This is a genomic window from Chelativorans sp. ZYF759 (assembly GCF_012911015.1).
Classification (GTDB): Bacteria; Pseudomonadota; Alphaproteobacteria; order Rhizobiales; family Rhizobiaceae; genus ZYF759.
On the sequence record NZ_WVVV01000005.1, the window covers coordinates 223,821 to 279,716 of the forward strand.

The 55,896-nt window shown below is 63.4% G+C and carries 53 protein-coding genes, 1 pseudogene and 1 other annotated feature (1 of these 55 cut by a window edge); of the genes and pseudogenes, 20 read left to right on the forward strand and 34 right to left on the reverse strand.

The annotated features are described in order from the left end of the window. The 4 genes from GRZ55_RS10550 to GRZ55_RS10565 form a co-directional block, all read left to right on the forward strand. Window positions 1-554, forward strand: the 3' portion of a protein-coding gene (locus tag GRZ55_RS10550) for an ABC transporter substrate-binding protein (RefSeq protein ID WP_169286868.1). Its footprint begins 511 nt before the window's first position; the window shows 554 of its 1,065 coding nt (coding positions 512-1,065); its start codon lies beyond the left edge, outside the window; its stop codon occupies window positions 552-554. A gap of 87 nt (window positions 555-641) precedes the next feature. After that, window positions 642-1,421, forward strand: a complete 780-nt coding sequence (locus GRZ55_RS10555; protein WP_169286869.1) for an SDR family oxidoreductase — start codon at window positions 642-644, stop codon at window positions 1,419-1,421. A 30-nt stretch (window positions 1,422-1,451) separates the two neighbouring features. Further along, the gene (locus GRZ55_RS10560; protein ID WP_169286870.1) at window positions 1,452-2,219 is read left to right on the forward strand and encodes an SDR family NAD(P)-dependent oxidoreductase; all 768 of its coding nucleotides are present in this window, start codon (window positions 1,452-1,454) and stop codon (window positions 2,217-2,219) included. 46 nt (window positions 2,220-2,265) lie between these two features. Then, window positions 2,266-3,390, forward strand: a complete 1,125-nt coding sequence (locus GRZ55_RS10565) for an iron-containing alcohol dehydrogenase (protein ID WP_169286871.1) — start codon at window positions 2,266-2,268, stop codon at window positions 3,388-3,390. On the opposite strand, the gene GRZ55_RS10570 is transcribed toward GRZ55_RS10565, so the two are convergent. The 5 genes from GRZ55_RS10570 to GRZ55_RS10590 form a co-directional block, all read right to left on the reverse strand. After that, window positions 3,347-4,411, reverse strand: coding sequence for an ABC transporter ATP-binding protein (locus tag GRZ55_RS10570; RefSeq protein ID WP_169286872.1), 1,065 nt, complete (start codon window positions 4,409-4,411; stop codon window positions 3,347-3,349). The two genes, GRZ55_RS10565 and GRZ55_RS10570, sit on opposite strands and share 44 nt — an antisense overlap. Then, window positions 4,408-5,379, reverse strand: a complete 972-nt coding sequence (locus tag GRZ55_RS10575; protein WP_368856608.1) for an ABC transporter ATP-binding protein — start codon at window positions 5,377-5,379, stop codon at window positions 4,408-4,410. Before GRZ55_RS10575 ends, GRZ55_RS10570 begins: the two co-directional genes overlap by 4 nt. A 16-nt stretch (window positions 5,380-5,395) precedes the next feature. Further along, window positions 5,396-6,307 (reverse strand): ABC transporter permease, encoded by a 912-nt coding sequence (locus tag GRZ55_RS10580; protein WP_169286874.1) that lies wholly within the window; start codon window positions 6,305-6,307, stop codon window positions 5,396-5,398. Continuing rightward, window positions 6,304-7,281: an ABC transporter permease gene (locus GRZ55_RS10585; protein WP_169286875.1), complete on the reverse strand. Its 978-nt coding sequence runs from the start codon at window positions 7,279-7,281 to the stop codon at window positions 6,304-6,306. The genes GRZ55_RS10580 and GRZ55_RS10585 overlap by 4 nt, the downstream gene beginning before the upstream one ends. A gap of 70 nt (window positions 7,282-7,351) precedes the next feature. Further along, on the reverse strand, window positions 7,352-8,968 hold the full coding sequence (locus GRZ55_RS10590; protein ID WP_246734670.1) for an ABC transporter substrate-binding protein: 1,617 nt from the start codon (window positions 8,966-8,968) through the stop codon (window positions 7,352-7,354). A gap of 157 nt (window positions 8,969-9,125) precedes the next feature. On the opposite strand from GRZ55_RS10590, the gene GRZ55_RS10595 reads away from it, so the two are divergent. Both GRZ55_RS10595 and argE read left to right on the forward strand, forming a co-directional pair. Next, window positions 9,126-10,070 (forward strand): LysR substrate-binding domain-containing protein, encoded by a 945-nt coding sequence (locus tag GRZ55_RS10595; RefSeq protein ID WP_169286876.1) that lies wholly within the window; start codon window positions 9,126-9,128, stop codon window positions 10,068-10,070. Continuing rightward, a complete protein-coding gene (gene argE / locus GRZ55_RS10600; protein WP_169286877.1) occupies window positions 10,067-11,236 on the forward strand; it encodes an acetylornithine deacetylase in 1,170 nt (389 codons plus the stop codon). The genes GRZ55_RS10595 and argE overlap by 4 nt, the downstream gene beginning before the upstream one ends. Window positions 11,237-11,245: 9 nt before the next feature. Here the strand turns inward: argE and GRZ55_RS10605 are convergent, their stop codons facing one another. The 4 genes from GRZ55_RS10605 to GRZ55_RS10620 all read right to left on the reverse strand — a co-directional run bounded on the left by GRZ55_RS10605 (window position 11,246) and on the right by GRZ55_RS10620 (window position 15,541). Further along, window positions 11,246-13,549, reverse strand: a complete 2,304-nt coding sequence (locus tag GRZ55_RS10605) for a xanthine dehydrogenase family protein molybdopterin-binding subunit (RefSeq protein WP_210257322.1) — start codon at window positions 13,547-13,549, stop codon at window positions 11,246-11,248. A gap of 5 nt (window positions 13,550-13,554) precedes the next feature. Further along, a complete protein-coding gene (locus tag GRZ55_RS10610) occupies window positions 13,555-14,541 on the reverse strand; it encodes a xanthine dehydrogenase family protein subunit M (protein ID WP_169286879.1) in 987 nt (328 codons plus the stop codon). Then, complete coding sequence (locus GRZ55_RS10615; protein ID WP_169286880.1) at window positions 14,538-15,041, reverse strand: (2Fe-2S)-binding protein; 504 nt, start codon at window positions 15,039-15,041, stop codon at window positions 14,538-14,540. The genes GRZ55_RS10610 and GRZ55_RS10615 overlap by 4 nt, the downstream gene beginning before the upstream one ends. Window positions 15,042-15,112: 71 nt before the next feature. Next, window positions 15,113-15,541 carry a MarR family winged helix-turn-helix transcriptional regulator gene (locus GRZ55_RS10620; RefSeq protein WP_169286881.1) on the reverse strand — a complete coding sequence of 143 codons (429 nt, stop codon included), beginning with the start codon at window positions 15,539-15,541 and terminating at the stop codon, window positions 15,113-15,115. Between the two features lie 324 nt (window positions 15,542-15,865). After that, window positions 15,866-15,921, forward strand: a sequence feature (sul1 is cis-regulatory element that is thought to sense ions involved in sulfur or methionine metabolism; They are found in Alphaproteobacteria). A 65-nt stretch (window positions 15,922-15,986) separates the two neighbouring features. Between GRZ55_RS10620 and GRZ55_RS10625 the strand changes: the two genes are divergently transcribed. Further along, entirely contained in the window at window positions 15,987-17,471 is a 1,485-nt protein-coding gene (locus GRZ55_RS10625) for a SulP family inorganic anion transporter (RefSeq protein WP_169286978.1), read from the forward strand. Between the two features lie 67 nt (window positions 17,472-17,538). Further along, on the forward strand, window positions 17,539-18,393 hold the full coding sequence (locus tag GRZ55_RS10630; protein ID WP_169286882.1) for a universal stress protein: 855 nt from the start codon (window positions 17,539-17,541) through the stop codon (window positions 18,391-18,393). Window positions 18,394-18,529: 136 nt separating this feature from the next. On the opposite strand, the gene GRZ55_RS10635 is transcribed toward GRZ55_RS10630, so the two are convergent. The 3 genes from GRZ55_RS10635 to GRZ55_RS10645 form a co-directional block, all read right to left on the reverse strand. Then, complete coding sequence (locus tag GRZ55_RS10635) at window positions 18,530-18,805, reverse strand: DUF3175 domain-containing protein (RefSeq protein ID WP_169286883.1); 276 nt, start codon at window positions 18,803-18,805, stop codon at window positions 18,530-18,532. 14 nt (window positions 18,806-18,819) lie between these two features. Further along, a complete protein-coding gene (locus GRZ55_RS10640) occupies window positions 18,820-19,008 on the reverse strand; it encodes a hypothetical protein (RefSeq protein ID WP_169286884.1) in 189 nt (62 codons plus the stop codon). A 162-nt stretch (window positions 19,009-19,170) separates the two neighbouring features. After that, on the reverse strand, window positions 19,171-19,932 hold the full coding sequence (locus GRZ55_RS10645) for an endonuclease/exonuclease/phosphatase family protein (RefSeq protein WP_169286885.1): 762 nt from the start codon (window positions 19,930-19,932) through the stop codon (window positions 19,171-19,173). Window positions 19,933-19,994: 62 nt separating this feature from the next. On the opposite strand from GRZ55_RS10645, the gene GRZ55_RS10650 reads away from it, so the two are divergent. Then, window positions 19,995-20,927, forward strand: a complete 933-nt coding sequence (locus GRZ55_RS10650; protein ID WP_169286886.1) for a lysylphosphatidylglycerol synthase domain-containing protein — start codon at window positions 19,995-19,997, stop codon at window positions 20,925-20,927. On the opposite strand, the gene GRZ55_RS10655 is transcribed toward GRZ55_RS10650, so the two are convergent. Then, the gene (locus tag GRZ55_RS10655) at window positions 20,907-22,379 is read right to left on the reverse strand and encodes a phospholipase D-like domain-containing protein (protein ID WP_169286887.1); all 1,473 of its coding nucleotides are present in this window, start codon (window positions 22,377-22,379) and stop codon (window positions 20,907-20,909) included. The genes GRZ55_RS10650 and GRZ55_RS10655 overlap by 21 nt on opposite strands. 168 nt (window positions 22,380-22,547) lie before the next feature. Beyond that, window positions 22,548-23,156, reverse strand: a complete 609-nt coding sequence (locus GRZ55_RS10660) for a cysteine hydrolase family protein (protein ID WP_169286888.1) — start codon at window positions 23,154-23,156, stop codon at window positions 22,548-22,550. A 287-nt stretch (window positions 23,157-23,443) separates the two neighbouring features. On the opposite strand from GRZ55_RS10660, the gene GRZ55_RS10665 reads away from it, so the two are divergent. Then, on the forward strand, window positions 23,444-24,250 hold the full coding sequence (locus GRZ55_RS10665; RefSeq protein WP_368856606.1) for a DUF2243 domain-containing protein: 807 nt from the start codon (window positions 23,444-23,446) through the stop codon (window positions 24,248-24,250). A gap of 110 nt (window positions 24,251-24,360) precedes the next feature. On the opposite strand, the gene GRZ55_RS10670 is transcribed toward GRZ55_RS10665, so the two are convergent. From GRZ55_RS10670 to GRZ55_RS10700, 7 genes are all read right to left on the reverse strand, one after another. Next, the gene (locus tag GRZ55_RS10670; protein ID WP_169286890.1) at window positions 24,361-25,251 is read right to left on the reverse strand and encodes a carbohydrate kinase family protein; all 891 of its coding nucleotides are present in this window, start codon (window positions 25,249-25,251) and stop codon (window positions 24,361-24,363) included. A 126-nt stretch (window positions 25,252-25,377) separates the two neighbouring features. Beyond that, on the reverse strand, window positions 25,378-26,616 hold the full coding sequence (locus GRZ55_RS10675) for a Gfo/Idh/MocA family protein (RefSeq protein ID WP_169286891.1): 1,239 nt from the start codon (window positions 26,614-26,616) through the stop codon (window positions 25,378-25,380). A gap of 11 nt (window positions 26,617-26,627) precedes the next feature. Continuing rightward, entirely contained in the window at window positions 26,628-27,647 is a 1,020-nt protein-coding gene (locus GRZ55_RS10680) for a LacI family DNA-binding transcriptional regulator (protein WP_169286892.1), read from the reverse strand. Further along, window positions 27,644-28,600: an ABC transporter permease gene (locus GRZ55_RS10685; RefSeq protein ID WP_169286893.1), complete on the reverse strand. Its 957-nt coding sequence runs from the start codon at window positions 28,598-28,600 to the stop codon at window positions 27,644-27,646. The genes GRZ55_RS10680 and GRZ55_RS10685 overlap by 4 nt, the downstream gene beginning before the upstream one ends. After that, window positions 28,597-29,586 (reverse strand): ABC transporter permease, encoded by a 990-nt coding sequence (locus GRZ55_RS10690; RefSeq protein ID WP_169286894.1) that lies wholly within the window; start codon window positions 29,584-29,586, stop codon window positions 28,597-28,599. Before GRZ55_RS10690 ends, GRZ55_RS10685 begins: the two co-directional genes overlap by 4 nt. Continuing rightward, window positions 29,586-31,082 carry a sugar ABC transporter ATP-binding protein gene (locus GRZ55_RS10695; protein WP_169286895.1) on the reverse strand — a complete coding sequence of 499 codons (1,497 nt, stop codon included), beginning with the start codon at window positions 31,080-31,082 and terminating at the stop codon, window positions 29,586-29,588. Before GRZ55_RS10695 ends, GRZ55_RS10690 begins: the two co-directional genes overlap by 1 nt. Window positions 31,083-31,153: 71 nt before the next feature. Next, window positions 31,154-32,179: an ABC transporter substrate-binding protein gene (locus GRZ55_RS10700; protein ID WP_169286896.1), complete on the reverse strand. Its 1,026-nt coding sequence runs from the start codon at window positions 32,177-32,179 to the stop codon at window positions 31,154-31,156. Between the two features lie 1,112 nt (window positions 32,180-33,291). Between GRZ55_RS10700 and GRZ55_RS10705 the strand changes: the two are divergent. Together GRZ55_RS10705 and GRZ55_RS10710 are read left to right on the forward strand one after the other, a co-directional pair. Continuing rightward, window positions 33,292-34,321: pseudogene (locus GRZ55_RS10705) on the forward strand (IS110 family transposase). A gap of 543 nt (window positions 34,322-34,864) precedes the next feature. Continuing rightward, window positions 34,865-35,116, forward strand: a complete 252-nt coding sequence (locus tag GRZ55_RS10710) for a hypothetical protein (RefSeq protein WP_169286897.1) — start codon at window positions 34,865-34,867, stop codon at window positions 35,114-35,116. A gap of 39 nt (window positions 35,117-35,155) precedes the next feature. Here the strand turns inward: GRZ55_RS10710 and GRZ55_RS10715 are convergent, their stop codons facing one another. The 5 genes from GRZ55_RS10715 to GRZ55_RS10730 all read right to left on the reverse strand — a co-directional run bounded on the left by GRZ55_RS10715 (window position 35,156) and on the right by GRZ55_RS10730 (window position 38,261). Continuing rightward, a complete protein-coding gene (locus GRZ55_RS10715; protein ID WP_169286898.1) occupies window positions 35,156-35,641 on the reverse strand; it encodes a metallophosphoesterase family protein in 486 nt (161 codons plus the stop codon). 2 nt (window positions 35,642-35,643) lie between these two features. After that, window positions 35,644-36,303, reverse strand: a complete 660-nt coding sequence (locus GRZ55_RS10720; RefSeq protein WP_246734672.1) for an HNH endonuclease — start codon at window positions 36,301-36,303, stop codon at window positions 35,644-35,646. A gap of 3 nt (window positions 36,304-36,306) precedes the next feature. After that, entirely contained in the window at window positions 36,307-36,570 is a 264-nt protein-coding gene (locus tag GRZ55_RS23410; RefSeq protein WP_246734673.1) for a hypothetical protein, read from the reverse strand. A gap of 429 nt (window positions 36,571-36,999) precedes the next feature. Then, on the reverse strand, window positions 37,000-37,515 hold the full coding sequence (locus tag GRZ55_RS10725) for a MaoC/PaaZ C-terminal domain-containing protein (protein ID WP_169286899.1): 516 nt from the start codon (window positions 37,513-37,515) through the stop codon (window positions 37,000-37,002). A gap of 29 nt (window positions 37,516-37,544) precedes the next feature. Further along, window positions 37,545-38,261 carry a TetR/AcrR family transcriptional regulator gene (locus GRZ55_RS10730; RefSeq protein ID WP_169286900.1) on the reverse strand — a complete coding sequence of 239 codons (717 nt, stop codon included), beginning with the start codon at window positions 38,259-38,261 and terminating at the stop codon, window positions 37,545-37,547. A 29-nt stretch (window positions 38,262-38,290) separates the two neighbouring features. On the opposite strand from GRZ55_RS10730, the gene GRZ55_RS10735 reads away from it, so the two are divergent. The 8 genes from GRZ55_RS10735 (at window position 38,291) to GRZ55_RS10770 (ending at window position 46,278) form a co-directional block, all read left to right on the forward strand. Beyond that, entirely contained in the window at window positions 38,291-39,325 is a 1,035-nt protein-coding gene (locus GRZ55_RS10735) for an ABC transporter ATP-binding protein (protein WP_169286901.1), read from the forward strand. Further along, complete coding sequence (locus tag GRZ55_RS10740; protein WP_169286902.1) at window positions 39,303-40,409, forward strand: ABC transporter substrate-binding protein; 1,107 nt, start codon at window positions 39,303-39,305, stop codon at window positions 40,407-40,409. The genes GRZ55_RS10735 and GRZ55_RS10740 overlap by 23 nt, the downstream gene beginning before the upstream one ends. A 57-nt stretch (window positions 40,410-40,466) precedes the next feature. After that, window positions 40,467-41,300 (forward strand): ABC transporter permease, encoded by an 834-nt coding sequence (locus tag GRZ55_RS10745; RefSeq protein ID WP_169286903.1) that lies wholly within the window; start codon window positions 40,467-40,469, stop codon window positions 41,298-41,300. Further along, a complete protein-coding gene (locus GRZ55_RS10750; RefSeq protein WP_169286904.1) occupies window positions 41,297-42,091 on the forward strand; it encodes an ABC transporter permease in 795 nt (264 codons plus the stop codon). The genes GRZ55_RS10745 and GRZ55_RS10750 overlap by 4 nt, the downstream gene beginning before the upstream one ends. Continuing rightward, on the forward strand, window positions 42,091-42,867 hold the full coding sequence (locus tag GRZ55_RS10755; protein ID WP_169286905.1) for an enoyl-CoA hydratase/isomerase family protein: 777 nt from the start codon (window positions 42,091-42,093) through the stop codon (window positions 42,865-42,867). The genes GRZ55_RS10750 and GRZ55_RS10755 overlap by 1 nt, the downstream gene beginning before the upstream one ends. 29 nt (window positions 42,868-42,896) lie before the next feature. Beyond that, window positions 42,897-44,501: a class I adenylate-forming enzyme family protein gene (locus GRZ55_RS10760; protein ID WP_256379801.1), complete on the forward strand. Its 1,605-nt coding sequence runs from the start codon at window positions 42,897-42,899 to the stop codon at window positions 44,499-44,501. Window positions 44,502-44,895: 394 nt separating this feature from the next. Next, window positions 44,896-45,711 (forward strand): lytic transglycosylase domain-containing protein, encoded by an 816-nt coding sequence (locus GRZ55_RS10765; RefSeq protein WP_246734685.1) that lies wholly within the window; start codon window positions 44,896-44,898, stop codon window positions 45,709-45,711. 153 nt (window positions 45,712-45,864) lie between these two features. After that, entirely contained in the window at window positions 45,865-46,278 is a 414-nt protein-coding gene (locus GRZ55_RS10770; protein WP_169286908.1) for a hypothetical protein, read from the forward strand. A 166-nt stretch (window positions 46,279-46,444) separates the two neighbouring features. Here GRZ55_RS10770 and GRZ55_RS10775 read toward each other — a convergent pair whose 3' ends face one another. The 8 genes from GRZ55_RS10775 to GRZ55_RS10810 form a co-directional block, all read right to left on the reverse strand. Then, window positions 46,445-48,160 carry an SLC13 family permease gene (locus GRZ55_RS10775; RefSeq protein WP_169286909.1) on the reverse strand — a complete coding sequence of 572 codons (1,716 nt, stop codon included), beginning with the start codon at window positions 48,158-48,160 and terminating at the stop codon, window positions 46,445-46,447. Window positions 48,161-48,234: 74 nt separating this feature from the next. After that, window positions 48,235-49,311, reverse strand: coding sequence for a sulfate/molybdate ABC transporter ATP-binding protein (locus GRZ55_RS10780; protein WP_169286910.1), 1,077 nt, complete (start codon window positions 49,309-49,311; stop codon window positions 48,235-48,237). 10 nt (window positions 49,312-49,321) lie between these two features. Next, on the reverse strand, window positions 49,322-50,230 hold the full coding sequence (cysW, locus tag GRZ55_RS10785; RefSeq protein WP_169286911.1) for a sulfate ABC transporter permease subunit CysW: 909 nt from the start codon (window positions 50,228-50,230) through the stop codon (window positions 49,322-49,324). Beyond that, window positions 50,223-51,062, reverse strand: coding sequence for a sulfate ABC transporter permease subunit CysT (gene cysT, locus GRZ55_RS10790; RefSeq protein WP_169286912.1), 840 nt, complete (start codon window positions 51,060-51,062; stop codon window positions 50,223-50,225). The genes cysW and cysT overlap by 8 nt, the downstream gene beginning before the upstream one ends. Before the next feature lie 73 nt (window positions 51,063-51,135). Next, entirely contained in the window at window positions 51,136-52,155 is a 1,020-nt protein-coding gene (locus tag GRZ55_RS10795; protein ID WP_169286913.1) for a sulfate ABC transporter substrate-binding protein, read from the reverse strand. Between the two features lie 96 nt (window positions 52,156-52,251). Then, on the reverse strand, window positions 52,252-52,704 hold the full coding sequence (locus GRZ55_RS10800; protein ID WP_169286979.1) for an Rrf2 family transcriptional regulator: 453 nt from the start codon (window positions 52,702-52,704) through the stop codon (window positions 52,252-52,254). A 990-nt stretch (window positions 52,705-53,694) separates the two neighbouring features. Beyond that, complete coding sequence (gene chrA, locus GRZ55_RS10805; protein ID WP_169286914.1) at window positions 53,695-55,062, reverse strand: chromate efflux transporter; 1,368 nt, start codon at window positions 55,060-55,062, stop codon at window positions 53,695-53,697. Continuing rightward, window positions 55,062-55,883 carry a sulfurtransferase/chromate resistance protein gene (locus tag GRZ55_RS10810; RefSeq protein ID WP_169286915.1) on the reverse strand — a complete coding sequence of 274 codons (822 nt, stop codon included), beginning with the start codon at window positions 55,881-55,883 and terminating at the stop codon, window positions 55,062-55,064. Before GRZ55_RS10810 ends, chrA begins: the two co-directional genes overlap by 1 nt. Window positions 55,884-55,896: the final 13 nt, after the last annotated feature.

Here is a 55,896-nt window from a genome sequence, read left to right on the forward strand (position 1 = left end):
CGCCTCCGCCGGACATGACTGTCGCCCTGCTTTCGGGCGGCATCGACGCCTTCGTCGGATGGGACCCCTGGCCCATCGTCGCGCAGAAGGACGTGCCCGGCGCCTATGAGGTCGTTCGCGGTGGCAATCATATCTCCTATCTCGGCTTCAACGTCGCGATGCGGGATTGGGCCAACGAGAATGGCGAGATCCTGGAGAAATTCCTGGCCGCGCTGTCACAGGCGGACCAGTGGATGCGACAGAATCCGGAGGATGCCGCACAGATCGCCACCCGCTGGATTCCGGGTCTTGACCCGGCAGTGGCCCTCGAAGCCATGGAGTACAACATCCAGCAGGCGGATCGGCGCCTCTCGGCGAACAACTATGCTGCACTTCACGCAGCCGTCGAAACGCTTCATGGGCTCGGCTTCATCGACGGTACCTTCGATGTGAACGAGCACATCAATTCCGGGCCGATCGTCAACGTGATGGCCGATCATCCGGAACTGTTCTCCGATCTGCCGGAGATCCCGGCGGATGTCGCCATCGGCGAGGGCTATTCCTTCCAGCCGTAGTCGACCCCGAAAACCAGGTTCCGCCGCTTCCGGGCGGCGGGACCTCCAGCCTGTCGGACCTACCCAAACAGAAGAGCAAGAAGCACCATGGATCTTGGCATCAGAGGAAAAACGGCGATCGTATGCGGCGCGTCCCGGGGGTTGGGTCGCGGATCGGCCGAAAAGCTTGCCGAGGCAGGCGTGGACATTGTGCTCAACGCGCGTTCCCGACCGGAACTCGAGAAGGCCGCCGAAGAGATCGCGCAGGCCCATGGCGTGAAGGTCGTTGCGGTCGCCGCGGACGTGACGACACCCGAAGGCCGTGACGAGCTCCTGGCAGCCTGTCCGGCGCCCGACATCCTGGTCAACAATGCCGGCGGCCCGCCGCCCGGCATGTGGCATGACTGGGGCGAGGCGGAATGGCAGGGCGCCATCCGCGCCAACATGCTGTCTCCGATCCATCTCATCACGGCGGTGCTGCCGGGCATGATCGAGCGCAAATGGGGCCGCATCGTCAACATCACATCGGGCTCCGTGAAGTCGCCCATTCCCGAGCTGGGCCTATCGGGTGCGGCGCGCTGCGGATTGACCGGCTTCGTGGCGGGGACGTCGCGCCAGGTCGCCCGACATGGCGTCACCATCAACAATCTTTTGCCAGGCCAGCACGAGACGGCCCGCATCGAATCGCTGATGAACAATACCGCCCGCAACAAGGGGATCTCCGTTGAGGAGGCGCGCGCCGAGGCCTATGGCGCCAATCCGGCGGGGCGTTTCGGCACGACCGAGGAATTCGGCGCGACCTGCGCATTCCTGTGCAGCGCCTATGCCGGCTACATCGTAGGCCAGAACATCCTCCTCGACGGCGGCGCGATCAACGCGACGCTTTAGGCATCCCCCCAGCAAGGGCCGACCGACGACATGCACATCACCCCGACTCCGGCGCCCGATCCGCAATGGGCGATCCCCTTCTTCAAGGGCCGTTCCGCGCTCGTGGTCGGCGGATCGTCCGGCATCGGCGCCGCGATCGCGGCGGCCTTCCTGGAAGCCGGCGCCTCGGTCACCGTCACCGGGGCGACGGATGGCGAAATCGCGGCGAGCGACCTGCAAGGTCGCCCCGGCGCCACACTGCGCCAGCTCGATGTTCGCGACCGGACGGGCGTGGACGCGCTGGTATCGGCCCTGCCTGGCCTGGATGTCGTCGTGAACTGCGCCGGTATCATCCGGCGCGGCGACGAACTCGATCCCGATGTCTTCGCCTCGGTGGTCGACATCAATCTCAACGGTTCGATGCGGGTCTGCGCGGCGGCCCGGCCGCTGCTAGCGCAGTCCAGCCAGGGCGCCATCGTCAACTTGGCGTCGGTCCTGACCTTTCAGGGCGGCGGCCTGGTCCCCGGCTATTCGGCCAGCAAGGGGGGTATCGGCCAGATGACCAAGTCGCTGGCGATCGCCTATGCGGGTGACGGTGTCCGGGTCAATGCTGTCGCGCCGGGCTGGATCACGACCTCCCTGACGCAGGACTTGCAAGAAGATCCCGGGCGCAGCGAGGCCATTCTGGCGCGCACGGCGATGAAGCGATGGGGCCGGCCGGAAGACGTGGTGGGCGGGGTCCTGTTCCTGGCATCGCCGGCCGCCGCCTTCGTCACCGGCGTCATCCTGCCCATCGACGGCGGATACCTGATCACCTGACCCGGACGCGCCACCATTGCGGTCGCACGGAACCTGCGGAGCCTACATGCACATCATCAACTATCTGACGACGATCAATTTCGGAGCCGGGGCGTTGTCGTCGCTTGACGCGGCGATGTCGGAACTCGGGATATCGCGGCCCCTGATCGTCAGCGATCACGGCATCGCGGCGGCCGGCCTGCTTGAAAGGCTCGAGGCAATTGTCGGCAAGGACGCGCCCGTCTTTCTCGACGTGCCGACCAACCCCACCGAGGCGGCGCTGAAGGAGGCGCTCGCGCTCTACCGGTCGCAGGGCTGCGACGGCGTCATCGCCTTTGGCGGCGGCTCCCCCATCGATCTGGCCAAGGGCGTGGCCCTGCTGGCAACCCATCCGGGCGATCTGGAAAGCTATGCGGCGATACTGGGTGGCATCCCCCGCATCACCGCGGCGGTGGCACCCCTCATCGCCATCCCCACCACCGCGGGCACCGGCTCGGAAGTCGGGCGCGCGGCCCTCATTACCCTCGACGATGAACGCAAGCTCGGCTTCATCAGCCCGCATCTGATCCCCAAGCGGGCCATCTGCGATCCCGAACTGACGCTCGGCCTGCCGCCGCAACTGACCGCGGCGACCGGCCTCGACGCGCTCTCGCACTGCATCGAGACCTATCTGTCTCCGCGCGTGAACCCGCCCGCCGAGGCCATCGCGCTGGATGGCTTTGCCCGCATCTGGGCGGCCCTGCCCAGGGCCTATGCGGACGGGTCCGATCTCGATGCCCGCACCGAGCTGATGATGGGCGCGCTGGAGGGCGGGCTGACCTTCCAGAAGGGTCTTGGTGCGGTGCATGCGCTCAGCCACGCGCTCGGCGGCCTCAAGTCCCTGAAGCTCCATCACGGCACGCTGAACGCGATCCTGATGCCGCCCGTCCTGCGCTGGAACGCGGCTTCAGCGCCAGCCAAGATCGCGCGGCTCTCAGCTGCGATCGGGCTTAGCGACACAGGTGATCTGGCCGATGAACTGGACCGGCTGAACCGGACGCTTGGCATACCGGCAAGGCTGTCCGATCTGGGTGTCACCCGCGATGTAGTCGAGTGGACGTGCGAACGCGCGCTCGCCGACCACAGCCACCCGACCAATCCCCGCGACCTTACCCACGACGACTATAGATCGATTCTCGAGGGATTGTTGTAGTCGTCGGGCGTGAGCCGCTCGCCGTCTGGACATCGTTGAGATGACAGGCCGATAGCCGGCCGGGCGCGATTGGGCGTAGGGCAGGGCGTTCGACCCGGCAGCGGTCGAAGACCTTCGGGCAACGCGTGTGGAAATGGCAGCCCGGCGGCGGGTTCATCGGCGAGGGGATTTCGCCGCGGATCGGGTGGAACTGCCTCTTCTCGGGCGAGATGCGCGGAACCTCGTCGAGCAGCGCCTGGGTGTAGGGGTGGTTGGCCCCGCTGAACAGGGCTTCCGTCGGCGCCACTTCGACGACGCGTCCCAGATAGAGGATGACCACACGATCCGAGAGGTGCTCCACGACGCCCAGATCATGACTGATGAAAAGGTAGGTAAGGCCGAACTCCTTGCGCAGCCGCATGAAGAGATTGAGCACCTGGGCCTGGATCGACACGTCGAGCGCGGCGACGCTCTCGTCGCAGATCAGGAAATCGGGCTGCACGGCGAGCGCCCGCGCAATCCCGATGCGCTGGCGCTGGCCGCCGGAAAACTGGTGCGGATAGCGGTCGCGCACCGAAGGATCGAGACCCACCCGCTGCATCATCTCGTCGACATAGGGCCGCAGTTTTGATCTCGGGACGATCCCATGCACGGCGGGCGCCTCGCCGATAATGTCCTTCACCCGCATGCGCGGGTTGAGCGAAGACATCGGGTCCTGGAAGATCATCTGGATCTTCAGCGCTGCCTTGCGCGATGCCGCGCGCCTGAGCTCCGTGATATCGCGGTCGCGATACAGTATGCGCCCCTCGCTCGGCTGAAGGAGCCCGGCAATCATCCGCCCGATGGTCGATTTGCCTGAGCCGGATTCCCCTACGAGCCCGACGACCTCGCCCTGGGCGATATCGAGATCGACGCCATCGACCGCGTGGACCTGCCACGCATGGACGCTCGAGCCCAGGCGGGCGGCGATCTTCTCCGCGAAATCGAGCTTTTTCTCGAAGCGCTTCGTCAGGCCCTGAAGCGAAAGGATGGGTTGGCTCATCCGGTCACCTCGAGCGGCTCGAGATGGGGGTTGCAGCAGCGCGCCTCCTGTCGGGGCTTCAGCAGCCGCATGGGTTGCGGCTGGCGGCATTGGTCCAGGGCGCGTGGGCAACGCGGCCGGAAGGCGCAGCCCTCAGGCAGGTCGAGAAGCGACGGTGTCATGCCAGGGATCTGCGCGAGTTCGGCGCCGCGCCGGTTGCGGCTGGGGACGGAGCCGATCAGCCCGACGGTGTAGGGATGCAGCGGAGCCGAAAGCACCTGCGGCGCCGGCCCGTCCTCGACGATGCGGCCGGCATACATGACGGCGATACGATCGGCGAGCGAGGAAACGACCGCCAGGTCATGGGTGATCCAGATCAGCGCCATGCCGGTCTCGGTGGCCAGCTTCTGCACCTCGGCCAGGATCTGGGCCTGTATCGTGACATCGAGTGCGGTGGTCGGCTCATCGGCGATGATGAGATCGGGCGAATGCAGCAGCGCGATAGCGATCGCGACTCGCTGGCGCATGCCGCCGGAGAATTCATGCGGGTAGGCGTCGAGGCGTTCGTCCGGGGAGGGGATGCCGACCCGGCCGAGCGCGTCGCGCGCGCGCTGTCGTGCTTCGGCCTTCGACACCTTCTCATGCGCCCGCACGGCTTCGATCATCTGCGTCGAGACGCGCAGGACGGGATTGAGCGTCATCATGGGGTCCTGGAAGATCATCGCGATCTGGTGCCCGCGGACCGCGCGCAGTTCGTGTGACGTCAGTTCGGTCAGGTTGCGCCCGCGAAACATGATTTCCCCGCCGACGATCCGTCCCGGCGCATCCACCAGTCCGAGTATCGAGAGCCCCGTCACCGATTTGCCGGAACCGGATTCGCCGACGATGCCCAGCACCTCGCCGCGCCGGACGGAGAAGCTGACACCGTCGACGGCCGGCAGGACGCCGGCGCGGGTGAAGAAATGTGTCCTGAGGTCGCGGACCTCGATGACCGTATCGCTCACGCTATTTCCTTAGCCTCGGGTTGAGCACGTCGCGAAGCTGGTCGCCGACGAGGTTGATGGCCACGATCGTGATCAGCAGCGCGATGCCTGGGAAGAAGCTGATCCAGTAGCGGCCGGACAGCAGGTAGCTGTAACCGTTGGCGATGAGCAGCCCGAGCGAGGGCTCGGTTACCGGCACGCCGACGCCGAGGAAGGAGAGCGTTGCCTCCAGCGCGATCGCCTGGGCGATCTGCACGGTCGCGACGACGATCAGCGGCGGCATGCAGTTGGGTAGAAGGTGACGGAACATGACCCGCCCATGCCCGAGCGATAGGCATTGCGCGGCCGAGATGTAGTCCCTTTGGCGTTCGACCAGCGCGTTGCCGCGCACCGTGCGCGCGTAATAGGCCCATTGCACGATCACCAGCGCGATGATGACCTTGTCCACGCCCTTGCCGAGAATGGCCAGCAGGATCAGCGCGATCAGGATCGCCGGGAAGGACAGCTGCATGTCGACGATGCGCATGATCAGCGTGTCGACCCAGCCACCGAAATAGGCTGCCGCCGTGCCCGTGGCGATGCCGATGGCGAGCGCCAGCAAGGTCGCGGTGCCCGCCACGATCAGGCTCATGCGAAGCCCGTACATGATGGCCGATAGCATGTCGCGTCCCTGAACGTCGGTGCCGAGCCAGTAGGTGCCGATGGTGAAGCTCTCCGACCCCGGCGGCAAGGTGCCGTCCATGATGTCGAGTTGGGAAAGGTCATAGGGGTTCTGGGGCGAGATCCAGGGCGCGAACAGCGCCACGAAGGCGACCAGCGCGAAGATGACGAGGCCGACGGCTGCCGTTCGGCTTTCGAAGAACTCTGCGATAATGCGCCTCAGCGGGCTCTCGGCGCCCCGGGGCTTCTGCGCAGGAAGGGTCTGATCGCTCATTCGTTTCTCATGCCGGCACGCACGCGCGGATCGAGCCCCGAATAGACCAGGTCAACGGTGAGGTTGATGAAGACGAAGATGAAGACGGTGAGCATGACGTAGCCCACGATCACCGGCCGATCGAGGAGGTTGATGGAATCGATCAGCAGCTTGCCCATGCCGGGCCAGGAAAAAACCGTCTCGGTGACGACCGCGAAGGCAATCATGGAGCCGAGCTCGAGCCCGAGCACCGTGACGACGGGGATCATGATGTTCTTCAGGACATGCACCGTGATCACCCGGCGCTCGCTCAGGCCCTTGGCGCGGGCAAATTTGACGTAATCCAGGAGCAGTACCTCGCGGGTGCCCGCACGCGCCAGGCGGATGACCAGCGCCATCTTGAACAAGGCGAGATTGACCGCCGGCAGGATGAGGTGGCGAAGCCCTTCCCAGGTCAGGAAACTGACCCGGATGCCGAGCACTTCGGTGGTCGGGCCACGGCCGCCCGCCGGCAGCCAGCCCAGCAGCACGGCGAAGATCAGGATCAGCATCAGACCCTGCCAGAAATTGGGCAGGCTGAAGCCGAGGATCGATCCTCCCATGATGGACTTGCCTAGGACCGTATCGGGCTTGAGCCCCGCGATCACGCCGAGCGGGATGCCGAAGACGATGGCGATCACCAGCGCCACGAAGGCCAGTTCCAGCGTCGCGGGCAGCCGTTGCAGGATGATCTCCATGGCCGGCTGCCCGTAGACGAAGGACCGCCCGAAATCGCCCTGGAGCAGATTGCCGAAATAGATGAAGAACTGCTCCCAGAGCGGGCGGTCGAGACCCAGCCGCTGCATGGTGGCGTCGATCTCCCGCTGCGTGGCCTCGGGATTGATCAGGATGTCCACCGGGTTGCCGATGGCATAGACGCCGATGAAGACCAGGATCGCCATGACGATGATGGCGATCAGGCTCTGGCCCAGCCGGCGCAGGAAATAGACGAGCATGGCGCGCTGCCCAGCCTGAGGGTTTGATGGCCGGCTTGCGGACGCGAACGCCCGCAAGCCGGCCTTTGGCTCAGTTGGCCGGCACCACTTCGTAGGCCAGCGTGTACTGGTCGGCACGCGCCTCGTAGTCGAGGTCGTCGCGCATCGCCCAGGTCGTCAGCTCGTAATGGATGGGGATGATGCCGTAGCTGTCCATCACCACGCGGCTCGCCTCCTGAAGCAGCGCCTCGCGTGCCTCCTCGTCGACCGTCTGCAGCGCTTCGATCAGAAGATCGTCCATCTGCGAATTGGAGTGCCGGGCGAAGTTCGTGCCGCCCAGACCAGCATCCGGGTTGCGCGTGGCAACCAGCGCTCCCAGCGGCGACGACATCTCACCCGTGCCCGCGCCCCAGCCGGCCAGGAATGCCGAGAAGGCGAAGCCGTTGCGGTCGGAGATGAAGGCGGAGAAGGTCTTGGCGTCGACATCCGTCTGTACGCCAATGCGGCTCCACATCTGTGCGACGGCCTGAGCGATCTGGCCGTCATTGATGTAGCGGTCGTTTGGCGTGCCGAGCGTGATCTGGAAACCGTCCTCGTAGCCGGCTTCCGCCAGCAATTCACGCGCGGCCGCCTCGTCGAACGGGATCGCTTCGCGGTCGGCATTGGTACCGAACATGGGCGGCGGCAGGAGTTCGCCGGCAGGCTCGGAATAGCCCAGCATGATGCGGTCTCGGATCGCCTCGCGATTGATGGCCTTCGCCAGCGCCTCGCGAACCTTGGCGTCCTGCAGCGGGTTGGCGTCGCCGGAGATGCCCGGCGTCGGCGCCTCGCCCTGGTCGAGCGCGATGTAGATGACGCGGTTCGACAGGCCGGATGAGACCTTGAAGCCGCTGCTCTCGATGCGTTCGATGTCCTGGGTCGGCGGGTTCTCGATCATGTCGACGTCGCCCGCCAGAAGCGCGGCCACGCGGGCGCCTGGATTGGTGATCGGGCGAAGCACGATCTCTTCCCATGCGCCCTCTTCACCCCAGTAATCGGGGTTGCGTTCGAGCACGATCCTGTCGCCGCGCACAAAGGAACTCAGCACATAGGGTCCCGTTCCGATCGCGAAGTCGGGGTCGGTGAACGCCTGCGATTCCGGCGTGTCGCCCAGACCCGAACAGCCCTCTGCATCGAAGGCCACCTCGTCCTCGGCACCGCTCGCCGACGCCGAGATGATGGTGAAGGTCGACAAATGGTTGGGCAGGAGCGGCGCCGGCCCGTCCGTGGTGATCCGGATGGTGTGGTCGTCGACGATCTCCATACCGGCAATGGCGTTGGTGTAGAGCGTGAAGGGGGACGGCGCGTCCGGCACGGTTGGGATGCGGCAGACCGTGTACACCACGTCGCGGGCGGTGAAGGGATCGCCATTGGAGAAGGACACTCCTTCGCGCAAGCCGATCTCCCAGGTCGTATCGTCGAGCGGCTCCCATGTCTCGGCCAGGCCGGGCGCGAGCAATTGCTGGGCGTCCTGCTCGATCAGCGCGCTGAAGATGTGTTTGGCAAGCGCGTTGTTGGGACCAAGATTGTGATAGTGCGGATCCGCAGACGTGGGTTCCGCTGATAGTCCGATGGTGAGTGTATCTGCCGCAGCGGAAGCACTCATGGCCGCAAATACCGCAAACGTCGCAGGCATCAGCGCACCACGGATGGACCTATTGATGGACATGTTCCCGTGTCCTCCTGTTTTGCCGGATTATTGTTATGTTCCCATTTGTCGGATTGCCGCGCCATTCCACAAGCTGGCAACCTTCCCTCGAACGTTATTATGCGCTATCTGAATTGTGAAGGGGAAACTTCATAACATTAAGGCATAGTAGTATCACATGGCCGCTGCGGAAGACCTGTCGCCCGGTTCGATAACGCTTCGAGAACTCGAGATTCTGCGCGCCCTGGTCGCCACGGGAAAGACGACGGCGGCAGCCCACCGTCTTTCCATCTCACAGCCTGCCGTCAGCCGCGCCCTGTCGAGGCTGGAACGGCGGCTCGACCGGCAACTCTTCTTCCGCGATGCGGGGCGGCTCATGCCGACCTCGGAAGCGCTCGCCATCGATGCCGAGCTGGAGCCTGCCTTTGCTGCGCTGGCCAGGATCAGGGAGCGGGCCGATCAGCGCACCATTCAGCCCTCGACGCTTCGCGTGGCGGCACCGCCCACCATCGCGCACCGCTTCCTGCCGGGTCCGCTGGCGGCCTATGCCAGGCTCCACGCGCAAATGCGCATCAGTCTCGACGTCCTGTCGAGCGACGTCCTCGTCACCCAGGTTGCCGAAGGCCGCATCGATCTGGCCTTCGCGGATGTCGATACCGCGCATGCCGGGGTTCGCGTCGAACCCTATTTGACCACGGAGGCGGTCTGCCTGCTTCCGCAAGGCCACCCGCTGTGTCAGCGCAAGGAGATCACGCCTGCCGATCTCGTGAACCAGCCTTTCATCGCGCTGACCCGACGCCATTCCGCGCGCATTGCGATCGACGCGGTTTTTTCGGAGGCCGGCATGACATGCCGACCGGCGATCGAGACATCGACCGCGGTTTCGGCCGCCGAGTTCGTTCGCGAGGGGCTGGGCGTCACGCTGCTCAACCCTTTCCCCGTCGCCGGCAGGCTGGGTAGGGATGTCGTGGTTCGTCCTTTCCGGCCTTCGATTCGTTTCGCGGCCTCCTTTCTCCTTCCTTCGTCGGTGCCGGTGGCGCCGGCCGCCTTGGGTTTCATGGCGCATGTGCGCAGCGGCACCACACCCTTTTCGTTCAGCCTTTCCCAGCCGGAGACCGCATGACTGCCCGTCCGCACGCCCGCACCGTCGAGATCCTCTCGCGCCTGGTCGGTTTCGACACGACCAGCCGCAATTCGAACCTTGAGCTGATCGACTATGCAGACGCAATTCTTGCTTCGTGCGGTGCCCGTACCGAGCGGACCTATGACGAGACGGGCAGCAAGGCCAATCTTTGGGCCACGATTGGTCCCGAAAACGAGCCCGGCATCGTCCTGTCGGGCCATACCGACACGGTTCCGGTCGACGGACAGGCCTGGTCGACGGACCCCTTCCAGCTTGTCGAGCGCGACGGCCGCTTCTATGGGCGGGGCGCCTGCGACATGAAGGGTTTCGTGGCCGTCGCGCTTGCGGCGGCACATGACATGGCGGGGAGGGACCTTGCCCGCCCCGTCCATTTCGCCTTCTCCTATGACGAGGAGGTCGGCTGTATCGGCGTCCGCGGGCTGCTTGCCCAACTGGCGCTGAAGCCCCGGCTCCCGTTGGCGTGCATCGTCGGCGAGCCGACCATGATGGAGGTGGCCATCGGCCACAAGGCCAAGCGCAGCCTGAAGATTACGGTGGAGGGAACGTCGGGCCACTCCTCGCGCGCGCCGGAATTCGTCAATGCCGTGGAACACGCCGCGCGGATCGTCGTGAAGATGCGCGAGATCGGTCGGCGGCTGGCGGCCGGCACGGGTCTGGACGAGCTTTACGACATAGCCCACACCACCGCCCATGTCGGGACGATGCAGGGCGGCACCGCGCTCAACATCGTACCGGATCGCTGTGAGATCACATGTGAATTCCGGGTCCTGCCGCAGGAAGACGCCGACGCCCTGGTCGGCGAGATCACCGACTTCATCCGCCGGGAGGTCGAGCCGGAAATGAAAGCTTCCGCTCCTGGCGCAGGCGTAGCCATCGAGTTGACGGCTGCCTTTCCGGGGCTCGACATGCCCGCCGATCATCCGCTTGTCGGACAGGTCAAGCGCGCCGCCGGGAGAAACGGGCACCAGAAGGTCGCTTACGGGACCGAAGCCGGGCTCTTCCACGAACTGGGCATTCCGACCGTCGTCTGCGGCCCGGGCTCCATCGCGCAGGCCCACAAGCCGGACGAGTTCATTGCCGCGGAACAACTCGCCGCATGCGAGCACTTTCTTTCAGAACTGCTGCGGACTGCCGACCCCTCTTAGCACATGCGGTCACAGCAGCTTGTCCAGCGTGATCGGCAGGTCGCGCACACGTCTGCCGGTCGCGTTGAAGACCGCGTTGGCGATGGCGGCGGCAACGCCGGTGATGCCGATCTCGCCGATGCCGCGCGCGCCGAGCGGCGAACGCGGGTCGGGAACGCCTGTCCACATCACGTCGATATCGGGTACGTCGAGATGCGAGGGGATGTGATAGTCGGCCAGCGTCGCGTTCATGATCCTGCCGCTGCGTTCGTCAAACAGCGTTTCCTCGGTCAGCGCGAGCCCGATCCCCATGATCATGCCGCCCTTGAACTGGCTCGTCGCGGTCTTGGGGTTGAGGATGGCGCCGCAGTCGAACGAACCCAGCATCCGTGACACGCGGACCTCGCCGGTGACCTCGCTGACCCGCACCTCGCAGAAATTCGCCGACAGGCTGTGCATCGCGAATTTCAGCATTTCGAGCGGCGCGCTGCCTGCTGCGGACACGGATATCTCATCGCGCGACGCGCGGGCCAGAATCTGCTGGAAACTCTCGGTTCGCGATGGGTCCTCAATGCTCACCAGCTTCTGATCGATCATGCGCACCTCACCGGCCCGAAGTCCTGCCAGCGGGCTCGAATTGCCGGCGAGACGCAGCAATTCGCCCGAAAGCTTCTCGGCGGCGGCCGCAATCGCCGCGGCGATCGAGACGGTCTGCGAGGAGCCGCCGGCCATGGGCGTCGTCGGCAGGGCTGAATCGCCCATCTCGAAGACGATGGCTTCCATCGGCAGGCCGAGACGGTCCGCTGCATGCTGGATCTGGACCGTGGAGGTACCCATCCCCATGTCCTGCGCGGAGCACGACACGATGGCCCTGCCTTCGCGCGTCAGCCGGATACTGGCGCTGGCGCCCGGCATGCGGGCATAGGGGAAGCTGCCGGTCGCGCATCCCATGCCGATCAGCCATTCGCCGTCCCGCTGCGTGCCGGGTGTCGCCTGGCGCCGCGCCCAGCCGAAACGTTCGGCACCCTCCCGATAGGCCTGCACCAGGGCGCGCTGCGAAAAGGGCGTCCCGGAAAGCGGGTGCGTCTCGGGCTCGTTGCGCAGGCGCAGTTCGATCGGATCGATTCCCATCTCGTGCGCGAGCTCATCGATGGCGCTTTCCAGCGCGAAGGTCCCGACCGATTCCCCGGGCGCACGCATATAGGTGTTGGGGACGATGTCGAGATCGAGATGGTGCTGCACGAACGCGTAGCTTTTCGAACGATAGAGGGCGCGCCCGGTGAGGGTGTATTGTTCGGGACAGGCGGAATAAGGCGGCATCACCGAATGGCCCGTGTGAATGAGAGCAGTGAGATTGCCGCCCGCGTCGGCCGCCAGCGCCACGCGCTGCTCGGTGGGGGTGCGCCCTCCTACGATGCGGTAGACGCCGTCGCGGCTGAGGACGAGGCGAACGGGGCGGCCGGCGATGCGTGCCGCGGCGACCGCCACGACCTGGTGGTCCCACATCCCCTTGCCGCCGAACCCGCCGCCGACAAAAGGTGACAGCACGCGAACCTGCTCTTTCTTCAGTCCGAAGAGCTTCGCCAGCGCGGCGGCGCTTCCCGAAATCATCTGGCTGGCATCATGGACCTCCAGCGTGTCGCCGTCCCATGCCACCGTGACGGCATGGAGTTCGATGGCGTTGTGGTTGTGTCCGGGCGTGCGGTAGATGTTGTCGACCTGAAAGGGCGACTGCGCGAGTTCGTACTCTGCATTGCCGACTACCGTATGGTTCTTCTCTATCAGAACCGAGGCAGGGGTCCTGGCCGTGGCTTTCGCGGCCTCGAAATGGGTTCGGGCCCCTGCGGTCTCGTAATCGATTTGGATCAGCGAGGCGGCATGGTCGGCCTGTTCCTGCGTTTCCGCCAGCACCAGCGCCACCACCTGACCATTGTAGCGGATTTCCGTGTCCTGCATGATCGGCAGGGCGCTTGCGCCGACCGCTCCCAGATTGGTGACGCTGACCAGCGGGATGATATCGAGCCGCGGCATGTTGCGGTGCGTCATCACCAGGATGACGCCCGGGGCTGCCTCCGCCGCGCTCGTATCGAGGTGCCTCATACGCCCGCGCGTGATCGGGCTGTGGAGAAGCGAGGCATAACACATGTTTTCCATCGCCACTTCGGCTGCGAAACGTGCCTGACCGCCCACCTTGATTGGGCCATCCAGCCGCGACACCTGGCGCCCCACCGCGCCGCGCCGCATGATCAGCGGATCGGGCGTGCCGCCCGGCAGCCAACGCTCAGGCACCCAGCCCAGCACCGTCTTGACCGAGTCGATGACGACGTTCTGCATTCTGCTCATGATCTGTCTCCGGTCAGTTCGAGAAGAACGGCCGCTGTGGTGCGCTTGAGAAGTTCGACCTTGAAGGCGTTGCCGGCGGCAGGACGCGCGACGGCGAGTTCGGCGTCCATGGCGGCCGCCATCGCTTCAGGCGTCGCGGGGCCGCCGCGCAGCGCCGCTTCGGCCTGCAGGGCGCGCCATGGTCTGGGCGCGATGCCGCCGAATGCCAGCCTGATGTCCTCGATCGTGCCGTCTTGCATCGAGACGCCCGCCGCGACCGACACCAGCGCAAACGCATAGCTCGCGCGGTCGCGCACCTTGCGATAGGCGGAGCGTTGCCCCATCGCCGATGCAGGTATCTCGACGGCGGTGATGAGTTCGCCGATTTCCATCGTGGTCTCAAGATGAGGGCTGTCGCCCGGCAGCCGGTAGAAATCCGCCAGCGGGACGATGCGTGTGCCCGCACTGCCCGCAAGATGGATCTGGGCATCGAGCGCCATCAGGGCCACGCACATATCCGAGGGATGTGTCGCGATGCAGCCCGGCGATCCGCCCAGGATCGCATGATAGCGGTTGAATCCCTCCAGCGCGTCACAGCCGCTCCCGGGCTGTCGTTTGTTGCAGCGCGAAGCGGCGGGATCGTTGAAATAGGCGCAGCGGGTGCGCTGCAGCAGATTGCCGGCCACCGTCGCCATGTTGCGGATCTGGGCCGACGCGCCGGCAAGGATCGCGCGCGACAGCATCGGATAATGGGCACGCACCAGCGGGTGCGCGGCGACAGCACTGTTGCGGGCGGCCGCGCCGATGAGCAGGCCACCACCTTCCATCTCGATGATCTCCGAGGACAGTGCGGTCACATCGACCAATGTCGTCGGGTGCTCCACGCCTTTTCGCATCAGGTCGACGAGATTGGTTCCGCCACCCAGAAGCTTGTGGCCCTTGAGGGCGGCGAGCGCGCTGGCATCCATGCTGGACGCCGGGCGTCTGTAGGAAAAAGGCGTCATGCCACATCCTCCTTCGCGACCTGGAGAATGGCCTCGACGATCCCGTTGTGCGCACCGCAACGGCACAGATTGCCGCTCATGCGTTCGCGGACTTCCTCGGGCGAGAGGATTGCGCGTTCGCCGAGGTCGGCTGTCACATAGCTGGGCATGCCGTCGGCCACCCCACGCAGCATCGCGGCAGCGGCGCAGATCTGGCCGGGCGTGCAGTAGCCGCACTGAAAGCCGTCATGTTCGATGAAGGCGCTTTGCAGCGGATGCGGAGACCCCTCGGACGACAGCCCTTCGATCGTGGTGACGGCTCGGCCGTCCGCCTGCACCGCCAGCGTCAGGCATGACAGCACCCTCTCGCCATCGATGAGGACCGTACAGGCGCCGCAGGCGCCCTGGTTGCAGCCGATCTTGGTGCCGGTCAGGTGAAGCTGCTCTCGCAGCAGATCGGCCAGGGAGACCCGCGGGTCGTCCGGTATGGCCACCTCGTTGCCGTTGATGCGTATCGCCATCGTCTTATCCCGCTGCGCGTTTTGCGGATCGGTCGACCCTGCGCATCAAGATAATACGAATATCGTATTATTCAATAATCGTTTGATGCAATTTTCGTCATCATGGCCACGAGGCTGTCCCGCTCCTCGGGCGAAAGCGGTTCGAGCATCAACTTGAACATCTCCAAATAGGCCTGCCTGTGGGCCGCGACATAGGTTTCGCCTGCGGCTGTCAGCTTCAGTGCGACCGCGCGCCGGTCGTCCTCGGGGCGCTCTCTTGCGAGCAGTCCGCGCTTGGCCATGCGGTCGGTTGCCGAAGAGATCGTCGTGGTCGCCACGCCGAGAAAGCGCGCAACATCGGTCGGTCCGCAACCGGGATGCTTCTCCACATAGAGCAATATCTGCTTATCGATCTCGGCGAGGGGTTTCCCGGAGGCGGCATCGGTCAGCTTGAACCGGCGCGCGAAAACTTCCAGCGCCGCGCCGAGATCGGCAATCTGTTTATCGGTGGGTGTTGTCATGGGCGCACAATAGGTCTGTCGGTCGTTCGTTACCAGATCGTCGGTGCCGCACGCGTCGCCGGATCCACCACATGATCATGGATCTGCCAAAGCAGTACGAAACCCAACCCGGAGCCGGCGGGGTTGGCTCGTCCGGGGCAGCGTCGAGCGCCCTGGTTTGGCTTGCGGAGCGTTTCTTGAACGATGGCGTCGTCGGGGGGCAACTCTGGGGATGAGCCGCGCAGTGAAAGGGGAGACGAACGAAGGCGGCGGCTCGCTGCATGGCTGCCATGCACAGGAGATGTTGCATTGCAGCAACCTATTCGGCTATATCGCCTCACCTCGCTTGGACCCGGTGTAATTCCGGGTGGCTATTCCGGCCGCCGATCCGCCGGACAATCCATCTCAGCCGCCTTCTTGCCGCGCTCCTCCCCGCGCCGGCTGCGGCTCCATGACCTGGATTCTCATGAATTTTCTCTCGACCTACCGCGCACAGTGGTTCGGCAATGTGCGCGGCGACCTGCTTGCCGGCCTTGTCGTCGCCCTTGCGCTCATTCCCGAGGCCATCGCCTTCTCCATCATTGCGGGCGTCGATCCACGGGTCGGGCTCTATGCTTCCTTTTCCATCGCGGTGCTGATTGCCTTCGTGGGCGGAAGGCCCGGCATGATCTCGGCGGCTACAGCCGCGACGGCCGTGCTCATGGTCACGCTGGTTCGCGACCACGGGCTCGAATATCTGCTCGCGGCCACGGTGCTGGCCGGGCTTATCCAGATCGTGGCAGGCCTGCTCAAGCTCGGCCGTGTGATGCGCTTTGTCTCGCGTTCGGTGATGACAGGCTTCGTCAACGCGCTCGCCATCCTCATCTTCATGGCGCAGATCCCCGAACTCGTTGGTGTGCCGAGCCTGACCTATGTCATGGTCGCCGCGGGGCTCGCCATCATCTATCTGCTGCCACGCCTGACCAAGGCGATCCCCTCGCCACTGGTGGCGATCGTGCTCTTGACGGCAGTGGCGATGTTCTTCGGTTTCGACCTGCGCACGGTGGGCGACATGGGCGAATTGCCAGACACGCTGCCGGTTTTCCTCATCCCCGACATCCCGCTGAATCTCGAGACGCTGATGATCATCCTGCCCTATTCGCTGGCGGTGGCGGTGGTGGGCCTGCTGGAGTCGCTGATGACGGCGCAGATCGTGGACGATCTCACCGACACGCCCTCGGATCGCAACCAGGAATGCGTCGGCCAGGGCATCGCCAACACGGCGACCGGCTTCATCGGCGGCATGGCCGGCTGCGCGATGATCGGCCAGTCCATCATCAACGTGAAATCGGGCGGTCGCGGGCGGCTGTCCGCATTCGCTGCCGGCGTGTTTCTGCTTTTCATGATCCTGGTGCTGGGTGATCTCGTCAGCCAGATCCCGATGGCTGCCCTCGTCGCCGTGATGATCATGGTGTCGATCGGCACCTTTTCCTGGTCGTCGATCAAGAACCTGAAGGACCACCCGCGCTCCTCCTCGATCGTCATGCTGGCCACGGTGGCGGGCGTCATCATCACCCACAATCTGGCGGTCGGCGTTTTGATCGGCGTGCTCTTGTCGGGCATCTTCTTCGCCTGGAAAATCGCGCAACTCTTCCGCATCTCGTCCAGTCTGAGCGCGGACGGTCGTCATCGGACCTATCTCGTGGAAGGCCAGCTCTTCTTCGCGTCGTCGGAGGACTTCATGGCCGCCTTCGACTTCAAGGAGGTGCTGGAGAAGGTGACGATCGATGTCAGCCGCGCCCATATCTGGGACATTTCCAGCGTGGCGGCACTCGACATGGCGATCCTCAAATTCCGCCGCGACGGCGCGGAGGTCGAGATCGTCGGCCTCAACCAGGCGAGCGAGACCATCGTCGACCGGCTCGCCGTACACGACAAGCCGGGCGCGCTCGAGAAGCTGATGGGGCACTGAAGATGCGGATATTCTTGCATTGCCCCCCATCCGGCAGGGCGGCTAGTCTTCTGACGGGAGGAATTTCATGACCAACAGCATTCTCGCCCTCATCGACGGCTCCATCTATGCGCGCAGCGTGTGCGAGCATGCGGGCTGGCTGGCGACCCGGCTCAATTCGGGCGTCGAACTCCTGCACGTGCTCGGCCGGCGCGAGACAGCAAGCGCCTCCGACCTGTCGGGCTCGATCGCCCTCGGTGCCCGCACGGCGCTGCTGGAGGAGCTGAGCAGCCTCGATGAACAACGTGCGCGTCTGGCCCAGAAGAAGGGCCGCGCGATCCTGGAAGATGCGGAGACCATCCTGCGTGCGGCGGGCGTCGAAACGGTAGCGCCCCGCCTGCGCAACGGCGATCTCATCGAAGCGGTCGCCGAGGCCGAGAAGGCAGCAAGCTTCGTCGTCATCGGCAAGCGCGGCGAGGCAGCCGATTTCGCGAGGCTGCATCTCGGCTCCAATCTGGAGCGCATCGCCCGCTCCTCTAGCAAGCCCGTTTTGGTCGCCTCGCGCGCATTCCGGCCGATCGCCAAGGTCCTGATCGCCTTCGACGGCGGCCCCAGCGCAATGAAGGCGGTCGATCAAGTGGCCCGCTCACCGCTCTTCGTCGGGCTTGAGATCAAGCTCCTGACGGTCGGCACCGATAACGCGGAAGCGCGGCGGCGCCTCGAAGACGCCCTGGCCACGCTGCGGGCCGGCGGGCATGAGGCGACGTTCGACATCGTGGCCGGCCAGCCCGAATCCACCATTGCCGGCATCGTCGAACGCGATGGCATCGACCTGCTCGTCATGGGCGCTTATGGCCACTCGCGCATCCGCGCCATGATCATCGGGTCGACGACCGCCGAGATGATACGCTCCTGCAAGGTGCCGATCCTGCTGTTCAGGTAAAATTGCCCGCGAGGGAGTTTGCGCCTGAAGTGGGATGACACGAGGGAGTTGAGCAGGCGAATCTCCACCTGCGCCTGCGCCAGGTGCGGGTTGTCGGTTCCGGGTAAGAAAAGCCAGCCCTTCTCCTTCGGAATTCTCAGTCGCGGCCATAGACCTTTCGCAATTCGTCCTTGGCTTCCTCAAGGATTTTCCTGCGTTCGGCGGGTAGATTGGAGCCTCCGCGGTTGATGTAGAAAGTCAGCATCGACATCGCCGAGCGATAGGGATCGGATTTGCGACGGTTGCTCTTCTCGGCAGAACGTTTCAGTGAAAGGGCGATGTCGTGCGCATCATCCTTGGCGAAAACGCCTTCTTCGAGGTCCATCGCGTCGCTGTTTTCCGTCACGTCCTGCGACCATTTCTGCTGGGCCATCGTTGCCTCCAGGCTCACTCATCTTCCGGCCGGCCGTTTTCGCCGAGGAGATCACGCTGGATCAGCCTCTCCTCGGCCTCGTCGGGCAGCGCCTCGTCGATGGCAGCAGGAAAATTATCGTCCTCTTCCTCCGGCAGCCCGTTCGTGCGTTTCCAACGCTCGTCGACCTCTTCCGTATCCAGGCTCGGAGATTGCTCGGCCATCGGTTGGCCCTCCAGGCTGGCTTCGCGTGGCTCGGCAGAGCCGGGGGAATGTGGCTTTATGTTGTGCTCAGACATCCGGGTTGCTCCGTTTTTTGAACTCCAACATGAGAACGGAACGAGAGTTCCGGCGCTTTGACCGATCGCCGTTCCGCGTCGGCCGATTCACGGCAGAACAATCTCAATAGTGGCCACGAGCGGAAGATGGTCGGATGCGCGACGGGCAAGCCTGCTTCGATCGACTTCTGACTGACCGACTGCAAGGCCACGGACAAAAATGTGGTCGATCCGAAGCAGCGGAAACCAGGCGGGGAATGTGGCTCGCTTCCTGCTCGACGTTGCCGTCTGAACCTCCGTAAAATGCCGGTCGAGCAGCTTGAAGGGAGCCGAAGATGGTCCCGCATTGAAATCGCCCATGAGGATGGCGAGAGAATCCGCCATATCGCGATGCCCCAACCATGTCGGCCCCAACAGCGTCTCGACCTGACGTACCCGTTCGCTCGGGCGCAGGCCGAGATGGGTGTTAAAGACGTTCAACTCTTCATCGCCAATCGTCACGGCGACCCAGAGCGCGCCTCTTTGCTCGCCGGTGGAAGGCAAGGGGCCAGCCTTGATCAGCCGGGAGGGTAGGGTGGTGAGTATGGCATCGCCATAACGCTCCTCCGCAACATGCAGGGCAGGATGAAAATGCGACGTCATCTTGAGGTGCATGGCAATTGCCTGCGCCTGATCGACGCCGCCGCTTCGCCTGCGCACCACATCGACTTCCTGCAACCCGACAATATGCGGTTTGTGATGCGCGATGACCTCTGCGATGCGGGCCGGATCGCATATCCCGTCCCTCCCGCGGCAATTGCGCACATTGTAGGTCATAACGCGCAAACGCCGTGAAGCCGGGGCGTTCTGCGGGGCGGTTTTTTCGCGCATGAAAATCAACCAAATGTCGGCTCGATCGTTCCTTCAAACGGACATTCGCGCAGCGAGCACCGATGACCGCCCCGAAGATTCTCATCCGCCTGGCCATCGCAATAATTCTGGCCGGCGCCGGCTACATGATTTACCGCGCCGTCGGGGAGTATTCGCTCGACGAAGTGATGGCGTCGCTTCGTGCCATCCCCGTCGCGCACATTGCCGGCGCGCTTGGCTTTGCCGCACTGTCCTATCTATGCCTGACCTGCTTCGACTTCCTGGCGCTCCACTACGCTGGAAAGCCGCTTACCTATCGCCGGGCCGCGCTCGCGTCCTTCTGCAGCCTATCCATCGGACACAATGTGGGCGTGGCCGCGCTCAGCAGCGGGGCCATACGTTATCGCTTCTACTCGCGCTGGGGACTTAGGGCAGGCGACGTCGCCAAGGTGATCATCTTTTCGGGGCTGACGGTTGGATTGGGACTGGTGACGCTTGGCGGTATCGGGCTGATGCTCTATCCGGCCGACGCGGAGGGCCTGCTCGGGTTGGAGCGGCCGGCAATCATGGGGATCGGTATTACCTGCCTGACCGCGCCGGTTCTTTACCTCGCCCTATGCCAGTTCGTGCGCCATCCGCTTCACATCCGCAAATGGTCGATCCAGCTTCCGACGTCTCGGCTCGCCGTGCCGCAGATCGTTGTGGGAACCGCCAATTTCGGATGTGTCGCAGGGTGCCTGCACCAGCTCATGAGCGCATTCGAAGAGTTGGCTTATCTCAAAGTGGCAGCGATCTATGTTGTTGGCAACGCGACCGCCCTCATGAGCCATGTGCCCGGCGGACTTGGCGTGCTCGAAGCCACCGTCCTCTATCTGGTTCCCGGGGCCGGCTCTCTAGCCGCGCTGGTGGCGTTCCGCGTGATCTATTTCTTCGTGCCACTCGCCTTTGGGCTGCCGCTCTTCCTCGGCAGCGAATATGTGCTGAGACGGAGGCATTCAGGCCATCCAACCGAATAGACGGCCGGCGGCCTGCTTCCACCGTTTGCGCCACCGTTGGAGCGGCCAGTAAGGCTTCCTGGCGTCGAGTATGGCAGTGCCGGGCAAAGAGCCGACTTCCCGGGGCCCAGGCCTGACCTCATAGGAGCGCAGGCAGCGCGCGTTGACGTTCAAACGGTCAACGGCTGCGATGAGCGAGCCGGCCTGCTCATGAGCCATGGCAACTTCCTCCGCGGTGCAGTCCAGATGCTCGGCCAGCAGGGTGTCGCGGAAACGCTTCACGACGTCCCTCTCATGCGCGGAGCGGGCCTCGATCACCACATCGCATTCGGTGTCCATGCCTTCGGAGCGATTGGCGAGGTTTGAAGACCCGATGCGCAGCAGCCGGTCGTCGATCACCATGACCTTGGAGTGGATGAGCAATTCATGCTCGCCGCCTTCCTCCGTCGGGAGCATGGCGTACATCATCCGCAGACGGCCGTGCTTGTCGGCCGCCCGTAATTGCCGGATCACACGGTTTCGGTTGTGGGCCATGACGTACTGCTCGAAGATGCCGCGCGAGCTTTTGGTGACCACGATCACCATTTCGGGCCCCTCGGCTTCCCGCAGCCGCTTCGCAAGCGCTTTCCCCACTTCGTAGGAGGAGAGATACTGCGTCTCGATATAAAGGCGCTCGCGCGCCTTCTCGATGCCATCAAGCGTCAGCTTGATGGCTTCTTCGGCGCCTTTGCGGAAGAGGGTCCGAGGCTCGGTGCGCGAGATGCCCAGCCGGCAATGCTCGAGATCGGTTTTCAGCCCCCCTGGCCAGCAGTCCACTCTCTCCTCTGCGATCGGGATCCAAGTGTCGTTGGCCTTGTGCCAGCGACGCCGCACCAGCTCGGCAATGTGGGTTACGGCGGGTCCGCAGAAGGCCATGTGGACATCATGTACAGGCGGGTAGGGAGCGCCGTCAGGTTTGGTGCGGGCCGGCTGTTCGACGAGATGCTCGCGGGTGTCCCAGCGCCCCTCGGTCAGGTCGATGCCGCCCACGAAGGCCAGCGAATCGTCGATCAGGACGATCTTCTGATGATGCGCCGCCCGCAAGGGATGGCTTGTATCGAAGCACAGGGTGATGCGCGGATGGTCAGCCCATTTCGGTCCCACATAAAGGCCGACCCGCTTCTGGGAATAGGCGGGACCCATGCCCCAGACGTGGATCCGGATGTCGAGGTCCGCGTTCGCCTCAACCAATTGCCGCAGATAGTCGCCGAGCAGCGGGGAGTCTTCGTCGAGCGGACGCAGCCGGATATCGCCGCTGAAATCCCATCCCAGGATCCAGATGCTGCGCTGCGCCCGGGAAAGGGCAATCTTCAGGTTTCGGAAATAGGGCTCGGCGTCGATGAGAAATGCGACCTTTTCGGCCTCCGACAGTCGCCAGACATTACTGCTTTCCTCAAGAAGCGAGGCTTCGGATGTAAGAGCCGAGGAGCTCATGCGCATCTCCTTCACTCATGCATTCGCGCGCCAATCAAACTCGTCAGCGGCCCCGGCGGTTCCTCGCGCATCTCACGACGCGACCGCGGGGTGAGGGTCGCGCCGGAAGCGGACGGGCCAGCGGAATTTGCCGCCGTGATTTCCGTCCGCCTCGTCGCGGGACATCTGTCAGCGCCAAGCGGCAAGGATTTCATCGACCGAGGCGAGTTCGACCTGTTCGCCGAAGCGCGACGCAAAGATGGTCATGGCTGCATCATGGGTCTCATCGGCCGAGCCGCATACGGCATCGGCAGCGACCACGACCCGGTAACCGCGATCGATCGCCCCCATCACCGTGGTGAGAACGCACACATCGGTCTCGCCACCGGACACGATCAGCGTATTGGCCGACGAACTGGCCAGAAGGCGGTCCAGCCGGCCTTCGGTCCACGGCGAATAGACCCTCTTGTCGACGACAGTGGCCGGCGGCACCAGGCGCGCGAGCGAGGGGACAAGCTCAACCTGCAAGGGGTCGAGCCGCGCCAGGGTCATCATGTCCCACTTCCTGTAATATCGCTTCCAGGTGCCGACGGCCTCGTCCGCGTCTCGTGCCGGTACAAAGCGAGTAAATACGGTCCGCGGTGCATGCGCTTCCGTCAGCGCCTCGATCATCGGAAGCCGCTGCTCCATCCAGGGTGTGCCCCAGGGCGAGGCCGGCAGGAAGATCGTCTGCATGTCGACACAGATGTGAAGGCAATCGGTGCCGAGCGGACCGTGGAGGAGACCTGTGCGATGCATGGGGGGCAGGCCTTGTCAGCGATGAAGTTCGTGGAGCTGCAGGGGAAATTCGGTCGCACGCGCGGCGCAAGTCTCGACGCGCGCCTGCGTCCCGCGCTCGATGCGACGGTCGACCGCGGAGGCGGTGGATGGGAGAAATCCCTGCTCAGTTGCCGGAAGCATGGCGTAGCCTTTCCTTACCGAGGGGCCAAACCAGCAGTGCGGATCAAGGTTCCCGTCGCCCCTTGAAGGCCGAGGGAACGATTTCGCGCGTCTCGTGGTTGGGCAGGCAGATGGAGGTGACGCCAGTGATTCCTGGGACCGGCAGCCGCTCGGCCGTTTCGCCATTCTCCGGCTCATATCGCTGGTCGGGCTATGCGCTTGGCTTTGCCATTGGCGGCTTCTTCGATGGCATCCTTCTGCATCAAATTCTTCAGTGGCACCACCTGCTGTCCGCTCTCGATGGCGCGCCCTATTCCGACCTCCGCTTCCAGATTCTTGCTGACGGAGTCTTTCACGCGCTGATGTATGCGGTGGGCGGCGTGGGCCTGTGGCTGCTGTGGCGGTCGCGGTCCGAGTTCGGCCGCACGGGAGCCGACAGGCTGTTATACTCCAATGCGCTTATCGGCTTTGGCGCGTGGCACGTCATCGATGCCGTGGCCTCACACTGGCTGCTGGGCATCCACCGCATCCGAATGGATTCCGAATTTCCGCTGCTCTGGGACCTCATCTGGGTCGTTGCCTTCGGCCTGGTTCCGCTGCTCATCGGCTGGCTGATCAGGCCCGACAGCGACGATGCCGGCCTTCTCAAGGCAGGCGGGCCGGCGAGCCTGGCTGCACTCGCCATCGTCGGTGGCGTGGGCGCTGCGCTGCCTCCCGGGGATGTCGACAATGCGCCCTTGATCGTGGTCTTTGCCCCCGGCACGACGGCGTCGGACGCCTTTGCCGCCATGGCGAGCGTCGACGGGCGTCTGGTCTGGTCCGATGCGACTGACCAGGTCTGGGCCATCGACGTTCCCCCCGGCAGGAACACCGCCGGTCTCTACGGCAGGGGTGCCCTTCTCGTCAGCAACTCGCTGGTGCCGCTCGGCTGCCTCGACTGGTTCCGCAGCTGATCGCGATGCGGGCCGCAAAGATGGACGTGGCCGCTTGGCATGTCGATCGTAAGCAGGGCTGCACGCGACGCGTGCTCCTCTCGGCCCTGAAGCCCGCTCCACGCCGGCGCTCAGGTCAGATAGCGTCTGGGAAAGGTGGAGACCGCGTGGGAAGCCACCGCGACCCCGTGTGCGAGCGCTGCATGCGGCGACGCCCCCGCGACGTGGGCTGCAAGAAAGGCCGCATTGAAGCTGTCGCCCGCGCCGACGGTGTCGATCACCTCCACCTGTGGGGCCGACGCGGTGTGGCGAACCCCGTCTCTGATGCATATCGCACCCGCAGGTCCGCGTTTGACCACCAGCGTCGCACCCTTCGGCAGGCGCCCGGCCAGGGCATTCACGTCGGCGCCCCGGGCAAGGGCGGTAACCTCCTCCTCGTTCAAGAGTGCATGGTCGGTCAGAGCCAGCCATTCGGCAAACATCGCGTGCAGCTCTGCCGCCCATCCTTGCGGCGGCCAGCCGGGGTCGATCGCCGTCGCCCATCCACGCGCCCTCAGCCCGGCCAGGATCCCAGCCGTCGCATCGCGAATGGCCGGCATCAGCAGGTTGCCGGACAAGAGAGCGACCGCGCCGGGCCGTGGGGCGGCAGGAACCCGGCTCATCAGGACGTCGGGCGATGCGCGTTGGAGATGACCGGGCGTCGTGAAAAAGGCGCGGTCGCCGCCCTTGTGGACGATGCCGACCGTGGTCGTGGTCATGCCGGGATCGTCGATCCAGTCGCAGCAGGCGGAAGCGAACTCACCGCGAAGCCAGACACCGTTCGGATCGTCTCCGGTCGAGGCAATGAGGAGGTGCGGCTCTCGCAGGCCGGTAAGTGCCAGCGCTGTGTTCCCGGCCGAGCCCCCTGCGCGCATCTCGGCGCGCTCGACCTCGACTTCGGTGCCAATGGCAGGCCAGCAGTCCACCGGACCCATGACGAGGTCGACATTGACGTTGCCCAGAACGAGGATCGGCGCGGTCATGCGGCCTCCCTGCGCAGACGCCCGGCGATCGTCTTCGCCTCCCGGCGGGGGGTGTGGAGACTGGCCGGCAGGTCTGCCTTCTGCCTTCGCCTCCCTTCCTGCACAAGGTCGAGAATGGCCACAGGCTCAACGCGGGCGGGCGACGACGGGGACATAATCTTCCAGCTCGGGCTCGGGGAAACGGATGGTGCGTCCCAGTTCCGACGACATGTAGAGGCCCATCAGCATTTCGACCACGGCGAGGCCGTCATGGAACGTCTCGATCGGCGTCTCGCCCGTTCGAAAACTTTCCACCATGTGGCGGTTCTCGTCGGTGTAGCCATAGATGCCGGCCTCGTCTTCGAGCACCGGCATGAGGCCCTGCTCGGCATTCTGCTTCTCGACGAGGTCTTCACCTTCCGAACCGGTCACGGCACGTGACATGAAGACCTTGAGGCCGGTTGCAAGCGAGTTGAACTCCATCGAATATTCCGGCCCCAGCAGTTCGAGCTGGATACGCAGGCCGGCACCGACATAGGCCCACGAGGTCGTCGCCTCGATCATCAACTGGTTGCCGTCCTCGTCTTCCAGTTCGATAGTGCCGCGCGCGAAATCCTCCGACGGGCGGTTGCGATAGTCGACCTCGGCCCCGAACCGCGACTTCAGGTCCTCGGCGTAGGCGGGCCTCGTCCACTTGAGATTCGCGACAGTGCCATTCACAGCCTTGACCTTGAGCGAATTGCGCGGCGCGCCGGGGGCCGTCAGAAGGTGTCGTGCGACTTCCACGGAGTGGCACATCATGTCCGACAGCACGCCGCCGCCCTGCCTCTCGCCCTGCCAGAACCACGGCTCGTGCGGGCCGGAATGCTCCTCCGCGGCGCGTGCCAGATAGGGCCGTCCGGTGGTCGAGGCGGCGCGCCGCCAGATGATCTCCTTGCCGCGCAGGACCGGCGTACAGAACACCTGGTTTTCCAGATAGCCATGGTTGAGGCCAGCGTCCTCGACAAGGCGCACCATCTCGCGTGCTTCGGCCACGGTCCGCGCCAGTGGTTTCTCGCAGGCGACGGCAAAGACCTTGCTGCGGCCGGCCTTCTTCGCCGCGTGCAGCGCCTTCATCACGTCGAGACGCGTATCGTTGGGCGACAGGATCCAGATGGCGTCGACATCGTCGGCCTCGAGCAGGGACTCCAGCGTCTCGTGGGTCCTGCAGGCACCGAGCCCTTGCTCGGTCACGGCATCGGCGAAACGCTGCCGCTTCTCCGCGCTGCGGCTGTAGACGCCCGTGACGTCGACATTGCGCACACCCACCATCGACTTCAGATGGAAATGCGCAATGAACCCCGATCCCACGAAGCCCACCCGCAAGCGCTCCCTCGTTTCGACCATTCAGCTTCTCCCTAGTTTGGCTTTGCGACGGGACCTGTCGTCCCGCGGATCTTGAGTTCGGTCGGCATCACGATCGGATCGAGCGCCACCTTGCCACCTGCGATGAGTTCCAGGAGCATGGACATGGATTCGCGACCGATATCGGCGCGCGGCTGGCTGACCGTCGTCAGGGGCGGAAAGATCGCCTCGCTCAGATAGATGTCGTCAAAGCCGACGACGGAGACGTCATCCGGTACAGCGCGACCGCGACGGTGCAGTTCGTGAACGGCGCCGAAGGCCGATTCGTCATTGGCACAGAAGATCGCCGTCGGTGGTTCCGGCAGATCGAGAAGCCGGCCACACAGGACCTGACCCGTGTGAAGTTGGTAGTCGCCAAGCTGTTCGTAACCGTCTGGCACCGGCAGCTTTGCGCCCGCCATCGCCGCGCGCCAGCCGTCGCGGCGCAATGTGGACATCCCTTCGGGCAAAGGGCCGGTGATGTGGGCTATCCGCCGATGACCAAGCTCGATCAGGTGACGGACCGCGTCCTGTGCGGCAGCGAAATTGTCGATCTGGACATGCGGAAGGCCGGAATCCTCGATCGTTTCCAGCGCCACGACAACGGGCAATCCTCCCACCAGGCCCTCGGCCTCCAGCCTTGCCGGCAGTTTGCCGGTCATCAGGATCATGCCGTCGGCGTGGCCGTCGCGCAGCATGTCGAAATACTCGCTCTCGCGATCCGGATCGTTTTCCGTGTTGCCCATGAGCACCGAGTAGCCCGCCTCGCGTGCGGCCTGCTCCACGCCTTTCATGACCTCCAGATAGAACGGGTTGCCGATGTCGCGCACGACCATCAGCACGGACATGGAGCGTTGGGTGCGCAGGTTCCGGGCGCTGACATTGGGGCGGTAATTGAGCTCGCGCGCGACGTCGAGGATGCGCGACAGCGTCGGTTCGGCAACCAGGCCGCTGCCCGACAGTGCGCGCGACACGGTGGCAGGCGATACGCCCAACCGCTTGGCGACGTCCTTGATCCTCGGCCGTTCGTTCATGCCCGCATCGCCTGGCCGCGGCCGTAGAAAAGCATCAGCAGCAGAAGCGTGGCGCCAAAAATCATCTGGCGACCGGATTCGTCGATGTTGATAGTCGTCAGGATGCCGGTCAGCACCGTCAGCATCATCGCCCCGGCCATGGTGCCGGTGTAGCCGCCCTTGCCGCCGGCAAGCGACGTGCCACCGAAGACGACTGCGATGATCGATGGCAGCATGTATTGCTCGCCGACATTGGCGAAAGACGAGCCGGAATAGCCGAGCAGGCAGATGCCGGCGATCGCGGCGAAGACGCCCGAAAGAACGAACAGCGAGACGCGGATCGTGGCCACCGGCACGCCGGCCATCCGCGCCGCCTGCTCGTTGGAGCCGATCGCATAGATGCGATAGCCGTAGACCGTGCGCGAGAGCAGGAATGCCAGCAGCAATCCAATCGCCACCCACAGCCAGATGATGCCCGGCAGGCCGAACAGGAACGGTTGGGTGACGAACTGCGACAGGCCGGGCGCCGCCCGCCCGGAGGGAATGCCCTGGCGGATGACGACCAGCAGCCCCTGCAGCACGCCCAGCATCCCGAGCGTCATGACCAGCGGCGGAATGCGCAGCAGCGTGACGCCAAGGCCGTTGAGCAGGCCGAAGAAGGCTCCGGTTGCCACGCAGCCGAGAATGGCCAGCGCGATGCCGCTGTCGGCACCGTTCATCAGATTGCCGGCGATGATGGCGGACAGGGACACGACGCCCCCGACCGACAGATCTATGCCCTCCCTGCCGCCCAGTATCACGAGGTTCTGTCCGGCCGCCACGATGCCGAGCAATGCCGCCACGATCAGCAGCCGCATGATCTGGGTGGGCGAGGCGAAACCGGGTGACAGCAGTTCGCCGGCCGCCAGGAGGAGGACGATCAGCACCAGCGCGACGACGAGCGGCCGTTTGGCAATTTCGGCAAGCATGCTCATGAGCGCGCCCTCCGACCGATCAGGATGCCGGCGACGAGGGCGATCAGGATGGCCAGACCCTGCACCAGATTCTGCCACTCCGACGGCGTGCCGACGAAATAGACCAGCGAGTTGATCAGCCCGATGATCAGTGCCCCGAACACTGAGCCGACCACCGTGCCATGGCCGCCGGCGAGCGCCGAGCCGCCGAGCACCACCGCGGCCACCGAGAACAGCGTCATCTTGCCGCCCACCAGCGGGTCGCCGCTGGCAGTGTCGCCCGTAATGCAGAACGCGGCCAGAGCGGCGAACAGGCCGCAGAGCGCATAGCCGCGCATGCGGATCGCGGTGACCGGCAGCCCGCTCTGATAGGCGCCCTGCACATCGTCGCCCACGGCCAGAAGCTGGATTGCCAGACGGGTGCGCGCAATCAGATAGAGCATGATGGCGAGGACGACGACCGCCCAGAAGACGAAGGGAACCTCGAGGATGCGCCCGCCATAGGCCCGCCAGAAGGTCGCCGGCGCAGGCGTTCCGGCCACCGGCATGACCCAGAGCGCCAGCCCGGTGAAGAAGATCGACGTGGCAAAGGTGGCCACTATCGCCTGCAGGCGGAAGACGGCGACGACGACGCCGTTGACGATGCCGCAGGCGAGCCCGACACCAAGGCCGATGACCATCGCCGCGAGGACGGTGATCGTGTCCCCACCCATCGCGGACATGAAGGCGACGATGACGACGTTGACCAGCGACACGATCGCGCCGACCGAGAGGTCGATGTCGCCGGCGTAGATGACATAGGTCTGCGCGACCGCGAGAAGCATCAATGCCAGGTAGGTCTTCGCCAGCCCGGTCAGCCCCACGAGGCCAACACTGCGTGGCTGCCACAGCCCGTTGAGCGCCAGAAGCACCAGCATGATGACGAGCGCCGGCAGGAACGGATAGCGTTCGATGAAGCGTTTGATCGAGCCGGGATTGCGCGGCGGCTGGGCTACGGCATCGACCATCAGGCGGCCTCGTATGCAGCTTCATAGAGGTGGAAACGCGTCCGATCGGTTCCCGTCAGTTCGCGCGTCACGCGACCGGCATTGAAGACGAGGATGCGGTCGGCATTGGCCAGGAGCTCGACGTCTTCGGACGAATAAAGGATGATCGCCATACCCTCTTGGGCCAGCTTTCGCACCAGCGCGAAGAGATCCGCCTTCGCCGACAGATCGATGCCTTTGGTCGGATCATCGAGCAACAGCACCTGCGGCCGATCGATCAGCCAGCGTGCGATGACGATCTTTTGCTGGTTCCCGCCCGACAGCGAGCCGATCGGGTGCGAGAAGCCGGCGAACTTGGTGTTCAGTGCCGCGAGCGCCGGCGTCGCCTTGGCGCGCAAGGTGCTGGCGCTTGCGAGCTTCAGCCGGTTGCGGAGGAAATGGATCGGCGTCACGTTTTCGAGGATTGTCCGGCCCTGGATGATGCCGTCGCGGCCGCGGTCACCCGAGACATAGGCAATGCCTGCGCGGATGGCCACGCGCGGGTTTGCGGGCACGAAGGGCTGGCCGTCAAGCGCAATGTCGCCCGCAGCGGCCGGCGCCGCGCCGAAGAGGGCGCGCAGCACGGCTGACTGACCCTGCCCGTGCAGGCCACCGAACCCGAGGATCTCGCCCTGCCGCAGATCGAACGAAACCTCCGAGAAACCCTTGCCCGACAAGCCGCGGAGCGACAGCGCCACAGCCCCGGGGGATGCGGCGGCCTCCGCCTGCGCGGGTACGACCAGAGAGGTCTCTTCGCCGACCATCATGCGGACCACCTCCGCCGGACTGGTATCGGCGATGCGCGTGGTGCCGACGGTGCGCCCGTCACGCAGCACGGTGACCCGGTCGCCGATCGCAAATATCTCGTCCATGCGGTGCGATATGAAGACGATCGCGCGCCCTTCGCCCTTGAGACGGCGGAGTATCTCGAAAAAGCGGTCAACCTGGGTGCGGTCAAGGGCCGATGTGGGTTCGTCGAAGATGAGCACCGGCGCTTCCGTGGCCAGCGTCTTCATGATTTCCACCAGCTGGCGCTGGTCGGCGCGCAGCACGTCCACTGTCGTGTTCGCGGCGAAATCCTCGCCGGTGACCCCGTCGAAAAGCGCAATGTAACGCGCCGCGCGAGCCGACAACGCCTTGCGGTCGACGAACGGCCCTGTCATCGGCAGGTCCGGCAGGCAGATATTCTCCTCGACCGTGCGTCGAGCCGCGAGGCTCAGTTCCTGATAGAAGATGCCGATGCCCAGCGCCTTGGCCGCGCGCGGCCCGCTGACGGCAACCGGCGCGCCGTCCAGCACCACCTTTCCCTTGTCCGGCTTCACCGAACCGGCCACGATCTTGCAAAGAGTGCTCTTGCCCGATCCGTTCGAGCCGATGAGCACATGCACCTCGCCCGCCTCGAGATCGAGGTCGCCGTGACTGAGCGCCACCGTGGCGCCGTAAGCCTTGCTCACGCCGCTGATACTGAGCTTCGCCATGTCGGGAATATCCCACAGAGCCTGGTCTGGAGGCGGGGACAAGGCCCCGCCTCCAGATCGGGAGGAACGATCTACTCGAAAAGCGCCTCGGCGTCGTCGATCGAAAGCACGCTCGTGTAGGAATAATGCCCCGGCTGGCCTTCGACCTGGGCCGCGGCCTCCGCCAGGTTTTCGGAACTGATGAACGGGATCGGCAGATACATGGCGTTGCCATACTGGCCCGCCGTCGCCGGCTCCTTCAGTTCTCTGCCCTCGAGCATGAACACGGCGACATTGAGTGCCGAAGCCATGACGCCGGGAGGGTTCACGGTGGCGCCGGAGTTGAGGTTCTCCGAGGTCCACAGATCGATGAAGTCCTTGCGGATCTCGCCGGTGGCCGCGATCTGGTCGGCCTTGCCCGCGTCCATGATCGAGCGCCAGGCGCCGGCGGCCATGCCGTCCTGCACCCACACGCCGTTGATGTCCGGGTTGGTGGCCAGGATGTTCTGCATGGCCTGCTGGCCCTGCGCCTGGTCCCAGTTGGCGTTGACCTCGTTCACGACCTCGATGCCGGGATGCTGCTCGAACACCGAGCGGTAGCCCGCCACGCGCATTTCGTTGGCCGGGTGACCGGCCACGCCGTTGATGGCAACGACCTTGCCTTCCCCGCCCAATGCCTCTGCCAGCCATTCGGCGCCGGCGGCACCCCATGCGGTCTGGTCGATGCCGATATAGATCGCGTCGGGCGACGATACTTCGGCGTCGGTCGAAATCACGAGGATCCCGGCTTCCTTGGCCTGCGCGAAGACGGGGTCAAAGGCCGTCGGGCTGTTGGGGTTGATGATGATGGCGTCGACACCCTCGCTGATGAAGTTGCGCACATGGGCGATCTGGCCGGGCACGTCGACATTGGCGCTCTGCACCACGACTTGGACGTTGTGGCCCCTGTCGGACCAGGCCGCAGCGGCGGCCTGCGCCTCGTCGATCATCTGCGTGCGCCACTCCGAGCCGACCCAGCCATTGGACAGGCCGATCTTGAAGTCTGCGGCGAAAACCGCCGAGGTCGAAATGGCGGCCGAAGCGACGCCCGCAAGCGCCAGTAGTGCAAATTTCTTCACAGGTCTTCCTCCCTTGGTAAAGCTTGTAAATCGACTTTAGGACGAAGATGAAATCGATTTCAAGCCGGAAATGATGCGGTCTGCGGAAGGGCCTCCTGTCAGGTGTCCGCCCCCGTGCGGCCGAAGGATGCCAGTTCGGCTGAACTTTCAATGGCTGAGGAAGATCGCGAAGACCGACCCGTTCCTCACAGCGTTCTTTTCGGCGTCGACGAAGTCCCGATTCCAGGTGGCGCGACCCGCGCCCGCCGCCCGTCCGGCACTTTCGGCAACCTGATCTGGAACGCGTCGGCGACCTGATCTGCAAATGGCAACCGATCCTGATCGAGCCAGATACGGCCCCGGTCCACGGGCCTTGCGCGGGCGCTGCCCTTCGCCGTCATCTGTTGGCTCTGAAAATGATACACCGAGTGCTACACGGCGCGATACACCGTCACTGTGGGCCATCTCCGGTCTCCCGATTCGGGGCGGGAGGCGTTCCGATTGCCGGGAATGGCAGGCAAAGAACTGGCGGAGAGTGCCCTACGGGCTGGCGGAGAGGGGGGACTCTACCCCGCAATCGGGCAAAACAAGGCTTTTCCGGCCATTCAGCGCAAAGGCCCGGCATCAGCGATACTTTCCACGATACCTACCACGATACACAACGTTTGAGAGCCCCGCTTCTGCAGCAGGTTCCAATGCGCGTGGCTCCGGATGTGCCGGGCAACCCGGTGAGTACTTCAAGGGCTTGAAGAGCGTAGACAAGATGCTGGTAAAAGAGGATTCTGATAGCGCTGGCTAAGAGGGTTCTCAGTGAGTGAATTACCGTCCAATTCAATGCTCTGGTAATCGAGTGGCTGGGGGACCTGGATTCCCGGCCAGAAGAAGGGCGCTTCCCGGCTAGATCTTTGAGATCGCTGGGAATTTCAGTCGGACGAAGCGGTCTTGCCACATTTCGTGCATCACCTGTGTGCCCAGATCCGAGGGCGACGTCAAGAGCCCGGTCTGGTGCCGGAGTGCCTGTCAGGAGAGACCAATTGATGCCATGGCGACACACGAGAAATTATGGGATGGCACGCCCTCCTCGGGCGCCCTGCTACAATGCGGGGTGTCGATCGCGGAGAGGAGAGCGAACCATGAGCATTTTCGTTTTGGGCGTGGACCTTGGCAAGACGTTCTGCAGCCTGGTTGGACTTGATGAGGAGGGCGCGGTGGTGCTGCGGCGCACGATCCGGCGGAGCGGATTGTTGAAGACGATAGAGAAACTGGAGCCGAAAGTGGCCGCGATGGAGGCGTGCTGTGGTGCGCACTTCTTCGGTCGCCAGTGTCAGGCGCACGGCATCGAGGTCCGGCTGATGCCTTCGGTCTACGTGAAGCCCTATGTGAAGACGAACAAGAGCGATGATCGGGATGCCGAGGCGATCGCGGAAGCCGCGACCCGGCCGACCATGCGTTTCGTGCCGCTGAAGAGCCAGGAACAGCTGGACCTGCAATCGGTGCATCGGCTGCGCGATCGCCTCGTCGGCGAGCGGACCGGTCTCATCAACCAGTTGCGCGCCTTCCTGTTCGCGCGGCATCTCAATCCCGAAGAAGAAGGCCAGCCTTGCCCACTACATGGGCGAGATTGAAGCGGGAGTGGCACCGGAGGGGATATCGAACCTGGTTCGTTCTGTCCTGCTCGACATGTGGCGGGACTGGCAGCGCCTGGATGAACGCATCGCACAATCCGAGGCGACTATCGCGCAGGCCTGCCGCAACGACGAACGAATGAAGCAGCTCATGACAGTGCCTGGCATCGGGCCACTCACCGCCTCGGCCCTGGTTGCCGCGATCGGTGACGGCAGCGCGTTTGCGAAGGGCCGCGACCTGTCGGCCTGGCTGGGGCTTGTTCCGCGCCAGTCGAGCACTGGCGGCAGGACCAGACTGCTTGGCCTCTCCAAGAGAGGCAATGTTTACCTGCGCAAGCTGTTCATGCATGGCGCGCGGTCGGTCCTGCGCACGTCCCCAGCGCCGTTGCAAGCTTGGCTGGAGGGCCTGCGTGGCAGGATGCATGTGAACAAGGTGGTGGCGGCGCTGGCCAATCGGCTGGCGCGTATTGCCTGGGCGATCCTGAACAGCGGGCAACCTTTTGCAGCCAGGCAGCCCAGGGCAGCGGCGACGGCTTAACGAACCGGCGGCAACTACGACCGCCAACGAAATCTGCGAGCGGAAGGGAGGATAGCCAGTCGATCGGCGCCTGGAAGAACCTGAGGGAAATGAAGGCCGTCCGCGGCCGAGGAAATTATGAGGATCCAGGCGCGCGAATCTCCACCGTGGTCAAAGGGCGAGCCCTTACGCAAAGACCGGATACATTGATGCAGACTGCAACAGCCATTCGACATTCATCTTGCAGACGGAGGGCGGGCCATACATCATTTCCCGCAGTGGTCGGATGGGTTGACGCCAACCTCCAAACCGGGGTGGTTTCCTGCTTGACACTTCGGATTTTGGCGGAGTTCCGCAAGCTTGTCCGCAAACGATCGAGTTGCGACAGTCGACGCCGACGCTCGGCAAAGCCTTCAAACGGCCCCGCTCTCTCGAAGCGTCTCCTTGATTAGTTTGAAGGCTGTTTTGCCCGGTCGGCCTGCGCAATAGAGGTGTAAGCTGGAACCAGATCGTGGACCAGATGGGCTGTTCGCGGGCGACGGTAGCGACGCAAGCCCTGTGGGCATGGTACATGCGCCTGGCTCCCTGTTCGACAAGCGGCTGCTTGCCACGATGCAGCGCGGTAGTTTCGTGGCCGACGCGATTACAGAACCCCTCCAGACGCGCCTTCTCGCTGATGCAGCGGCACTCGGGCTGGCAATAATTGGTGGCCGTGCCATGACTGGCGGTCAGTTCGAACTGCTCGGCCGGTTCCTGGGTGTGTTCAATGATCCGCGTGACCCGCAGCAGGACATAGCGTCGCGCTGGGCGACTTGAGTAACCGGCAGGAACTGCGATCGGCACTGGGCGAGAACGTCAGCGCCGCTTCTCCTCTGCGTCACCGACGCCAAGCTCGTGGATCAACGGCAGAACCACATCGCTGCGAATTTCGAGGGTGGCAACGGTTACCGGAAGTCGGAACCGTCGCGGGCCAGCACTGCCGGGATTGAGAAAGAGAACGCCTTCGATCGTTTCGACGCCCGCACGATGGGAGTGGCCCGAGATCACCATATCTATTCCGTCGCCCAAGTTATCGCCCGCCAACTGTTTGCGGTCGTGAACCACGAAAATGCTCCGGCCGAAGAGATTAAGCCTTAGCGTCTCGGGAAACCTTGAAGCCCAATCCGCCACATCGACATTGCCGCGGATGGCTGTGACCGGTGCGATGGCTTCAAGCCGGTCAATGATTTCCGGGCTGCCGATGTCACCCGCATGGATAATGTGTTCGACGCCGCCAAGCAGCTCGACCGCTTGCTCGCGCAAGAGGCCGTGTGTGTCTGAGATGATGCCGATGATGGACATGACTAGCCGAGATAACGGTTCTCTCGGTGCCATGCGAGCGCTTCAGCCGAGGGGAGCGCTTCAATTGAGCGCGGCGGCCGGACCCAGGTGCCGTGGAAATCGTAATAGTGCCGACCATTGTCGAAATCGTCCTTCAATCGATGGCTGACTTCGAAGCGCTTGTCAGGCGAGACGGTCACATAGCCGAGATCGAACAAACGGTGGATGTCGGTTCTCAGCAGCAAACCGTTCGAAGGGTCGTGATCCCCTCCAGCATGGAAGGAGTGAATGTGGGCGGCATCGAGTATAGGCAGCGTCTTTTCGCCCGAGACAGCGCAGCGCCGTTCGTAGCTGTCGGTAACGCTCAGTCGGAACGCGCCCTGTCCCAGGCGCGGCTTGATAAGGGTAGGGTTGCCATACCGTACGACGTCGGTTTCGATAATGGTCGATCTGCCTGCCTGCATCCGGTCAGCAACCGCTTGCCAAAGGTGTAGTCCATCACGGTCCTCTACCGAGAACCGCTTGCCTGTGACGATGTTAGGCGACCAGCTTTCAGGGACCGGCACCCACATGTCACGCGGCCAAAAGAATGGCTGTGTCAGGATCCGGCAGCCAATGACTGGCTCATGACGGTCGTCGAGTACGGCCGGATCACGCCGGTAGTGAGCGATTCGCGCCCGCATCTCTCACCGGGTCGTCACACCGTTCTTCTGTTCGAGCGCCTCCCAGGCAAGTGAAAGTGGCGCGAGTGACGCGTGGCTAAACACGCCGCCGCCGACGATGAAGTTGTTGGGCGAGTGGAGCTTGAAGAGAAAGAGTTCGCCAGGCTGCAGTGCCTTGAACCGTGTGTTGCCGCTTGGCTGCCAGAAATTGACCTCATCGTGCGGCGCTGAAGCAGCCAACATGTCGAACCACGCCTTGTCGGTGACCGCTACAAACAGCCGAACCATTCGTGGTCCTTATCTGAGTCCCTCTGTGGAGAGCCTAGCCCACCCAGAACTCAAGTGCGAGCGTGGCAGGCGGTAGCGAACGCTTCGCCAATCGGCCGTGATTGTGAAGATAGCCTACTTCGCTCAAAGCTGAGAAGACCTCGCGGTAGCCAGCAGGTTTTCGGGAAGCGGATTTATCCACGTCCTCAAAATGGGAGTCATCATGGTCGTATCCCAGACAAGCGGAGACCAGAGATGCTGACCATGGAAATGCTGTTCATCGCAGTCGTCATTCTGACGATCACGAGCGCCGCGGCCGCCGTCGCCCTGTCATCGGACGAGACCATGCAACGCGTCGTAGTCGTGCGCCTGGTTCGTATCGCTTTTCTTGGTGCCTGCGCAATCGTCATGCTGCTGCTCCAAGAAGCCCCTCCAAATTGCGGGTCTGCATCACGGGTCTTTTGCCTCGAGCGCTCCTTGGAGGGCGTTTTGTGTCAGATAGAACAGCCACTCGCCGACCAGTGTAGGGGTCCCGTCCTCCCTTTCCAGCGCTACGTCCTGCTTGATGATGACACCTTCGGAGCGAGGCCGGATCTCGCTGATGCGGATGCGGGCACGGAAGGACGCGCCGACGGGAAGCGGTGCGACGAAGCGCAACCGGTCGAATCCGTAGTTGAGGATGTGATTGGGATCGAACCCGCCGAACCCGCGAACCGTTTCGCCATGAAGACGGGTAAGATTGGCAACCTGAAGAAAGCCGGGCACGATGGTTCCGGCATAGGGTCCTTCGCGGGCCGCCCGTTCGGGGTCGAGATGGATCCATTCGCCTTCGCCATCGCCTGAAACAACGGCGTAGTGGTTGACTGTTTCCTGATCGATGACGCGCCAGGGCGAGACGTACTCCTGCCCGAGTAGTGCGTTCAGCTTTTCCGACGCAAAATGGTCCAGCGCTCCGCGTTCCGACATCGGTCTCTCCTCGATTGTCATCTGCTGTCTCAGTCCGCCACCACGCGCGTCCAGATCGCAGTTAGCCCATTAGCCAAGCGGCCAGGCTCGTCGGCCCAGTGGTGCAGGCTCGGCGTCCGTGCTGTGAAGATGTTGCTCAGCAGCTCGTCGGCCATCGCTACGAGTGCGCGTGCGCGCAGAACCTTCTCGTCGCGCGGCAGTGGGCCAGGCATGTTCGCTGCGATTATCTGCGACCACCGGTGGTTCGAGGCGTCATGCCACAAGGCGAATTCCGGGCGCTCGCGACCAAGTGCGGACTGCCCTGCGAGAAAGGGGGCGTTACGCGCGTACAGCGCAATGTAGAAGGCGTTGGTTACGCGGATGCGCTCTTCGAGGCTTCGTCCGCGCAGGCGTGGCCGGACGCGATAAACGGCGGCCCAGAACATACGGTAGACGACCACCGCGATCCGCGAGCGATCCGGGTAGTAGAGATAGAATGTGCCGCGGGCCATGCCGATGGCGGCGCAGATGCCGTCAACCGTCAGGCCCTCATATCCCTTGGAAGCCAGTTCCCGTGCGGCCGAGGCGAGAATTTTCGCCCTCGTACGTGCCCGCTTCGGACGCCCGCGCATATTCACCGCTCGTCGCGCCAGCAGTTCCACAAATTCGAAAGCCGCAGCCTCCGGCGGCTCGTCCAAACTCATTATCTGTGGTTGCCCATCCATAAATCGGACATTGACGGGATAAAGAAATGACGTCAATGTCATTAATGACGGTAACGTCGGAAATAGGTGCGATGACGCAGGGAAGAGCCCCGATCCGATTCCAGAACGTATCGCGCGCCTTCGGTAGCGTGGTGGCACTGGACGATTTTTGCCTGGACGTGAAGGCGGGGGAGTTCGTGACCCTCCTCGGCCCAAGCGGTTCTGGCAAGACCACCGCCCTCAACATCGTCGCGGGCTTTGATCGCGCCACCTCGGGCGAAGTTTTCATCGGTGAGCGCGCCGTCGGAGCGTTGCCACCGGAACGGCGCAATGTCGGCATGGTCTTCCAGAGCTTCGCGCTCTTTCCGCACATGAGCGTGTTTGAGAACGTCGCTTTTCCCCTCCGCATGCGCAAGGTCGCAGCCTACGAAGTCAGAGCCCGCGTGGAGCGAACGCTCGAGATGGTCCAGCTCGGCGGCTACGCCGGCCGGCGCCCTGGCGCGCTGTCGGGCGGGCAGCGACAGCGCGTGGCGCTGGCGCGCGCCGTCGTGGCCGAGCCGCCGGTTCTCCTGATGGACGAAAGTCTCTCGGCGCTCGATCTCAAGCTGCGCGAGGACCTTCAGGAGGAGGTTCGCAGGTTGCACCGTACGCTTGGCACCACAATCATTTTCGTGACGCATGATCAGGGCGAGGCACTCGTTCTATCCGACCGAATCGCCCTTATGAACCACGGCCGGCTTTGCCAACTTGATACGCCCACCACTCTCTATGACCGGCCTGCCAGCCGTTTCGTGGCAGATTTCATAGGGCGGACCAACATCGTGCCGATCGATGCTGGTGATCACGCAGCCGCCATTGGCCTTTCCAATGCGCCCGACGGAGCGGTTGCGCTGAGCCTCCGCCCCGAGAAGCTTCGCCGGCAGCCTCCCGCGTTCGGCGGTGGGTTCGAAGCCATTGTTCAGGACGTCACCTTTAAGGGGGCGGCAACCGAGTTCCGGCTGCAGACCGCGAGCGGACTGTCACTGCGCATGTCGGAGGCGAGAGCGACGGCACTCGCCCTTCCTGAAATCGGGCAAACCGTGCGGCTCAATGTCGTGCCGGAAGATGCGACGCCGCTCTACGAATGAACCAACTAATGGGAGAAATGCTATGAAAGGTCTGACGAGAAGAAGCCTGCTTGCAGCTACCGCCACCCTGCCGCTGTTTGCCGTTGCAGCTACCGCGCAGAGTAGCGAGCTGACCTATGCGGGATCCGGCGGCGGGTTGGCCCAGGTCATGGACATTCTGTTCGACAAACCATTCGAGGCGGAGACCGGCATCCGGATCAGGGCGATTGCGACGACCGACCGAATTTCAGCGATGCGGGCGATGATGCAGGCTGGTAACCCGATCTGGGATGTGGCCGAGTTGACGCCCGTCGAATATGCGACCGCCTCAATCGAAGGCTGGCTCGAGCCGATCGATTGGTCGGTAGCCGATCCGGACAACCTCCTTCCGGAGGAAGCCAAGCTCGAGGATGCCGGCGTCGCGGCGACCTTTTCGACGATCCTGGCGCAGCGCACCGACATGTTGCCCGAGGGGCAGCAGATGGCCTCCTGGGCTGATTTCTGGGACGTGGAGGCCTTCCCCGGCCCACGCGCCCTCCAGGATTCGGTAATGGAGAACCTGGAATTCGCACTAATCGCCGACGGCGTGTCGCCGCGGGAGGTCTACAACGTCTTGTCGACCGAGGAAGGCGTAGACCGTGCCTTTGACAAGCTCGACGAAATCAAGCCGCACGTTGCCGCTTGGTGGTCGGCAGGGGCGCAGCCGGTCCAGATGCTGGCTGATGGCGAAGTCGCCTTTACGACTGCCTGGAACGGCCGCATTACCCAGCTTAGACAGGATGGCATTCCGGTAGAGACCATGTGGAATGGAGGCGCCCTGAAGCCCTCCTATGTCGGCATCCTGAAGGGCACACAGCACAAGACCGAGGCCGAGCAGTACATCCACTTCATGATCGGCGATCCTGAGCGCAGTGCCGAATTCGCTGCGATGGTTGCTTACCCAGGCATGGTGCAGGGCCTCTACGATCATCTCGATCCGGAGGTCGGACGCGAACTGCCGACCCATCCGGACAACATGGCCAGCCAGTTCGTGGTGGACGCCGTGTTCTGGGCCAGGAACATGGATGCGCTTCAGGAGCGTTGGCAGGAATGGCTTCTAGACTGAAACCGCTCTAGCGGCGGCGCATCGCGCGCCGCTGCCGTCTACCTCAATCGGATTTGAATGATGCGCTTCGGCGAACGCCTAACCCTTCTGCCCGCAGCTCTACTCGTGCTCGCGATGTTCGCGGTGCCGGTTGCGTTCGTCTTTGCCGAGGCGATCTTTACCCCCGGGTTTTCGCTCGCCCATTTTGACCGCTTCTTTTCGCGACCTGTCTATCTCTCCGTCTACCTCAACACGCTTGTGGTGTCGGCGGTGGTCGCTTCAATCTGCCTGGTGATTGGCTATCCGATGGCGCTGTTTATCGTGAGCCAACCGCCGGCGCGGCGGCCGCTGCTACTGTTCCTCGTCCTCGTGCCGCTGTGGATGAGCATCCTCGTGCGCACCTATGCCTGGATGGTAGTCCTTGGCAGGGAAGGCATCATCAACGGCGCCCTGCAATGGGCAGGCCTGACAGACGGCCCGCTGACATTGATGTTCACCACCGGGGCCGTCTTTGTTGCCATGGTCCAGATCCTGCTCCCGATCATGGTCATCACCTGCTACTCAATCATGACGGAGATCGATCCCACGCTGGTGCGCGCGGCGCGCATCTGCGGGGCCAGCGGCCTCGCTGCTTTTCGCAAGGTCTTCTTACCGCTCAGCATGGAAGGCGCCATCACTGGCTGGTCGGTAATCTTCATTCTGTCGATGGGCTTCTTCATCGTGCCGGCGCTGGTCGGCGGTCGACGTGATGTCCTTCTCGGCAACATGATCGTCAACCAGGTTGGACAGGCGAACTGGGGCTTTGCCGGGGCGCTGGCCATCATTTTGCTGGTCTCGACGATCGTGCTGCTAGGGCTGGTGCGCCTCGTCATGGGACGCTTTGTCTATTCACCGCGCGAGGCGCAGGCATGAGGTCTCCGACTCGCATTCTCGCCGGCTTGCTTTTCGCGCTGGCAGTGCTCTTCCTCTTCTTTCCAATCCTGATTGTCGCGCCGATGTCGTTCAGCGGGGACCGCTTCCTCGGCTTCCCGCCGCGGAGCTGGGGGTTGACCTGGTATCAGACCTATTTCTCCGATCCTGGCTGGCTCGCCGCCACGTGGCGTTCGCTGCGGATCGCGTCGCTCGCCAGCCTCATCGCCACCCTTGTTGGAACCGCGAGCGTTGTCGGCCTCGCCAGACTCTCGGGCCGCTGGCGGGCTGGTGTCACGGGTATGCTGCTGGCGCCGGCCATCGTGCCCAACGTAATCATCGCACTCGGTGTCTTCATGCTCGCGCTGCGCTTCGGCACGACCGACAGCGAGGTGACGCTTATCCTCGCGCATTCCGCGATTGGGCTGCCTTTCGTCGTGATGATCGTCGGCGCTGCTTACCGACAGACCGACCCGATGCTGGAGAAGGCAGCGCGCGTCTTTGGCGCAGGTCCGCTGCGTGCCTTCTGGACGGCGACAGTACCGCCGCTTGCGCCCGGCATCCTCGCCGCCTTCATCTTCGCCTTCTTCGTATCCTTCGATGAACTCGTCATAGCCCTGTTTCTGATGGGCGGATCTGAGACGTTACCGGTTCGGATCTGGAACGATCTCCGCTTCGAGATCAACCCGACCATCGCCGCTATCTCGACCTTCTTCGTCGTCGTAACCGTTCTCGCCATGACACTGGCGGAAGTCCTGCGCATCCGCGCCACAAGAAGACAGGGAAGCAATTGATGTTCAGATACGAGAAGTCTGAGGGAATCGGGATTATCACACTCGACAACCCGCCGGTCAACGTCCTTACGCCGGAACTGCATGAGGAACTCTACAGCATCCTAAAGGATTTCTACTCCGATCCGGAGGTTCGCTGCGGCATCTGGACAGGCGCGGGCGACCGCGCTTTCTGCGCCGGCGACGATGTGAAGACGGTCCGGCCCGAAAGGACGACGCCTGAGATCGTAGACCGTCACCTCACGCCGCGACGTGAGGGCGATGCGGCGGAGTATCCCGGATGGGAACAGGAGATCCTGTCGCTGAAGCGCACAAAGCCGATAATCGCTGCGGTCAACGGCGCCTGCATGGGCCAAGGCATGATCTATCTGCTCCTTCTGACGGATCTGCGGATCGCTGCGCCGAATGCGCGTTTCGGGATGCCCGAGATCGCATACGGGATGCCCGGGGCAGGCGGCGTCACGCGCCTGGGGCGCCAGATCCCCCAGACGGCGGCACTGTGGCTGGCACTCACTGGCGAGGCAATTGGCGCAGAGGAGGCCAGGCGCTGTTTCCTTGTCAACGAGGTGGTGGAACTCGATCGCTTGATGGACCGTGCCCGAGAGATTGCGGTCCGCATTGCGGCGCTGCCACCGCGCGCGGTGCGCGTCGAGATGGAGACATTCTACCGCTCTCTCGACCTCAGCCGCGACGATGCCATGGCTCTTTCCAGCCACATGTACCAACTCGTCCGGGCGACCTTCGACAAGACGCCCCCGCTTGCTTCGAGGGAGAAGTGAAGATGGCCCGCGATCCCGGCATTGTCGAAATGCAGGAAGCCGAGCGCAGACTCGCGGCGACCGACTTTCCCTCCTCGATCGGTGCTTTCGTCGCTGAGCGCGCCGCCGCGATGGGCGACGCGCCGGCCGCCGTCTGGTTCGAGACCAGCGAAACGCTGAGCTATGCCGATCTCCACCGTCGCTCCGACGCGCTGGCAGCCAGCCTTCTGGCACGCGGTATCCGCAAAGGCGCACATGTCGCGCTGATGATGCCCAACGGCCCGGAGTTCGTGCTCTCCTGGTTCGCGCTGGCCAAGCTGGGCGCGGTGCTGGTGCCGACGAACACCGCCTATACGAGTTCGGAACTCGACTACCTGCTAAACCAATCCGATGCCCAGGCGCTGATCGTCGATGCCTCGTTGCTCCCCGCTCTCGAGGGAATGGCGAAGCGGCCATCATGCCTCGACGATGCCCGCGTCTTCGTCCGCGGTGGAGGCGCTCCCTATGTGTCGCTCGACGAGATGCTTGATGAAGAGAGGGAATGGAAAGCCCCTTGGCCGGTCGTGGCGACAGACCTGGCCAGTCTTCAATACACTTCAGGCACAACCGGCTTTCCCAAAGGCTGCATGCTGACGCACGACTATTGGCTGCTTCTTGCGTTCGCAGCCGCGGTCGGTATGGGCAGTGATAAGGTCAAGCGATCGCTCCTGTGGGCACCCTTCTTCTACATGGATCCGCAGTGGCAGCTCCTCATGACGATGCAGCTCGGCGCCACTGCATATGTGGCCAGAAGAATGAGCCTTTCACGGTTCTTCGACTGGGTACGGGACCTCGAGATCAACTACACCTATTTCCCCGAGGCGGCGTTGAAGACCCTGAAGCCGAGCCCGGCCGACAAACAGATGTCGCTCCGCTACATTAACGCGTTTGGATGGTCTCCAGCTTCGGCGAAGGAGGCGGAGGAGCGCTTCGGAGTGGTTGCCCGCGATTCCTTCGGCATGACCGAGATTGGCGCAGGCATGATGGTGCCGATTTCCGCCACCCACAAGCTGGACAAGCGCACCTGCGGAATAGCCGCGCCCTTCCGTGAAACGCGCGTGGTCCGGGAGGACGGAAGTCTTTGCGCGAATGGTGAGGCGGGCGAGCTTCATGTCCGGGGCCGCAGTATTTTGCTTGGCTACTACAAGCGCCCAGACGCCAACGCCGACAGTTTCGATGGCGATTGGTTCAGGACAGGCGACCTCTTTATCCAGGACGAAGATGGCTATCTGAGCATCGTTGGCCGTATTAAGGACATGGTGCGCCGCTCAAGCGAGAACATATCAGCGCGCGAGGTCGAGGCCGTGCTGGAAGAATTCGATGGGGTCGAGGAGGCAGCTGTCGTTCCGGTGCCGGATCCACTGCGCAAAGAAGAGGTCAAGGCCTATCTGAAGCTGAAAGTTGGCGTGGATCGAAACGCATTCTCACTAGACCACCTGTTCGGACATTGTCGGCAGAGGCTGGCCGCCTTTAAGGTGCCGCGCTATGTCGCCTTCATTGACGACTATCCCCGTACTCCCTCGCACAAGATCGCCAAGCAAAAGCTGATCGCCGCCACGGACGACTTACGAAAAGACAGCTATGACAGGGTCGAGAAAATCTGGCACCAGGCCTGAAAGCCTGGGACAAACTCTGATGATCTCTTAGGCTGGCAGCTGTCGATTGCCGCATTGCCTTGATCGACGTTGAGTATCTGGCGCTGCCCTCGCTCGTAGCTGCGCAGAACGTTAACCGACCAACGGCTCTAAAGTGTACCGGCGTATGGCCGAAACTGCTGACCGATTGTCCTCCTGCAATATGCAGAGGCTTGGCGCTGGTATCTGAGACCCGGTTCACACAGTCGCGGTCTCGTCATCGAGGGGAGAGCTACACTTCAAAACGGGATAGGCTGACTCCCCGCGGCGCGGGCCGAACAAAATCGAGGCGGAGGTAATGGATACAGGCCTGTCAATCCTTGCCAGCCTCGTGCGGACCGTCGACGATTTCTTCTTGGCGTCCATCCGCGCTGGGCTGCTTGTCCTGTTGATTATCTCGTCCCCGGCGCTGGCTGAAGCGAGCGAACAGCCAATAATTCATCGGATATGCGCCCTGGTCGCGCTTCATGCCGACCAGAACGGGTTGCCACGCGACTTCCTGGCACGTCTGATCTGGAAGGAAAGTCGGTTCAACCCCAACGCCGTCAGTCCCAAGGGGGCGGAAGGAATCGCCCAGTTCATGCCCACCACAGCCGCAATGCGTGGGCTCGATGACGCGTTCGATATCGAGCAAGCGATTCCGACTTCGGCGGCCTACCTTGCCGAGCTGCGACAGAAATACGGGAATCTGGGCCTGGCAGCTGCCGCCTATAATGCAGGTGAGGGCCGCATCTCGCGCTGGCTGGACCAGGGCGGTTTTCTGCCTTTGGAAACGGAGAACTATGTCCTCGGCATTCTAGGCGAGCCGGCCGACATCTTTGTGGACCGGACACACCGTGCCAGCGTGCAGCCACTCGACCCTGGCCAGCCGTTCCCAGCCGCCTGTCGTGCCCTCCCGATCAGCGGGGCGGCCACCGTGGCAATGGCGAGCGTGCCGGTGAAACCTTGGGGCGTGCAGGTCGCGGGCCACTTCCGCCGCGATGTGGCAATCAGGCAATGGGAAAGGCTGAGGGCCAGCCATCCGTCGCTACTTGCCGATCATGAGCCGGTGGTCAGCAATGTCCGCTCGGCAAGGGGGCGCAGGGGCATTCATGCCGTGCGCATCGGCGCAAGCGATCAGGCCGAAGCAGATCGCATCTGCGATAGGCTGCGTGGTGCAGGAGCCGCATGCATCGTGCTTCGGAACCGGTAAGGCCGACAAGAGCTACTGGTGACAATACCACATTGGCTCGAGGGTCTTCTGGCTCGCCGGCATGAGGCGCGGCTTAACGAAGAGGTGACCAGAGGGAGACGTGACGATCGAGCAACTCAAGGCGGCAGCATTCGGCAATCGGTAACGATACGCATGTACCGTCATCGGGTGAAGGAACTTGGACCAACGCTCGAAGATCTGCACGCCGAGATCGGCAGGACCCTTGTGATCTGGGGGTGGCTCGAGGGCGAAATGATCGACGCCAAGACCAACTGGCGTCATGCCGCCCCTGAAGCAGCTACTGAGCCTTTGAGAATGTTCCTCATCGACCTCGCCGAGCCTCGTGGTGTGCGAAATGCCATTGCGCACGGGCTCGCGTCTTGCCATAGCGATCCATGGTCGGCTGACTACGAGTCCTACGCTATCTGCAGTACGCTCGACGGCGGCCTGAGGAAGTTAACGTTAAGCGATCTGCGTCGAACGCAGCAGCAGCTTGATCGCCTTCGTAACGTGCTGCGGACAATTGACACGCTCCCAGTCCCCGCCAAATCTCGACGAAGATACTGAGGCCGCTTTGCGCGCAATCCCGGCCGTTCAGTTGGTTTTTGAGAATCTCCGAAAGCCGACATTCGTTCCGCGCATGCAGCGGCGACGTTGCCCAAGGGGCCGCTACTGTCCGAGTGCCAATCGCGGTCATGTTTGTGTTGTCGGATGGGCAAGCGTTCACCCTCGTTCAGAGCCAAAAGCTGATCAGAGCCACAACTCCAATCAAGGCGGCTGCGAGCGTCACGGGAGTACCCAGCCGTATGAAGTCAGTGAAGCGGTAGCCTCCCAGGCTCATGACGATCATGTTGTTGTGGTGGCCGAACGGCGTGAGGAAATCGAGGGAAACGCCCAGAGCAATGGCAAGTAGAAACGGTTCAGGCGGCAGTCCCGCAGCATTTGCCAGGCCGATCGCGATCGGACCCAGCACGATGGCTGTGGAAGCATTGTTCACGAAGGGCGTGATGATCACCGCGAGCGCTAGCATGGCGCCGACGAGCGTGACATCACCGGCCGGCAGGATTGAGAGGAGCCCATCGGCAATAACCCTGGCAGTACCCGTCGTCTCCACCGCCTCACCAATAGGAATCATGGCTGCCAGCATGAGTAGAACGGGCCACGGCAGTTCCGAAAGTCCTTCACGCAGATTCAGCCAGCCGGCGAGCGCCAGCCCGACGACCACCGCGCCAAAGGCAAGCTGGGGGGAGGCAAAGCCGAAGGCGGCGAGTGCCACGCCGCCCAGAAAAACTCCGAGCGGTCGCCAGTCGGCCGGCCCCCGAGGGTCTGGGCCAAGACTTTCCAGCGCCAACATTTCGGTGTCATCCAGGGCTTCGCGCCGTTCCTGAGCATCGCCTTCGAGATATAGAACGTCGCCGATCGAAAGCTGAAGGTCGTCGAGCGTTCCTTCGATCCGGGGCGACTGGAGCGCGACAGCGCGGACGACGATGCCGCGCGACGAGAGCTGTTCCAGCATTCCTATTCTCGATCCGACGACTGTGCTTTCAGGCATGACAACAGCCTGACGCGCCAGCGTTCCAGGCGATGCGCTCCGATGTCGGAGGGCACCGTGCTCTATCAATCGCGACAATTCCATATGGTCGATCTCGGCGAGGACCCGATCCCCAGGCGCCATTGTCGCGACCCTTGGCATGAACAGACGTTGTCCGGCACGAGCGACTGAATGGACGATGAAGGGCAGCTCGGCCAAGGGCTTATCGGCAAGGCTGGAGTTCTGAGGCACTTCAACCTCGGTGAAGATGCTCCGAGATGGCGAGGACGGCTCCTCCGAACTTTCGCCGGACATCGGCAGGACCCGCGGCGCCCAGATGCAGATCGCCAACAATCCTGCCAGGGCGGTGGGCAGGCCGGCATAGGCAAAGTCGAAGAAAGCCAAGCCACGGCCGGTCGCCGCTTCGAGCTGCTGGCCGACGATCAAATTGGCGGGTGTCCCGACAACAGAACACATGCCCCCCAGCAGGGCGGCGAAGGCAATGGGCATGAGACCGAGTTGGGGGTTGAGATGGCTGGCGCGGCACACGCTGAAGACCACAGGGATCATCAACGCAAGTGCGCCGATGTTGTTCATGAACACAGATAGCGTCGCGGTGACGCCACACATCAAGGAGAGCAAGGCGGTTGGTCGCAGATGCAGCGCGACAATGCGTTCGGCCATTTGTTCGAGGAGGCCGGTGCGCGAAAGCACCTTCACAATCAGCAGGATCTCGACGACCGTGATGAAGGCTGGATTGGCGAAGCCGGAAAAGACGTTGGCAGGCTGCACCAGGGCAAGCAGAACACCAAGCGCGAGGCCCGAAACCGCCACGACCTCCATGCGGAAGCGGTCCAACAGGAAGACCACCAGCATCCCGCACAACAGAATGATCAGAAGTGTCTGCTCGAGTGCCAAGGTCAGCCGTTCCTCAACCGCAGCCGTCCTTCTAGCACATCAACACCGGCACGCCTCCCTTTCGCGCGGTCGATTCATGCGGACTCGATGACCCGTTCAGCCTGCGGTGCCGTGCTCTCGGGAAACAGCTTCCAGCTCCTGGGGCGAAACGCAACGCGCGTCCTGCTGGCAGCGGGATGGTCGATTGGCAGTTCGATCTCGACGAGGCTATGTTGACCGCCGATCGCCAATTCGACGCGCCGCATCGCCTCCACGCGACGGCTGGAGACAACGGTTCCTGCTATGCAGCCGGAGCAGCCATCGACGAGCTCGACGTCCTGTGGTCGGAAAAACAGGGTCCCAGAGCCATTCGGCGCCCGGATATCCGATATGCCGATGCTCCTGTCGTGAAGCCAGAGCTCTCCGTTCTCGATCCGCACGGGCAATCTGCTGGAGTCTCCGATGAAGCCATAGACGAAGGGCGAACGCGGCTTGTCGTAGACGTCGTCGGCCGTACCCACCTGCTCGATGCGACCCTGGCTCATCACGACGACGCGATCGGCGAGCTCGAGCGCCTCTTCCTGGTCGTGCGTGACGAAGACCGTGGTGTGGCCTGTCGCTTCGTGAATCTCGCGCAGCCAGCGCCGCAGGTCTCGGCGCACCTGCGCGTCGAGGGCTCCGAACGGCTCGTCGAGCAGGAGCACCTTCGGTTCGATTGCCAGCGCCCTGGCGAGCGCAACCCGCTGCCTCTGCCCGCCAGAAAGCTGGCTCGGATAGCGCTTCTCGAGCCCGGGGAGCTGGACGAGTTCGAGGAGTTCGCTGGCCCGGCGACGAATCTGCTCCGGCGAGGGACGCAGGCCGCGCGGGCGAACCTTCAGGCCGAAACCGATATTCTCGGCCACGGTCATGTGTCGGAACAGTGCGTAGTGCTGAAAGACGAAGCCCACATTTCGCTCCTGCACAGTCTTTTCGGAGGCATCCTGATCGCCGAACAGGATCGCTCCCGCGGTCGGGAAGTCGAGCCCGGCGATGAGGCGGAGCAGCGTCGTCTTCCCGGAACCCGAAGGCCCCAGCAGCGCGATGAGTTCGCCCGACCTGATGTCGAGAGAAACGTCGTGTAGCGCGGCGAAGCGATCGAACTCCTTGCGGATATTCCTGATGATGAGTTCCATGACGATCTCCTCAATGTCCTCTGCCGGCAGCGGCGATCTGATCCGCGTAGCGCCATTCAAGCCACGATTTTATGACGAGGGTGACGAGTGCCAGCGCGGCCAGCAGCGAAGCGAGCGAAAACGCGGCCACCGAGGCGTATTCGTTGTAGAACAGCTCGACCTGCAGCGGCATCGTCACCGTTTGCCCCCTAAGCCTGCCCGAGATGACGGCAACCGCGCCGAATTCGCCCATCGCGCGTGCGTTGCAGAGCAGCACGCCGTAGAGAAGTGCCCATTTCACGTTGGGCAGCGTGACGAAGAAGAAAGTTTGCCACCCATTCGCGCCAAGCGACAGCGCGGCTTCCTCATCGCCGGTTCCCTGGTCTTCCATCAGCGGAATGAGCTCGCGCGCAATGAAGGGAAACGTCACCAGAATAGTCGCCAGGACGATGCCCGGCACAGCAAAAATGATGCGTATCTCGAAGTTTTCGAGGAGGAAGCCGCCGATCACCGAGTTGGTGCCCAGGAGCAGAATGTAGACGAGTCCTGCCACGAGGGGCGAGATCGAGAAAGGCAGATCGATCAGCGAGACCAGGAAGGTGCGACCAGGGAAGCGGTATTTGGCGATTGTCCAGGCGGCGGCGATGCCGAAGATCAGATTGCAGGGCACCGCGATCGCAGCCACGAGCAGCGTCAGGCGAATAGCGGCCAGCGCCTCCGGACTGCGAAACGTGTTGAGATATTCGCCGATCCCGAGCCGGAACGCCTGCGCGAAGACGGTTGCCAGCGGCAGCAAAAGGAAGAGCGACAGAACCGCGACGACGAGGGCGACGAGCACGTACTGGACCGTGCGGGATTCCGTGGTGGGCGGCGTCTGGACAGGGCGAAAGGTCGTGCCGACCGAACGCCCGGCGATCGGATGCGTGGCAAGATCAGACATGGCCGAACCTCCTCCTGCTCCATGCCTGGATCAGATTGATCACCAGGAGAATGATGAACGAGACCGTCATCATGACGGCGGCGATGGCGGCGGCGGCGGGGTAGTTGAATTCCTCGAGGCGGAAAACGATCAGCAGCGGCAGGATCTCGGTCTGCCGCGGCAGGTTGCCGGCGATGAAGATCACTGAGCCGTATTCACCCACCGCGCGCGAGAAAGCGAGCGCGAAGCCGGTAAGGATAGCCGGTACCAGGTTTGGAAGAAGCACCTGAACAATGGTCGTCAGGCGTGACGCGCCGAGCGTCGCCGAAGCCTCTTCTACCTCGCGGTCGAAATCCTGCAGCACCGGCTGCACCGTGCGCACGACGAAGGGCAACCCGATGAAGACGAGCGCGATCCAGATGCCGATGGGCGTATAGGCAATGCGGATGCCCAGCGGCGCGAAAAACTGCCCTATCACGCCCGACGGGGCGTAGATGGCGGTCAGAGAAATGCCGGCCACAGCCGTCGGCAGCGCAAAGGGCAGGTCCACCACCGCGTCCAATACGCGCCGCCCGGGAAAGCTGTACCGGGTGAGTACCCAGGCAATCAGCACGCCGATCACGACATTGAACATGGCAGCGAGGGCGGAAGCGCCGAAACTCAGCTGCAGGGCGGCCAGGAATCTTGGTCCGGTGACGATGCGCACAAAGGCGTCCCAGTCGAGCTGGAATGTGTGGATGTAGATGCCGATGATCGGAATGATGACGATGATCGACAGGTAAAAGATTGTGAAGCCGAAGGTTAGCCGGAAGCCCGGAATGATGCTCGCCTCCCGGAATCGAATTTTTGCCATCTGCCTCACCGCCGCTGGTAGAAATCCAGGCAGGAGCTGCGCACCTGCAGCCCCTGCCGTTTCAGGATGTCGTTCAGTTGTCGGAGTAGATCTGGTCGAAGATTCCGCCGTCCCCGAAATGCTCGCCCTGGGCGACAGCCCAGCCGCCGAACACCTCGTCGATGGTGATAAGCTCGACATCGGGGAAGCGAGCTACGTCTTCGGGATCGGCATGCTCGGGGAACTGCGGACGGTAGTAGTTGGCGGCGATGATGCGCTGTGCCTCCCGCGTGTACAGATACTCCAGATAGGCCGTCGCCAGTTCGCGCGTGCCACGCCGGTCGACATTGGCGTCGATGACGGTGACCGGCGGTTCGGCGAGGATCGAAAGTGACGGCACGACGATGTCGAAGGAGCCTGGTCCTAGTTCCTCCAGCGCTAGGAACGCCTCGTTTTCCCAGGCAAGCAGGACGTCGCCCAGGCCACGCTCCACGAACGTGGTCGTCGAACCGCGCGCGCCGCTGTCGAGAACCGGAACATTTCCATAGATGCGACCAACAAAGTCCTGGGCTGCTGCATGGTCGCCGTCGGTGCGCCGCAGTTCGTAGCCGTAGGCGGCGAGATAGTTCCAGCGTGCCCCTCCCGAAGTTTTCGGATTGGGAGTGATGACCTCGATGTCATCGCGGACGAGATCGTCCCAGTCCAGGATGTTCTTCGGATTGCCCGAACGGACCAGAAAGACGATGGTCGAGAGATACGGCGATGAGTTGAGTGGGAGTTTTGCCTGCCAGCCGGGCTCGATGAGGCCAGCCGCCTCGACCGCGAGAATGTCTCCAGCCAGAGGCATGGTCAGCACGTCGGCATCCAGCCCGTCGATGACGGTGCGCGCCTGAGAGCCCGAACCGCCATGAGTGGTGGAGATGTCGACCGTCTCCCCGGTCGTCTCCTGCCAATGAGCGGCGAAGGCGGCGTTGAACTCCCGATAAAGTTCGCGTGTGGGATCGTAGGATACGTTGACCAGCGTCTGTTGGGCAAAAGCGAAGCCCAGGCCGCCGAATTGAACCGTCGCGGCTAGTGCTGCGGTAAAGAGCAGGGATCGTCGAGAGTGGGCCATATCTGCCTCCATTCGTTGCACCTTAACTCTATCGAGTTGGTCGAGTAATGAAATGCAGTTTCATCCTAAAATGCAGCGGCTCTTTGGAATTATCTTCTAGGGAAGGCGTGCTTTGCCCAGGGATTCTTGCTCATCCGCCGCAAGGCTGTCCGCGATGGTCGTGCGATCCAGCACCATTCGTGTGGCATCTGCCACCCTTGCGAAGACGCGTCTTATCTCGCAGCGTTCCTCGCTGGCACAATCCTGGCAGCGCCGATATGCCATGCGCGAAAGGCACGGAAGGGGCGCGACGGGACCGTCGATAATCCTCAGAACCTCACCGAAAGTAATGTGGTCAGGCTGCCGCAACAGCAAATACCCGCCCGATTTGCCGCGCCGACTCGCAACGATCCCATGATGTTTCAGATCAAGCAGTATCTGCTCAAGGAACTTCTTGGGTATGCTCTGCTCATCCGCGATATCGGATATCAGGCGGGTCTCGTCGGGCGACCCGGTCTTCGCCAAGGCTACCAGTGCCCTCAGTGCATATTTGGCCTTTTGGGATATCATCGTCTCGGTTTTGCTCTTGCCCGGTCCGACGTCAAGGAAAACCTTCAGATCGGGGCGGGACGTTCTGGCTATTGGGGCATCGGCGGCCCAGGTCGCGGGGTCCCCGGATTCAAGTTTCAAATCGCCCCCCTTCGGCTTGACGATCAGCGCTGATCCATACTCTATTAACTCGACCGTTTAGATCGTGATAATAGCTGAGGGGGTGGTTGGCAATGCTGCCGGGCGGGGAATCATATGATGCTCTATCGCGGCCGGCCCTGGAAATCGAACGGTGCGCTCAGCCCATGGTTCAACGCTCGCGTCGATGAACTGGTGCGTCGAGGTTGGATGGTACGATCGGCGCCCTGGCGCAACCACTTGCTCTGGCAGAATGGGGCCACCATTCGTGACGGGCGCGTTGCGCTGATCGTCCTTCCGGTCGGCAGCCGCCTGCAGTCGGCGGCGGAGTACGAACTGCTTCTGGCCACTGAAATCGTCGAGGCCGAGATGCGTGCACTGCATTGGAACCCCCGGGCCGAAAGAGAAGTGGGACAGGCTGGCCCCTTTCGTCGGCATGATCGGCGCCTTCCATGGGATCAGATTTGTCGATGTCGAACGCCACCTCCTTCGGATTCGGCACCGGTTGGGAACGAATTGAGGCCCACTGGCGAGCGGACAGATGCACTCTGCGAACGGCCTCGCACTTACCGCGCGGGGGAGGTGGGCGTCTGGGAGTCGATGTCTTGTAAAATAGAACTGGCCTCACCGCAGCCCCATCCACTCTTCCCTGTGGACCTGCGAGAACTGACAAGTCCGCGTTCGTGCTCTGGAACGACGGCAGAAATGATCTTCCAGCAGCCGGGTATGGGGCTGCCACCAACGACTGAAGCGGGGTGGTATGCCCAAAAACCTGCCGTTGGGCACCAAGAACGGCAGGCAGCCACTGTCGTTCAAGCAGCTAGAGGCACCTAGAAACGTGGAAGCAGAGTTCCCTGGGGCGAAGGATACTGCTCACGCCGTTCCGACGAAGTGCAGCGCGAGGCCAGCTATAGCGCAGCCTGAAAGGACGGTCACAGGGCCTAGCTTGAAGCGGAAGACTGCAACAATGGCCAGCAGTACCAGTGCCGCAGCCGCCACGTTCAGCGTCGACCAGACCGGCACATCGAGTTCGAGGCCGAATGACGTCACGGTTCGTACCTCGTCGAAGACGACATGCAGACCGAACCAGAGGGCCAGATTCATGATGACGCCCACCACTGCGGCCGTGATTGCTGTCAGTGCTGCCGTCAGTACCTTGTTGTCCCGGAGGCGCTCGATGAAAGGGGCGCCAAGAAAGATCCACAGGAAGCAGGGCGTGAAGGTCACCCATGTCGTCAGCAGCCCGCCAAGCGTTCCCGCCATCAGCGGAGACAGGCCGCCCGCCTCGCGGAACGCTCCCATGAAGCCCACGAACTGCGTCACCATGATCAACGGGCCGGGGGTGGTTTCCGCCATGCCGAGCCCGTCCAGCATTTCGCCCGGAGCGAGCCACCCGTAGTTCTGCACCGCTTCCTGCGCGACATAGGCCAGCACCGCATAGGCGCCGCCGAACGTCACCACCGCCATGATGCTGAAGAAGCCCGCGATCTGGGCAAAGACATTAGCCGGACCGAAGACGGCGAACAGCAGGCCGACCGGCGCGAGCCAGAGCACAAGGAATACCGCCGAGATGCGAAACGCCCAGGCGCGGTTGACCTGTGTATGTTCCGGCGACTCCTCCCCGAGCAGTGTATTGGCATCATCGACCTGGACCTTGCCCACCTTGCCGTGTCCGTCGCCGCCCTGGAACGCAGGCAGACCCGCCTGCGCGCCGAAGAACCCGATCAGGCCAGCAGCGAGGATGATCAGCGGGAACGGAATGGCAAAGCCGAAGATCGCCACGAACGAGGCGGCGGCGATGGCGACCATCGCGCTGTTCTTCAGTGCACGCGAGCCGATGCGGATGACCGCCTGGACCACGATGGCCAGTACCGCGGCCTTGAGCCCGAAGAACAGCGCCTCGACCGGTCCGACATTGCCGTAGAGTGCGTAGACCCAGCTGAGCGCCATGATCGCCACGACACCAGGCAGCACGAACAGGAGGCCAGCAATGATGCCGCCCAGCGTGCGATGCATCAGCCAGCCGATATATACGGCAAGCTGCATTGCCTCCGGCCCGGGCAGCAGCATGCAGTAGTTGAGTGCGTGCAGGAACCGCTTCTCGCCCAACCATCGCTGCTCTTCGACAAGGATGCGGTGCATGAGCGCGATCTGGCCCGCCGGGCCGCCAAAGCTCAGCAGGCCGATGCGGCCCCAGATGCGGATGGCCGAAGCCAGGGTTGGATATGCGCGGTCCTGCATCAGTCTGCCTTCGGCTTGTTGGTGGGCCAATTGTGAGTCTCGTCGCTTGCGTCCCGCGCCCAGCGATAAAAGGCGTCGTAAAGCAGCATCCCGGCGTCGAGCTGTTCCAGATCGTCGGAATACATCCGCGACAGGCCGAGCGAGGCCGCGAGCAGCCCTGCCGCCTCCGGAGCGAGGTCAAGCCGGGCGGTGTCGGCGCCGCGCACGATGGTCGCGAGCCGATCGAGCGCCGGAATGGCAAGTCCGAACTCATCCAGCATCACGTCGAAGGTGCAGAGCTCGCCCCGATGGCTCCAGAACACCTCCTCGATATCGAAGGGGGACGCATTGTAGCGTTCGGCCACACCCACCACCTCGGCAGGCGCCACGAACAGGATGACTGCGCGCGGATCGAGAAAGCGACGGATCAGCCAGGGACAGGCGATGCGGTCAATCTTGGGCCTGGAGCGCGTGACCCAGACAGTGCGGCCCTGTGCATCCCGTGCCGGCAGCTTCGCCGGATCGATCAGCGGCAGCCCGACTGACCGCCAGGCTTCGAACCCGCCTTCGAGATATTCCGACGAACAACCCTCGGCGCGAAGCCAGGCGGCTGTGCCCTGGCTGCGCCGGTGGCCGGCCTGGCAGACGGCGATGGACGGCTGCCCGCCGAGCTGCGGCACAAGAGCGGCAAGCGCCTGGTCATCGATCCGGGCGGCGCCAGGGAGCAACCGTGGATCGGCGGCGAAATCTTCCTCGGACCGCACGTCGAGCAAGAGCGGTGCGCGCGGAGTTCCGATGATACGGGTGAGTTTGTCGAATGAAATGGCATTGGGCGCAGGCATGTGCGTTCCTCCG

Excerpts from the sequence above, each read along its gene's own strand:
- GRZ55_RS10555 (WP_169286869.1), top strand. The coding sequence starts at position 642 with ATGGATCTTGGCATCAGAGGAAAAACGGCGATCGTATGCGGCGCGTCC.
- GRZ55_RS10560 (WP_169286870.1), top strand. The coding sequence starts at position 1,452 with ATGCACATCACCCCGACTCCGGCGCCCGATCCGCAATGGGCGATCCCC.
- GRZ55_RS10565 (WP_169286871.1), top strand. The coding sequence starts at position 2,266 with ATGCACATCATCAACTATCTGACGACGATCAATTTCGGAGCCGGGGCG.
- GRZ55_RS10570 (WP_169286872.1), bottom strand. The coding sequence starts at position 4,411 with ATGAGCCAACCCATCCTTTCGCTTCAGGGCCTGACGAAGCGCTTCGAG.
- GRZ55_RS10580 (WP_169286874.1), bottom strand. The coding sequence starts at position 6,307 with ATGAGCGATCAGACCCTTCCTGCGCAGAAGCCCCGGGGCGCCGAGAGC.
- GRZ55_RS10585 (WP_169286875.1), bottom strand. The coding sequence starts at position 7,281 with ATGCTCGTCTATTTCCTGCGCCGGCTGGGCCAGAGCCTGATCGCCATC.
- GRZ55_RS10590 (WP_246734670.1), bottom strand. The coding sequence starts at position 8,968 with ATGTCCATCAATAGGTCCATCCGTGGTGCGCTGATGCCTGCGACGTTT.
- GRZ55_RS10595 (WP_169286876.1), top strand. The coding sequence starts at position 9,126 with ATGGCCGCTGCGGAAGACCTGTCGCCCGGTTCGATAACGCTTCGAGAA.
- argE (WP_169286877.1), top strand. The coding sequence starts at position 10,067 with ATGACTGCCCGTCCGCACGCCCGCACCGTCGAGATCCTCTCGCGCCTG.
- GRZ55_RS10605 (WP_210257322.1), bottom strand. The coding sequence starts at position 13,549 with ATGCAGAACGTCGTCATCGACTCGGTCAAGACGGTGCTGGGCTGGGTG.
- GRZ55_RS10610 (WP_169286879.1), bottom strand. The coding sequence starts at position 14,541 with ATGACGCCTTTTTCCTACAGACGCCCGGCGTCCAGCATGGATGCCAGC.
- GRZ55_RS10615 (WP_169286880.1), bottom strand. The coding sequence starts at position 15,041 with ATGGCGATACGCATCAACGGCAACGAGGTGGCCATACCGGACGACCCG.
- GRZ55_RS10620 (WP_169286881.1), bottom strand. The coding sequence starts at position 15,541 with ATGACAACACCCACCGATAAACAGATTGCCGATCTCGGCGCGGCGCTG.
- GRZ55_RS10625 (WP_169286978.1), top strand. The coding sequence starts at position 15,987 with ATGAATTTTCTCTCGACCTACCGCGCACAGTGGTTCGGCAATGTGCGC.
- GRZ55_RS10630 (WP_169286882.1), top strand. The coding sequence starts at position 17,539 with ATGACCAACAGCATTCTCGCCCTCATCGACGGCTCCATCTATGCGCGC.
- GRZ55_RS10635 (WP_169286883.1), bottom strand. The coding sequence starts at position 18,805 with ATGGCCCAGCAGAAATGGTCGCAGGACGTGACGGAAAACAGCGACGCG.
- GRZ55_RS10640 (WP_169286884.1), bottom strand. The coding sequence starts at position 19,008 with ATGGCCGAGCAATCTCCGAGCCTGGATACGGAAGAGGTCGACGAGCGT.
- GRZ55_RS10645 (WP_169286885.1), bottom strand. The coding sequence starts at position 19,932 with ATGCGCGAAAAAACCGCCCCGCAGAACGCCCCGGCTTCACGGCGTTTG.
- GRZ55_RS10650 (WP_169286886.1), top strand. The coding sequence starts at position 19,995 with ATGACCGCCCCGAAGATTCTCATCCGCCTGGCCATCGCAATAATTCTG.
- GRZ55_RS10655 (WP_169286887.1), bottom strand. The coding sequence starts at position 22,379 with ATGAGCTCCTCGGCTCTTACATCCGAAGCCTCGCTTCTTGAGGAAAGC.
- GRZ55_RS10660 (WP_169286888.1), bottom strand. The coding sequence starts at position 23,156 with ATGCATCGCACAGGTCTCCTCCACGGTCCGCTCGGCACCGATTGCCTT.
- GRZ55_RS10670 (WP_169286890.1), bottom strand. The coding sequence starts at position 25,251 with ATGACCGCGCCGATCCTCGTTCTGGGCAACGTCAATGTCGACCTCGTC.
- GRZ55_RS10675 (WP_169286891.1), bottom strand. The coding sequence starts at position 26,616 with ATGGTCGAAACGAGGGAGCGCTTGCGGGTGGGCTTCGTGGGATCGGGG.
- GRZ55_RS10680 (WP_169286892.1), bottom strand. The coding sequence starts at position 27,647 with ATGAACGAACGGCCGAGGATCAAGGACGTCGCCAAGCGGTTGGGCGTA.
- GRZ55_RS10685 (WP_169286893.1), bottom strand. The coding sequence starts at position 28,600 with ATGAGCATGCTTGCCGAAATTGCCAAACGGCCGCTCGTCGTCGCGCTG.
- GRZ55_RS10690 (WP_169286894.1), bottom strand. The coding sequence starts at position 29,586 with ATGGTCGATGCCGTAGCCCAGCCGCCGCGCAATCCCGGCTCGATCAAA.
- GRZ55_RS10695 (WP_169286895.1), bottom strand. The coding sequence starts at position 31,082 with ATGGCGAAGCTCAGTATCAGCGGCGTGAGCAAGGCTTACGGCGCCACG.
- GRZ55_RS10710 (WP_169286897.1), top strand. The coding sequence starts at position 34,865 with ATGGTACATGCGCCTGGCTCCCTGTTCGACAAGCGGCTGCTTGCCACG.
- GRZ55_RS10715 (WP_169286898.1), bottom strand. The coding sequence starts at position 35,641 with ATGTCCATCATCGGCATCATCTCAGACACACACGGCCTCTTGCGCGAG.
- GRZ55_RS10720 (WP_246734672.1), bottom strand. The coding sequence starts at position 36,303 with ATGCGGGCGCGAATCGCTCACTACCGGCGTGATCCGGCCGTACTCGAC.
- GRZ55_RS23410 (WP_246734673.1), bottom strand. The coding sequence starts at position 36,570 with ATGGTTCGGCTGTTTGTAGCGGTCACCGACAAGGCGTGGTTCGACATG.
- GRZ55_RS10725 (WP_169286899.1), bottom strand. The coding sequence starts at position 37,515 with ATGTCGGAACGCGGAGCGCTGGACCATTTTGCGTCGGAAAAGCTGAAC.
- GRZ55_RS10730 (WP_169286900.1), bottom strand. The coding sequence starts at position 38,261 with ATGACATTGACGTCATTTCTTTATCCCGTCAATGTCCGATTTATGGAT.
- GRZ55_RS10735 (WP_169286901.1), top strand. The coding sequence starts at position 38,291 with ATGACGCAGGGAAGAGCCCCGATCCGATTCCAGAACGTATCGCGCGCC.
- GRZ55_RS10740 (WP_169286902.1), top strand. The coding sequence starts at position 39,303 with ATGCGACGCCGCTCTACGAATGAACCAACTAATGGGAGAAATGCTATG.
- GRZ55_RS10745 (WP_169286903.1), top strand. The coding sequence starts at position 40,467 with ATGATGCGCTTCGGCGAACGCCTAACCCTTCTGCCCGCAGCTCTACTC.
- GRZ55_RS10750 (WP_169286904.1), top strand. The coding sequence starts at position 41,297 with ATGAGGTCTCCGACTCGCATTCTCGCCGGCTTGCTTTTCGCGCTGGCA.
- GRZ55_RS10755 (WP_169286905.1), top strand. The coding sequence starts at position 42,091 with ATGTTCAGATACGAGAAGTCTGAGGGAATCGGGATTATCACACTCGAC.
- GRZ55_RS10760 (WP_256379801.1), top strand. The coding sequence starts at position 42,897 with ATGCAGGAAGCCGAGCGCAGACTCGCGGCGACCGACTTTCCCTCCTCG.
- GRZ55_RS10770 (WP_169286908.1), top strand. The coding sequence starts at position 45,865 with ATGTACCGTCATCGGGTGAAGGAACTTGGACCAACGCTCGAAGATCTG.
- GRZ55_RS10780 (WP_169286910.1), bottom strand. The coding sequence starts at position 49,311 with ATGGAACTCATCATCAGGAATATCCGCAAGGAGTTCGATCGCTTCGCC.
- cysW (WP_169286911.1), bottom strand. The coding sequence starts at position 50,230 with ATGTCTGATCTTGCCACGCATCCGATCGCCGGGCGTTCGGTCGGCACG.
- cysT (WP_169286912.1), bottom strand. The coding sequence starts at position 51,062 with ATGGCAAAAATTCGATTCCGGGAGGCGAGCATCATTCCGGGCTTCCGG.
- GRZ55_RS10795 (WP_169286913.1), bottom strand. The coding sequence starts at position 52,155 with ATGGCCCACTCTCGACGATCCCTGCTCTTTACCGCAGCACTAGCCGCG.
- GRZ55_RS10800 (WP_169286979.1), bottom strand. The coding sequence starts at position 52,704 with ATGATATCCCAAAAGGCCAAATATGCACTGAGGGCACTGGTAGCCTTG.
- chrA (WP_169286914.1), bottom strand. The coding sequence starts at position 55,062 with ATGCAGGACCGCGCATATCCAACCCTGGCTTCGGCCATCCGCATCTGG.
- GRZ55_RS10810 (WP_169286915.1), bottom strand. The coding sequence starts at position 55,883 with ATGCCTGCGCCCAATGCCATTTCATTCGACAAACTCACCCGTATCATC.